This is a genomic window from Mycolicibacterium psychrotolerans (assembly GCF_010729305.1).
GTDB classification, from domain to species: Bacteria; Actinomycetota; Actinomycetes; order Mycobacteriales; family Mycobacteriaceae; genus Mycobacterium; species Mycobacterium psychrotolerans.
Map to the genome: position 1 here is coordinate 2714009 of NZ_AP022574.1, position 57671 is coordinate 2771679.

Sequence of the window (57671 nt, forward strand, 5' to 3'; positions counted from 1 at the left end):
CTATTGCGGTCCGGACGGTGACTTCTAGCACATCGGTGGCCGATCGAGTGCGATTACACAAAGATTTTTCAAGATCGTCAATTACTCGGCCTGGCGACGGCCGGTAGAGACGGTCGCGAGATCGCCGACCGAGTCATCTACGCTGACGGCTGACCCACGAGCAAAGGAGACGCGCGATGGCGTGGTTTCTCGCCCTGCAGGGCCCGTCCCAACCGAGTCACCAGGCTTCGGTGTACGAGCTGCAGGATCTGACCGACGTCGATCAGCTCGCGCAGGAGCTCGTCAGCGCTGTGACGCTGGACCGTGTGGTCCCGATTCCGGCGATGTTGCCGCAGAACAACCGCAAGCGGCAGAAGGTCACGCTTTACGTGCGGCCCGCCGCCTGGGCGATGTGGACCTTCTACGAACTCAGCGAGGATGACCGCCGCGCGCTGATGAAGGACAACCCGCTCGTGCAGGCCATCCAGCAGCATCAGCAGCAGCACGTCGGACAGCCGGGTGCGCAGGTCAATCCTCTGCTCGGGCAGCCGGGGCCGGGCGCGCCACGGCGCTGAGCCCGCATCTCATCACTTTTCGGCCGGTCCGCCGTCGCGACGCTGTAGGTTCTCAGGTCACGTCTGAACCATCGCTGGACCGAAGAGGTGTTCCGTGCGGCTACCGTTCCTTGCCCTGCCGGCCGGCTGGTTGCTGCTCGCCGCGCTGTGGTCTCCGGTGGCCACCGCCGAACCCGACGTCGCGCCGGCGACACCGGGGGAACCTGTCGTGGCGGCCGCAGCCGACCCCGTCGCCGCGCCCGTCGCCGCGCCCGTCGACGCGCCTCCCGAGGGCGCTGTCGTGTCGCCGCCCCCGGCGACCACCACCAGCCCGGACGGCTGGACTCTCACCGTGGGCGCCAAGGACGAGACCCAGAAGATCATCGCGCCGTTGACGACGGCGATCTCGTCCCGGGAGTACGAGGTCGGCGGCGTCTTCACCGCATCGATGTCCGGGCCAGACGAGGACGCGCCGCCGCGCGGCTCCCTCGAAGTCGGCTACCAGATCGGCTGCGGCATCGACATGAGCACGTCCAACGGTGTCTCGCTCACGGGAACCGCCGGCATCAACCCGTCAATAGGCATTCTGGGCACCGACGTCATCTCGCCGTTCCCGGAAGGCGTCCTGCCAGGTATCGGGGGCAACCTCGGCGGCGGTATCACGATCGGACTGAAGCCGGGCATCATCAACATGGTCAAGGTGACGGAGAAGCAGTTCATCGGCGCCGAACCGTGGGTCATGGTGAGCGGCTTCCGCATCAAGATCGACGGCTGCGTCGGCGAGTCGTTCATCCGCTCGTACGCGGTGCTGACCCGCTCGACCGACGTCTCGGACGCGGTGCTGGCCTACTACGGCGAGACGAAGAAGGTCTGAACGGACCCGCCCCTGGTCCGTCGTACCCGCGCCTCGCTACATTCGAGCACGACAGCGAGGAGGGAGTCTCATGAACGCGACCGTCGAGCAGTTCGAGTTCCAGGCCGAGGCACGGCAATTGCTGGATCTGATGATCCACTCGGTCTACTCGAACAAGGATTCTTTTCTGCGAGAGCTGATCTCCAACGCCTCCGACGCCCTGGACAAGCTGCGGCTGGAGGCCTTCCGCAACAAGGACCTCGACGTCGACACCTCCGATCTGCACATCTTCATCGACGTCGACAAGCAGGCGCGCACACTCACGGTGCGCGACAACGGCATCGGCATGAGCCGGGACGAGGTCGTGGATCTGATCGGCACGCTGGCCAAGTCGGGTACCGCGCGCGTGCGCCAGCAGTTGCGCGAGGCCGACACCGCGGGGGCCGCCGATGCGTTGATCGGGCAGTTCGGTATCGGCTTCTACTCGGTGTTCATGGTGGCCGACCGCGTCGAGCTGCTCACCCGCAAGGCCGGTGAGAGCGCGGCCACCCGGTGGGAGTCGAGCGGGGACGGCACCTACACCATCGCCTCCGTCGACGACGCCCCGCAGGGAACGTCGGTGACGTTGCACCTCAAGCCGGAAGACGCCGAGAACGAGCTGCACGACTACACCGCGGAGTGGACGATCCGCAGCCTGGTCAAGAAGTACTCGGACTTCATCGCCTGGCCCATCCGGATGGACGTCGAGCGACGCAGTGCCGCCGGCGACGAGGGAGGCGAGGACACCGTCACGGTCGAGGCCGAGACGCTCAACTCGATGAAGGCGCTGTGGGCGAGATCAAAAGACGAGGTCTCCGCCGACGAGTACGCGGAGTTCTACAAGCACATCGGCCACGCCTGGGACGACCCGCTCGAGGTCATCGCGATGAAGGCCGAGGGCACCTTCGAATACCAGGCGCTGCTGTTCATCCCGTCGCACGCCCCGTTCGATCTGTTCAACCAGGACGCGCACGTCGGCATCCAGCTCTACGTCCGGCGCGTGTTCATCATGGGCGACTGCGACCAGCTGCTGCCGCAGTACCTGCGCTTCGTCAAGGGCGTCGTCGACGCTTCGGACATGTCGCTCAACGTGTCCCGCGAGATCCTGCAGCAGGACCGTCAGGTCACGGCGATCCGCCGCCGACTCACCAAGAAGGTCCTCTCGACGATCGCGGACCTGCAGTCCGAGCGTCCCGAGGACTACCGCACCTTCTGGACGCAGTTCGGCAGGGTCGTCAAGGAAGGCCTGCTGTCGGACTTCGACAACCGGGAGGCGCTGCTGCGCGTCTGCTCGTTCGCCTCCACGCGCAGCGACGAGGAGTCGACCACGCTCGCCGGCTACGTCGAGCGCATGATGGACGGTCAGGACCAGATCTTCTACGCCACCGGCGACACCCGCGAGCAGATCCTCAGGTCGCCGCATCTGGAGGCGTTCAAGGCCAAGGGGTACGAGGTGCTCCTGCTGACCGACCCCGTCGACGAAGTGTGGGTGCAGAACGTCACCGAGTTCGACGGCAAGGCGCTGCAATCGGTGGCCCGCGGGGAGGTCGATCTCGAGTCCGACGAGGAGAAGTCGGCGCACGAGGCCGAGCGCGAGGAGCAGGAAAAGCAGTTCGCCGACCTGATCAGCTGGTTGAAGGAGACGCTGGGCGAGCACGTCAAGGACGTGCGCCTGTCCGCCCGCCTGACCGAGTCGCCGGCCTGCCTGATCACCGACGCCTTCGACATCACGCCGGCGCTCGCGCGCCTCTACCGGGCGTCCGGGCAGGACGTTCCCGCCACCAAGCGGATCCTCGAGTTGAACCCCAACCATCCGCTCGTCACCGGGCTGCGGCAGGCCCACAGCGAGCGTGGGCAGGACCCGGACGTGGCCGAGACGGCCGAGTTGCTTTACGGGACAGCGCTTCTGGCCGAAGGCGGCGCCCTCGACGATCCCGCGCGGTTCGCCGACCTGCTCGCCGCACGGCTGGCCCGGACGCTGTAGCGGGCGACCGTCAGGCGGTCATGAGGTAGTTCGTCCCGCCGACGCAGACAAGGCCCGGCGGAGTGCGGGTGGTGACGGCGGCGACGACCGCGGTGCTCAATTCGAGCATCGATGTCGCGGAATGGGTGCCGCTCCCGGTCCTTTCGCTGGACACCACACTGAGGTGGATGCCGCGGCGGCCGAGCTGGGAGCGCATGGCGTAGAGGGCGGTTTCGCCGGCGCGCATGCTCGCCACGGCTGCGGTGCAGCCCTTCGGTACCGCCTTGTGCGGGAAGAAGTGCGCCTGGTGACTGGTGACATATACGATGCGGGCGCCGGGTGACATCAGGGGTATCGCCAGCGAGACCAGTGCGCGGTGCCTTTCGTGAAAGGCGCGCAGCATGCCGGGATCATCGCCCGGCAGCGACACACACTCCGAGGCATCCAGCACCAGCGCGTCGAGGCGACCGTGGTCGGCCGCCACGGTTTCGATCGCGGGGCTCGCGAGAGTGTGGGCGCCGGCGATGACGACGCGTCCTTCGGTCCCGCCCATCCGCCGTGCGATCGCCGGACCGAGGCCCGTCGATCCTCCGCTGAACAGTACGACGCGTTCGGATGCAGCAGACATGGCGCACTCCTGACTGGCCGTAGCCATCGACGATGTGCCTCAGCCTAGCGCGAAATTAAGAAAAATAAGATCAATTTAAGGTTGCATTAAGGAGTTATGTGTCACTTCATGCACCGGTCGGCGACTATCTCGGCGGCGGCATGGGCGGTGCATCCTCGGGTGCCAGCTCGGCGCCGATCGCCCGGAACAGCGCCTCGGCCTCGTTGGCGTAGTCACCGTCGGCGCTGAACGCCGCAGGAGCGAAGGTGGTGGCGACGGCGATCGCGATCTTGCGGGCGGGCAGGTAGGCGGCGACCGCGGCATAGCCGGCGAACATCGGATTCTGCAGCAGCCAGTCACCGGAGATGACGACGCCGAGGCCGTAGGTGTAGCCCTCGGTCATCGGAGCACACGTGCTGCAGCCCGGCTGACTCCGCGTGCGCCCGCGCAGGCCGGTGGACACCATCATCCGGTAGTAATCCGGGTCGAGCAGTCGGCCCGATCCGATTGCGGCCGCCGTGGCCTCGAGGTCGTAGATGTTCGTCGTCTGGATCGCGCCGCGTGTGATGGTCCACGACGGATTCCAGAACGTGGAGTCCTCGTAGAACGGTTGGTCCGGCGGTATGTCGAGTGCCGCGCGCCGCTCGGAGGTGAACGCGTGCAGCACCGGCTGCGGTATCCCCGCACTCTGTGATGCGACGGTGTTGGTCAAGCCCAACGGCCGCAGCACCCGGTCCGACAGCAGCTCCGACATCGGGCGGCCGGTCGCCTTCTCCAGCGCCAGGCCCAGCAGCACGTAGTTCGTGTGCGCGTAATTCCAGTTGCTGCCGGGCTCGTAGAGCAGCGGGCGGGTGACCGCGAAGGCGAGCAGATCATCGGTGGTCCAGTTGCGGAACGGGTCGGCGTACAGCGCATCGTTCATCGCGGTGTTCCCCAACACATAATCGACGTACCCGGAGGTCATCTGCGCGAGTTGACGCAGCGTCACGCGATCGGCGTGCGGTACGTCGGGCAACCACCGGGACAACCTGTCGTCGAGCCCCACGGTGCCGTCCTCGGCGAGCAGGAGCAGCAGCGTCGAGACATACGAGATCGCCACCGCTCCATTGCGGAAGTGCATGTCCGGCGTCGCCGGTACGCCGGTCATGGAGTCGCCCACCGCGTCGGTCAGCACCTCGCGGCCGTCGATCGTGACGCGGACGATCGCGGCGTTGAGGTTGGACTTGGCCACGGCGCCGGCCACGATGCGCATGATCGCAGCCGCCTGGCCCGAATCATTCGGAGAGGCAGGGGGATTGACGGCGGGCTGAGGAGCCGGCGCGCAGGCCGTCAGCAGTAAGAAGACTGCGGCGGCCAGGCGGCCTGCGGCGGGCATGCCCGCATCATGCTCCACCGGTGGGCGGCGCGGCGCCGTAATTGCGTCGTGCGTGACGGTCAGCTGACAGGATGGCCGTCGCCCGGAGACGCGAAAGCCCCGCCGGGGCGGGGCTCTTGCGGTGGTGCGCCGTCAGGGTTTCGAACCCCGGACCCGCTGATTAAGAGTCAGCTGCTCTACCAACTGAGCTAACGGCGCGCGTGTGCGACAATAACAGGCCCCCGCCGCAGGACGGAAATCGCCTCGTCGCGGGGTTCTCGGGCCGCAACGTCGCCGTCACGTGAGCAGTCGAAACGCACCGTAGAATCGGCTGCAACATTCCTGGGAAGATCCTGTAGACGAGGTGGAGCGAAGTATGGGGCAGGTCAACACGGCGATGCGTGCGCGACGCAGGCTGGCCATGCTGGCCGCGGTCGCGCTGGTTCCCGCGCTCGCGCTGGGCTTGACCGCGTGCGGCGGCCGCACCGAGCCGGCTACGCCGCAGGTGATCAGCGACAAGGGCACACCGTTCGGTGACCTGCTGGTGCCGAAGCTGACGTCGTCGGTCAAGGACGGCGCCGTGGGCGTGAGCGTCGACTCCCCGGTGACGGTGAGCGCCGAATACGGCGTGCTCGGCGCGGTGTCGATGGTCAACGAGGACGGCGAACCCGTGCAGGGTCGGCTGTCGAAGGACGGCCTGACGTGGGAGACCGCCGAACCGCTCGGCTACAACAAGCGCTACACCCTGACCGCGGAGTCGCTCGGTCTCGGCGGTGTCGCCAGTCGCCAGATGTCGTTCGAGACGCACTCGCCGGAGAATCTGACGATGCCCTACGTGCTGCCCGCCGAGGGGGAGGTCGTCGGTGTCGGGCAGCCGGTGGCGGTGCGCTTCGACGAGAACATCACCAACCGCGTCGCCGCGCAGCGCGCGATCACGGTGAAGACGACTCCGTCGGTCGAGGGCGCCTTCTACTGGTTGAGCAATCGCGAAGTGCGTTGGCGCCCAGCCGAATACTGGCAGCCCGGCACCAAGGTCGAGGTCGAGGTCAACACCTACGGTGTGGACCTCGGTGACGGACTGTTCGGCCAGGAGAACGTCTCGACGAACTTCACGATCGGCGATCAGGTGATCACCACGGTCGACGACGACACCAAGACGCTGACGGTCAGGCGCAACGGTGAGGTCATCAAGTCGATGCCGGTGTCGATGGGCAAGAACAGCACGCCCACCAACAACGGCACCTACATCGTCGGTGACCGTCGCGCGCACATGGTGATGGATTCCTCCACCTACGGTGTGCCCGCGGAGTCGCCGAACGGCTATCGCACCGAGGTCGACTGGGCCACCCAGATCTCCTACAGCGGCATCTACGTCCATGCGGCGCCGTGGTCGGTCGGCAGCCAGGGCTACAGCAATGTCAGCCACGGGTGCATCAACGTCAGCACCAGCAACGGGCAGTGGTTCTACAACAACGCCAAGCGCGGCGACATCGTGGAGATCGTCAACACCGTGGGCTCGACCCTGCCCGGCACCGACGGCCTCGGTGACTGGAACATCCCGTGGGAGCAGTGGAAGGCCGGCAACGCCAACATCTAGGCCGTGACGCCGTGTGCCCCGCCGGAGGCCGGCGGGGCAGGGTTCGGCCCGGTGGTCAGCTGTGTTCGCTCGGGGTATCCGTTGAGGCAGTCGCGAGGTAGCGGCCGATGAACGCCGCCGAGGCGATTGCCGCGGCGACGCCGACAACGCTCCACAGCGCGATCTGGAAGACGAGCGACCCGAACAGGAAGTCGTAGGTCAGGCTCAGGTACAGCGACCATAAGACCCGGTATGCCGACCAGAAGGCCAGCAGCCCGGTGCTGATGCCGATCATCAGGCTGCGCTGGCGGTCGACGCGGTTGATGTGCGGTTCTAGCGCGGCGGGGACGAGTTTCATGCGAGGTCCTTTCGACTGGTGTCCGCGGATGCTGCGGCGCGGAGCACAGTCAAGGCGGACCGCGGGGCTACCGATCCCAACAACGCCCGGAACGCGAAAGGTGGGAGGGCGTAAACGCCCTCCCACCTCATCGGGTGGCTGACGGGACTCGAACTCCCGTAGGTGGTCCGGACCTGGGTACATTGAAGTGCAGGAAACGGCCTGTAATCTGCACTGCCACCTCGATCGACCGACAAGGAATGCATCGCGATACACCGCCATGCAACGTCGGCGTTGCATCGTTCGTTGCATGGCATGAGGTGGTTGGTCACTGAGGGTTGGGGACCAGGGCGAGGCACTCTTTGTTTAGCGAATGATTGGTCACTGCCGAAGTCCGGCGGAAAAAGTGATTGCGGAGTCGGTTTGCATCGCCCCTCGTATGTCAGCACAAATCTTGTGGTCGCCTTCATCGGCGAGTTCACGCGACCGTCCGGCGTTCACAGCGTCTCAGAGCGGGTCCTTCCTTCCGATTTGCTGACATATCGGAAGGCCAAGCGATCTTGTTGCGGTTGTTAGTAACATCCGCGTCGTGGGGAGAAGGCGTGGCTTCTTTGCAGAGCTTCAGTATCAGCAGCGGTTAGCTGAGCAGCAGCAGCGCCGCCAGTACGCGGCGGCGGTCCAGGCGCGCAACCGCGCAGTTCGAGAGGCGGAGCGCGCCCAGCGCGAGTATGTGCGATCAGTCGCTGCGGCACAGCGAGCAGAGGCGCGGGACCAAGCGGCCGCTGCCGCAGCCGCGAAAAAAGCTCATATCGAAGCGCAAAAGGCGATTGCTGAATCACGCACAGCTCAAGCGATCGATGCGTTCGAACAGATCGATTCCCTTCTGGATGCCACCTTGGACGTCGACGACTACGTCGACATCGATTCGCTCAGGCAATCGGTTCAGCATCCACCATTTCCGCGAAAGGATCTGAAGAAGCCTCCACCGCAGCCTGTCCTGGCACAGCCTCCGGCGGAGCCTCTGTTTGTTGCCCCTTCAGCGCCGACAGGACTGTCACGGTTGTTCGGGAAACGGAAGCACGAAGAAGAGAGCGCACGCGCGCATGCGGTGTGGGCCGAGCAGCACAGGCAATGGACCGATTACGTTGAACGCGTCCTGCCCGGAAAGAACGCACAGCTGTTAGAGGAGCATGCTGCTGCGGAGCAGAAGCGGGCGGAGCAACTCACCGCAGCACTGGCCGAGTACAGAGCTGAATGCGCCGAGCGTGAACGCACTGTGGCCGAAGCCAATGAACGACTCGACGGCCTCAAGAAGGCGCTTGCCATCGGTGATCCCGAAGCGATCAATGAATACGTCGGCATTGTGCTCGGCCACTCGGTTTACCCCGAAGTGTTCGAAGTTGACTACGAGTACGAATTCGATCCAGAACTCGGTGAACTCACGGTCACGGTGATCGTTCCACCTCCGTCAGCGATCCCGAACGTCAAGACTTACAGGTACGTGGCTGCGTCTGATGAGATCCGCGAAACACCCTGCAGTCAGAAGGAACAGAGGGATCGGTATAACGGCGCAATTGCTGCGGTGGCCATACGCACCTTCCATGAAGTGTTTGAAAGCGATCGCGATGGCCGAATCCAAACGATCTCGCTGACTGTTCGGACCGAGACAGTGAACCCCGCAACAGGTTTGAACGAGGCTTTCCCATTGATTGCCGCGGCTGCTGACCGCCAAGAGTTCTCGAAGTTCGATCTGCGCAATGTCGATCCGGCGCAGACTCTAGCCCATATGCGCTCTCAAGTATCGAAGAACGCGTTCGGGCTTAAGCCGATCAGTACCGCTCGGGGAATCCGCTGATGACTTCGCCTAGCAGCTCGAGTGGTCAGCTCGCTCAGTTGATGCAGGAGAATCAGGAGCTGCGCGATCGATTAGAAGAAGCCCTCGCCGAAAATGACGTTTTGAAGCATGACGTTGAGGCGCTTCACGATATCGGCATCTACAGCTATAGGCATCCGCTGGAAAACGCTGTGGCTTATCAGGACGCGCTCGAGCACATCCGCGCGGAAGTCAAGGCGTTCATTACTGAAGGACGCGCGATCGAGGCGTCTACTCGCTTCGCATTCGACAACTCGTTGGCCAAAGGCCGCAAGATGACCGCCGACCTGGCGAAGCTTATGCTACGCGCGTACAACGCGGAAGCCGAGAACTGCGTTCGCTATGTCAAAGCAGGCAATCTCAAGGTGGCCGAGAAGAGACTCACAGGAGCGGCATCATCAATCGCACGCTACGCGTCGATGATGGAAATGCGCATCAACCCGGAATATCGCGCGTTACGTGTGCGCGAGCTAGAGCTGACCGCTGATTATCAGATGAAGGTGCAAGAAGAACGCGAAGCGGCGCGCGAGGAGCGCGCACGACTTCGGGAAGAAGAGAAGGTCCAACGAGAGCTGAAGGCGGAACGGGAACGACTTGAGAAGGAACGTGCCCACTACGCAACGGTACTCGCAGCGTTGTCGGCTGCTGGTAGCGACGAAGAGCGCCGCGAACTTTCCGGCAAGATCGCCGCGATCGATGAAAGCATCGCCCAGAACGACTACCGTATCGCCAACATTCGAGCAGGGTATGTATATGTCATCAGCAACGTCGGGTCGTTCGGACCCGGCATTGTGAAGATCGGACTGACGAGGCGGCTCGAGCCGATTGAACGAGTTCGCGAACTAGGCGACGCCTCAGTACCATTCGGCTTCGACGTACACGCACTGTTCTTCGCAGACGACGCGGTAAGTGTTGAAGCAGAGCTTCATCGTCGCTTCGCCCCCGCCCGTGTCAACCGAATCAATCTGAGGCGTGAGTACTTCTATGCCACGCCGGCCGAGGTCAAGACCGCATTGATCGATATCACGGGCAATCTACTCGAGTTCACCGAAATTGCTGAAGCTGAGCAGTACCACGCCAGCGAATCGATGCGAGCCGCAGAGAGCGCTGCCTATCAGCAATCGGCCGCGGCGAACCTCATAGGACAACGAAATCGCGACGCGACCGGTCACGCTTTTACGCTCGACACATCGGCTCTCGACTCGGCGGACCCCGAGGATTAGTCCGATTCACAGGGGTCCGGCCCGTCCCACGCAATCCCACCGTCGGCGTTAGAGCGACTGTCTGTACCGGCGCGGTCTTAGCTCTCCTTTGACAGGAATTGGTTGACCCACTTGTAGACCTCTTCCATAACCGGACAAGGTTGCGGGGTCGTGGAGAATACACGGATCTCGCGGTAGCACTGGTCCTCAATACCGAGCGGGGGTAGCTCGTCTTCCCGAAGCCTGACGACTACGTACCCGGCGGCCAGCAAGTCAAGGCTCTTACGCTCATCCACGAGTTGTTTTGCGGTGGGTGAGTGCCAATATGACCCGTCGTATTCGATCGCCGCCGCGCGGCCATTCACCTCGACGATGATGTCAGCGGACCAGACGGCACGCGTACTGAAAGCGTTGTCACGCAACAATACCCCTGAGCGGGCTTCGCCGAAGACCTGAGTAGCCGCCGAGAGATAGGCCAACTCGACGCGCGACTTACCTGATCGCCGACACTCCGGGCACTCCGCACCGGAACTCCTACTGGCGAGCGATGCCCGCCAAACGTGTGCGGGATTAACTGAGCAAATCCATTCCGGAACGAACGACGTTGAGGCGGTGGGTCTGACCTTCCAGGCGCTGACTGGGTTGCTGGTACTCCATTCAGCGGCGAGACCGGGATCGTGCCACGCCAAAGAATCAAGGATTGTGCGGCACTTTGGGCAGCGCCAACGCTGATACTTGTTCCTATCCCTCACGGATTCCTGCCATTCGAAGCCGCAACAGTCGGCACGCCACCACACATCGCGTTTCGAGTCGAAAAGGACATTGTGTGGCGTGAGCTTTCCGTTCAGTGTGGGGTGCCACTGGGACGCGACCTCGGGATCGACGTCTGCAAGATAATGCGGCTTCGCCCTGGTCTCTGCCGCCTTGCAGGACGGGCAGCCCCCGTCTAGGAAACTCAACGGGCTAATGCGGGGATAATGGCCCTTGGCGCAGCGAAATCGGTAAAGACCTGACCCGCCGACCATTACCTGGCGAGGGTCCGTGTCGTCCGCCCAACTTGCGACCAATTCCGGCACGTCAGCGACCGGCGTCTTGCACCAACGGTCGTACTCCGCGGCCCATTCTTCCCTACGCCGCACCTCGCACTCGGGGCATCCAGGCCAACTGGTCATCTCGGTTACTTTCTTCCTAAAGCGATGCCCGCACTCCGGGCAGACCCAGTGACACATCCGCGTCGCACGCAAAGAGACGGTTTCGAAGTCTGACTGCCTATTGCGCGGGTGATCCCACCACCGGAGCGCCTCGGAGCCGGAGTCTTTTGAACTACCCCAGGTTTTGTTCCGATCTTTATAGGAGGATCAGGAACATGCCCCGTCAGTATTCGCCGGAGTTTCGCGATCGTGCGTTACGGATGTTGGACACCACGATGGAGGCCTCGGAAGTATCGGAGTTCGAGGCGATTAAGTCTGTGTCGAGCAAACTCGGCATCTCTGAAGAGTCGCTGCGTCGATGGCGGCGCAAGGCTCAAGTCGATGCCGGGGAACGACCCGGGACGTCCAGCTCCGAGCACGCCGAGATCCGCCGCCTCAAGCGAGAAGTTGCCGACTTACGCAGAGCCAACGAGATTCTGAAGTCTGCGTCTGCGTTTTTCGCAGCGGAGCTCGACCGCCCCGCGACGAAATGATCGCCTACATCGATGCACATCGCGATCAGTTCGGGGTCGAGCTCATCTGTCGTATCTTGCGGGCAGCAATCCCGGATTCCTCACCTCCCGGGGCTACCGAGCCGCCAGGACCCGCCCGCCCTCAGATCGCGAAATCCGCGACGAACAGCTGATCGCGGACCTGCGTGTGGTGCACCGGCAGAACTACTCGGTGTACGGGGTCAAGAAGATGCATCAGGCCATGAAACGTCGCGGCTGGCACCTAGGCCGCGAACAGACCCGACGCTTGATGCGCATGGCCGGCCTGCGCGGTGTGCAGCGCGGAAAGCCGGTGTTCACCACCGTCACCGACCCCGCTGCCGCCCGGCCCGCTGACCTGGTCAACCGTCAATTCAAGGCCCCGGCACCCAACCGGTTGTGGGTCGCCGACATCACCTTCGTACGCACCTGGCAGGGATTCTGTTACACCGCCTTCGTGACCGATGCCTGCACCAAGAAGATCGCCGGCTGGGCCGTCTCGGCCACGATGCGTACACACGACCTGCCGCTTCAAGCATTCAATCATGCCGTGTGGCAGTCGAATACCGATCTATCCGAGTTGATTCATCATTCCGACCGCGGATCGCAGTACTTATCGCTGACCTATACCGACCGACTGGCCGAACTCGGCATCGCACCCTCGGTCGGGTCCCGCGGCGATAGTTATGACAACGCCCTCGCCGAAGCCGTCAATGCCGCCTACAAGACCGAACTGATCAGCCGCGCTAAACCATGGCGGTGCGTGGACGACGTCGAGCTCTCGACTGCCGCATGGGTGGCCTGGTACAACCAGGAACGCCTGCACGAAGCCCTCGGCTACGTTCCACCAGCCGAGTACGAGGCCGCCCTCACCGGCGCCTCATACCCCGCGAGCCAGCCAACCCCGGCCCTCGCAACCGAGTAGGAACAAAACCCGGGGTAGTTCATTTCAACAGGATCCGCTTCGCGCCCCGACCTCCAAAACTCGACGGGTTTTGGTTTCGGGAGCAACTGCAACCCCATCCGATATCTCCCATCCGCTCTACGCTGATGCGCCCGCACGACCGGCAACGAACAATTAGGGTGCGGTGACTAGCGTCCCCCGTAATGTCGGCGGTCATGCCGATCAGTTCGTAGCCGCTCCCCTCCACAGCCGAGGCGATTTGTTCCCGAGATAACCCGCGGGGGAGTTCGAACTGTTGGCTTGCCTGGTCGAGGAGTTTCTTCTCGTGTACGTAGCTGGCAAGCATGCTTCGGCCCTCTTCAGCCCACGACTTCCAGAAACAAGCCCGGCAGGTCTTTATGCCCTTGGCGTTGTTGCCGACGATGTAGTCGAGTCGGTAGTGGGCGTGGACGCCACAGGTCAGGCAAGTCGTCAGCCACCAGGGATTTGGGCCTTGAAACGGCTCCGCCGGAGCTAGGCCGCCCTCGCGGAGTATCCGAACGAGACAATTGGTGCACCATGCGGGTTTGCTTCGTGTCACGAACGCAGCCGGATTCTCGCAACCTGGAGTCGAACATGACTGGGTCTTCGGCATCGCCGCTGATTGTTCCGTAGTCCAGCGCACCACAGGCGAGCCGGTGGTCATAACGGTGCACCGTCTTGAGGCCATCGGGGTCGGTCTGGCGTGGTCAGCCTGGCTGCGTGAGAGGGGGGCGCAGCAGGCTGTGGGCCGCTACCAGCGGACGGACTTCAGCGCGTTAGACAACCGCCCAACTTGCAGATCGGCGCTAAGGACGCGGACCACCTCGATCATTGTCGGAAGGGGTGACCCTCGGCCCTTGATCAGAGGGCGCAAGCCACTATGAGGCCACAATCCTGCCGTTTCAGGCTGATGCCGTCGGCGCTTTCGCTGTCGGTCGGGAGTCAACGGAACGCTTGTGATTATCGGGAAGGGACAGGCATGAAACTGGAATCAATCCCTCGCATCGGCGCGCAGCAACCAGTGGGCTACGTAACGGAGGGAACTGTGGAGGCCCATAACCTCGTCGCGACGGACGAGGAATTCGTGGCCGCCGCCGAAGCGTTAGAGAACGCCACGGAGATCGGAGCGCTGTGTCAGCAGACCTTCAACCTTGGAGTGCTCATACGCCGCCAAGCAACGCCAAACGTCGCTCTACTTTCATTCAGCGAGCGCGTGCAGCGGTTTGACGAGGACGTGCAGCGTGTGACCCACGAAGCAGTCCAGGCACTCACCGCCGAAGCAGACCGCATCGCCAACCCAGACCAAGGAGTGTTGAATGAAGCGGTCAACCGACAGCTCGGATTCCTCTCAGAGGCGATCGACCGCGCCTTCGACGAGAACGACAAAAAGAGTGCGCTGCACCGAGTGGAGCAAGCGGTTCGTAAGGCGGCAACCGAGGCTAACGAACAAGCAAGCCGATCTCTGCGAGATCTCCTATCGGTGAGCACGGGACGCGGACCCCTTGCCGAACTTCGCGAGACGATGGTCCGTGAAGTCTCAGCCCCATTCGCCGGCCTGAGCGACTCCCTGAAGGAAGTCGAGAAGCTACTTGCTGCCGAAATTGCCAGGCGTGACGAACACCAGAGGGGCACTCAGCAGGGAATCGAATTCGAAGAGGCTGTCGCCGAAGAACTCGGCAAACTCTGCCAAATCACAGACGACATCCTCATCCATACCGGCAATGAGCCAGCTGCGGGCGGAAATAAAGTCGGCGATTACGTCATCGAGATCCACACCAACCGTGGCGCACAGGTCAAGATGGTTTTCGAGTGCAAGAAGCGTTCAACACCTCTGTCGGTCGCCAAAATGCGTGATGAACTCAGCACGGCGGCGAAGAACCGCGACACCGCCGTTGCTGTGATGGTCTTGTCGGGCGACGGTAGCGCGACACATCACATGCCCTTGCTGAAGCTGGCTGAACATCGTTACGTCGTCGTGTACGACGACTTGACCCGTGACGCGATGGCCTTGCGTCTTGCATTTCAGCAGGCGCGGTCGGATGCTTTGGCCACACTTGTCACGACCGGGGATGGTGAGGGCATCGACCTCGACGCACTTGTAGCGAAACTTGCTGAGGCCCGGTCGCTTCTTAGCCATCTAAAGCAAATCCAGTCCGGAGTTAGGGCAGGAGCGAAGGCCCTCTCGGCTATTCAGGACAACGCGGTAACTATGCAAACGAAACTGCTTGGATGCATGGATGATTGCGACCAGCTAGTCAAGTTGACGTAGGTCCGTAACCTCAATTCCAGTCATTGGCCATGGCCGAAGTCTGCCGCAAGCGCGAGATCCTACGGACAGTCGCGGACATCACCGTGAAGCCGCCGGGTACCGCAAGCGCGGCGAGCCGATGGACTCGTACGCGATAGAGGTCCGTTTGGATGTTGGGCCGCCAGGATCGTCGCCAGTCGGCGGCGTGAATTAGTGAGTAGGAGTAGGAGTGGAGAGAACGATGGCAACCATGATCGCGCTGTGGAATCCCGACGAATGGCCCGACGGGGTGGCCGAACACCACTTTGGATTGCTAGCTGAGCGTGGATTCGGCTTGTCCATCGTCGGTCCCTGGTCGACGGGATCGCGCAAGTACGACATCGGGTACGGCGACACGGTATACATGCTCATGGTTGGCGACCGTGGTCGCGGGGTGATTCGCAGCGGGATCGCGTTGGAAGGCATCAGTCAAGACGGCGACTGGCGTGGCGGCGACAGGGAAGCGAACTACATCAAGCGGGTTGAGTGGCGACACTTCGTACCTGTCGAGGATGCGTTGCCCACAGAAACCCTGAAGGATCAGATACCCGAAGTAAACTGGGACCGCATGCAGGCGAGCGGAGTTGTCATCGACGAGCCTGCCGCCCAAACGCTCGACGACCTCTGGCTGGCGCACATTGGACAGGCATAACCACCTAGACCCGGAATGCACGGTCGTCAGATCAAACCCAGCTCGCTGAGACGTTCGGTACTCGCGGCCCGCGCCGCGTCGTCGCGTTGGCGCGACTCTAGAGCGGCGTGCTTGTCGAGCGCCACAGCGGCGTTAAGGATGCAGTTCTTGCCGTCCGCCGCATCGGCGTCGATGACCCTTATTGACCCGAACGAAGCTGTGGTTCATGTTCTCAGTGTCTGTCGAGACTGAACCTGATTGATGACGGGTTCTACGCAGGTCAAAGGGGGAGGGTCGGGGAGTGGCCTGACAGTGACATTTGGTGCTGCGTGTTGTGTCCCACCTACGTTGGCCGGCATCGAACTGTACGGGTGGGCCTGTGGGCTGACGGGGGTTCGTCCGAAGGAGTTCAATTCCAAGAGTGAGCTGACAGCCTTGGTTGTTGACGTGCCCCGGCCCAAGGTGATGCTGCCGAATCTGCTGAAGCCGGGCGAGGGCGAGAGCGATGAGTCAAAGTTGCAATAAGGGTGCAACCTGATACTGAAGCGTAAAAGGTGGGAGGGCGTAAACGCCCTCCCACCTCATCGGGTGGCTGACGGGACTCGAACCCGCGACAGCCAGGATCACAACCTGGTGCTCTACCAACTGAACTACAGCCACCATTGCCGCTCACGCGGCGTCGTCGATACTAGCCGGTGGACCCCTTGTCGACCGAATCAGTTTCCGAATCGGCAGTGGCCGTCGGGCCCAGCCCGGCCGCGATCGCCGCGATGTCGCTGGTCGACGGCCCGGGCGGGGCCACGAACGCCGTCTGCCGGTAGTAGCGCAGCTCGCGGATCGACTCGTGGATGTCGGCCAGCGCGCGGTGGGCGAGGCCCTTCTCCGGCTGGCCGAAGTAGATGCGGGGATACCACCGGCGGCACAGTTCCTTGATGGAGCTGACGTCGATCATCCGGTAGTGCAGATAGTCGTCGAGCTTGGGCATGTCGCGGGCCAGGAAGCCGCGGTCGGTGGCGATCGAGTTGCCGGCCAGGGGAGCGGTCTTGGCCTGTCGGACGTGGTCGCGGATGTAGTCCAGCGCCATCGTCTCGGCGGTGGCCAGGTCGATCGTCGACGCCCGCACCTCCTCGATCAGGCCGGACTTGGTGTGCATCTGCGTGACGACGTCGACCATCGACGTCAGCGCGTCTTCCTCGGCGTGGATCACCACGTCGATTCCGTCGCCGAGGACGTTGAGCTCGGAGTCGGTCACCAGGACCGCGATCTCGATGAGCCGATCGGACTTGAGGTCCAGGCCGGTCATCTCGCAGTCGATCCACACAAGTTCGTCACGCACAGCGCTCAACAGTAATTCCCCAGCTGGATTCTGGTCGCGTACACCCGCCGGAAGGCGGTCCAGCCGCATAGGGTGCGACCCATGACCATGGAGTCGACGAGTAGTCCGGCTCAGCAGATCGCGGCCGGCTACACCGCCGACGGTGTGGCGCTCGAACTCGGCACGGTCGTCGTCGACGGCGTCTGCGACCCCGGTGCCCGCATCCGCATCCCGCTCGCGACGGTGAACCGGCACGGGCTGGTGGCGGGTGCGACCGGCACCGGCAAGACCAAGTCGCTGCAGGTGCTTGCCGAGCAGCTCTCCGCGGCCGGTGTTCCGGTGCTGATGGCCGACGTCAAAGGTGATCTGTCCGGTCTGTCGCGGCCCGGCGTCGCCGACGACAAGGTCACCCAGCGCGTCGCCGACACCGGTGATACGTGGACGCCCACGTCGTTCCCGGTCGAGTTCCTGTCGCTGGGCACGTCGGGTAAGGGAGTCCCGGTCCGCGCCACCGTCACCAGCTTCGGACCGATCCTCCTCGCAAAAGTTTTGGGGCTCAACCAGACCCAGGAGTCGACCCTCGGACTGATCTTCCACTGGGCGGACCAGCAGGGTCTGCCGCTGCTCGACATCAAGGATCTTCGGTCGGTCATCCAGTACCTGACCAGTGACGACGGCAAACCTGAACTCAAGGCCCTCGGTGCGGTATCGACGACGACGGCCGGGGTGATCCTGCGCGCGCTGGTCAACCTCGAAGCCGAGGGCGCCGACACGTTCTTCGGTGAACCCGAACTCGAGCCCGCAGACCTCCTGCGCGTCGACGCGTCGGGGCGCGGCGTCATCTCGCTGCTGGAGCTGGGCGCCCAGGCGGCCAGGCCGGTGATGTTCTCCACTTTCCTGATGTGGGTGCTCGCCGACCTGTTCACCACGCTGCCCGAGGTCGGCGACGTCGACAAACCCAAGCTGGTGTTCTTCTTCGACGAAGCCCACTTGCTGTTCACCGATGCCTCCAAGGCGTTCCTGGCCCAGGTCGAGCAGACCGTCAAGCTGATCCGGTCCAAGGGCGTCGGCGTGTTCTTCTGCACCCAACAGCCGACCGACATCCCCAAGGACGTGCTCAGTCAGCTCGGGGCCCGCATCCAGCACGCCCTGCGCGCCTTCACCCCGGACGACCAGAAGGCTCTGACCAGAACGGTGCGCACCTATCCGAGGACCGACGTCTACGACCTCGAGTCCGCGCTCACGTCGCTGGGCATCGGAGAGGCCATAGTCACCGTGCTCTCGGAAAAGGGCGTGCCGACTCCGGTGGCGTGGACGCGGATGCGCGCGCCGCGATCTCTGATGGACACCATCGGGGCCGATGCCATCGCCGCGGCCGCCGCGTCGAGCCCGCTGCAGGTCGAGTACGGCCAGACCATTGATCGTGAGTCGGCTTACGAACGCCTGGCGGCCAGGCTGGCGCCCCCGCCGCCGGTTGCCGAACAGCCTCCGGCACAGGAGATTTCGCTGCCGCCACCATTGGACCTGCCGCCGATGCCCGCGCCGGCGCAGCCGCGGGAGCCCGGCTTTCTGGACACGGTGATGGACAGCCCCGCCTTCAAGAGCGCCATGCGGTCGGCGGGCACGGTGATCGGGCGCGAGATCACCCGCAGCATCTTCGGCACCGGCCGCCGCAGGCGTCGCCGCTGACCTTCGCCGAAACTGTATTCCGCGTGTGGTTTTCGCGGATTCTCGCGCGGGGAATACAGTTTCGGCGGGGGAGAGGCTTATTCGCCGCCGAGCTTCTTGTAGACCGCGCCGACGATCGGTGCGACGATCGCCCGCGGAGCGTAGCCACTGGCCGCCGACATCGCCTTGGACGTGACGCCCGGGACGACACGCATCTTGTTGCGCTCCAAGCCGTCCAGCGACACCTTGGCGGTGTACTCGGTGTCGATCCACAGGAAGTCGGGAATCAACCGCTCGACCAGCGACTGCTCCTCGGGGTTCGGCAGTTCGGTACGCACCGGACCGGGTGCCAGCACCGTGACGTGCACACCCGCCGACTTCACCTCGCCTCGCAACGATTCGCTGAAGGTGTTCGCGAACGCCTTGGTGGCCGCGTAGGTGGCGTTGTTCGGAATGGGGGAGTTGCCCGCCGCCGACCCGGAGATCAGGATGCCGCCGGCGCGCCGGGCCACCATGCCGGGCAGCACCGCAAGCACCAGGTCGTGCACACCGAGGACGTTGAGCTGGACCTGCTTCTTCTCGTCTGCCGGGTCGAGCGTCACCACGGGCCCGAACGTCGCGGTCCCGGCGTTCGCGCACAGGATCGAGATCTCGCGGCCGGCGAGTTCGTCGCACAACCGTGTCCGGGCGTCGGGGTCGGCGAGGTCGACGGCGCGGACCTCCACCGTGACGCCGTAGGTGGCGCGCAGCCGCTCGGCGAGCGCGTTGAGCACGTCTTCGCGTCGCGCGGTGATGATCAGGTGGTGGCCGCGGGCGGCGAGTTCGACGGCGAGCGCCTCACCGATGTTCTGGGACGCGCCGGTGACGACGGCGCGGGCGTCCGCGCTGGGACCGGGTACGGGCATGGGCCGGACTATATCGTGGGCGTCCATGAGCGAGTCGCCTCCGGTCCGGCCCTCCGTCGCCGGCCCCCGGAGGTCTCGGGTGGCGGCCTGGGCGCTGTGGGACTTCGGCGCCACCGCGGTCAACGCGACCGCCGTCACGTTCGTCTTCTCGGTGTACCTGACCGGCGCTGTCGGCGACGACCTGCCCGGTGACGCCAGCCCGACCAGCTATCTGGGCCGGGCACTCGCCCTGGCCGGGCTGGTCGTCGCGCTGTTCGCGCCCGTCACCGGGGTGTGGGTGGACGCCCCGGGGCGGCGGCGCCGAGCGCTGGCCGTACTCACCGGTGCCATGGTGCTGCTGACCGCGTCGATGAGCCTGATCCGCGACGACCACCGCTATCTGCTCCCGGGCCTGATCCTGCTCGCGGGCACGGCGGCGTGCAGCGAGCTCGCGACGGTGCCCTACAACGCGATGCTGCGCGATCTGTCGACTCCGCAGACCTCGGGCCGGGTCTCCGGAATGGGTTTGGGCGCAGGCTATGTCGGCAGCGTGCTGGCCCTGATCGTGGTGTACGTCGGCTTCGTCTCCGGCACCGCGGACACCCGCGGCCTGCTGAACCTGCCCGCCGCCGACGGGCAGAACGTGCGCGCGGCCATGCTCCTGGTGGCCGGGTGGTTCGCGCTCTTCGCGCTCCCGCTCCTGGTCTCGGGTCCCGCGGGCGCCCCGGCCGGCGAGGCGCGGATCGGGATCATCGGCGCCTATCGACGCATCTGGCGGGAGGTCCGTGAGGAATGGCGCCGGGACCGCAACGTCATCTACTACCTCGGGGCCAGCGCGGTGTTCCGCGACGGGCTCACCGGGATCTTCACGTTCGGTGCGGTGCTGGGTGTGCAGGTCTACGGCATCTCCGCGGCCGACGTGCTGCTGTTCGGCATCGCCGCATGCGTGGTCGCGGCGGCCGGGTCCGTGGTCGGTGGCCACGCCGACGACCGGATCGGCGCCAAGAAGGTCATCGTCGGCTCGCTGGTGGCGATGATCGCGGTCGGCGTGACGCTGATGGCGTCGTCGGGGGCGACGGCGTTCTGGATTCTCGGGCTGCTGCTGTGCCTGTTCATCGGATCGACGATGTCCTCGGCGCGCACGCTGATGATGCGGATGACCGCGCACGGCAAGGAGGGGGTCACCTTCGGTCTGTACGCGACCGCCGGTCGCGCGGCGACCTTCCTTGCGCCGTGGCTGTTCTCGGTGTTCATCGACGTCTTCGAAAGCGACAGGGCCGGGCTGGCCGGGCTGCTCGTCGTGCTGGTGCTCGGGCTGGCCGCGGTGGCTCGGGTGCGGGTTCCCGACACCCGGACGCCCACCTAGCCGGCGGCGGCGCAGATCGTCAGTCCGGCGCCGCTGCGCTCCTGCACCCGCACCCCGTTGACGGTGATCGAACACGTCACCTCGCGGCCGACGTTGATGATGCTGACGCTGGCCGATCCCTGGCCCGGCTGGGGCAGCGACACCTCGCGACTCCAAGGCAGCATCACGTTGAACTCGGTCTGCAGAAGCCCGCCGGTGTCGACATAGGTGATGTTGATGACGCGGCCGGTGCCTGCGACGTCGTAGACGACGGTGTCGGTGGCGCCGGGGGTGCTGGTGCGCCCGGGCGGCGTGGTGGTCGGCGAGGTGGGCAGAGTGGGCAACGGCAGCACCGGGGTCCGCGGGGTCCGCGAGGTGGTGGTCGGTGCGGGCCGCGACGACGTCGCGGTCGGCTCGGGCAGTGTCGGGGCCGGCGCCATCACGGTCTGCTGCCGGGAGCTGTTGACGATCACCAGCGCGATCACGAGGCCGATGATCGCCAGGACCGCCACTCCGGCGACGACCCAGAGCCACCGCGGGGGCTTCGGGTCCTCCGGCGGCGGGGGCGGTTCAGCGCCGTAGGGGTTGGTGTACTGCGGCGGGTACTGGCCGGTGGCGTAGGGGTCGTACCCGTAGGACTGATACGACGGCAGGTGCTCGGTCGGCCGGGGCCCAGGCGGAGGCTGATAGGGCGGTCCGTAGGGTGCCTGGCTCGCGTACGCCGGGTCGGAATAGCCCGGATAGCCGGCGTAGCCGCCACCGAAGGCCTGCGTCGGTTCGTCGCGACGTCCGCCAGGTGAATCCGTCATACCCACCTCATGGCTGCAGGGTACCTGTGCGGCCGCTCAGGGGGTCCGCGGCAGCCGGGAGCGCATCAAGCGGGCGGAGCGTGTGAGAATCGAGCACCGTGGCACAGCAGGTTCGTCGGGTCTACGGGGCGTCGATGTCGCCCGACGCCACCGCGTTCGCCCATCTGGTCGACGACGGCGGGTATCCGCGCGCGGTGCAGCGGTTCCTCCGCGGCTGGCGGGCCACCTCCTCGCGTGACGTCGAGCTGCCCGTCGAGGGACCGGTGACGCGGGTGCTGCATTCCGCCGACGGTCACTGGTTGGCGTGCCAGGTGGCGCCCGAGGGCGGTTCCCGTAGCCAGATCTGGGTCGTGACAACCGATCCCGACGACCGGCTGGCGCGCCGCATCGACCATTGGCCCTCGGGGGTCGAGGGCACAGCGGAGCTCATCAGCTGGGACGGCACCCTCGTCGCGGCGATCCTGACCGGGGAGGACAACGTCGGGAGTTCGTGCCTGATCGATCCCGCCGACGGCACGACGACCGTGCTGGACCGCCGGTCCGCCGGCAGGTTGGTGGACGCGTGGTGTGGTGCGTCGCTGGTGCGTGTCGGGCCTCGTGGGTACCGCGATCTGATCATGCTGCGCGGGCTCACCGAGACCGGGCTGCTGCCCTTCGACCCCGGCTCGACGACCGACACCGGGGTCATCCTCGATGACCACGGTCCTCGCCGGTTGCGGTACGGCCCGGAGGGTGAGCAGACCAAGCTCTACCTCCCGGCGCGCGACTACGACGTCAACAGCACCGAGGGCTATGTGCGGGCGCTGATCCGCAGCGAGAACGGAGCCGAGCACGCCCGGCTGCTCGAGGTGACCGTCACCGCCGACGGTGTGTCGTATCACGTGCTCGCCGAGCGGGAGGGGTGCGAGCTCGACGAGTTCACCGTCAGTGACGACCTGTCCACGGTGGCGATCTTGTGGAACCTGCACGGCGCCAGCGAATTACAGATCCTCGAATATGCCGACAACACGCTGCTCGAGCCGATTCCGTTGCCCGGCATGGTAGCCAGCGAGCTGTCGATCAGCGCGGGCGGGTCGATGGTGGCGCTGACGGTGGAGGGTCCGTCCAATCCGCCGACCGTGGAACTGGTCGACCCTCGCAGCCGCGAATGGGAACCGGTCGATCGCGAGCCGAGCAGCGGACCTCTTTCGGCGGAGCCCACGTTGGAGACCGTCGTCGCTCGCGATGGTCTGTCCTTCACCGGCTGGCTGTTCCAGCCGCCGGAGGGTGTGCCGACCGTCGGCGCGATGCTGTTCCTGCACGGCGGGCCCGAGGGCCAGGGCAGGCCGGGGTACAACGAGTTCTTCCCCGGCCTGCTGGAGGCCGGCATCTGTGTGTTCCTGCCCAACGTGCGCGGCTCGGGCGGCTTCGGGCGGTCGTTCATGCACGCCGACGACCGCGAGCGGCGCTTCGCCGCGATCGACGACGTCGCCGACGCGGTCCGCTTCCTCGTCGACAACGGCCACGCCCCCCGGGACTGCGTCGCCTGCTGCGGCTGGTCCTACGGCGGCTACCTGACCCAGGCCGCACTGGCCTTTCACCCGGACGAATTCGCCGCCGGCATCAGTATCTGCGGAATGAGCGACCTCAACACGTGGTACCGCACCACAGAACAGTGGATCGCCGCGGCGGCCTACCCGAAATACGGTCACCCGGTCAGCGATCGCGATCTGCTCGAGGAGCTGTCGCCGCTGCCGCGCGCCGCGGCGATCACCGCTCCGCTGCTGCTGGTGCACGGCCTCAACGACACCAACGTGCCGCCGACCGAGTCGCAGCAAATGTACGACGCACTCGTCGAGCGGGGCAGCCGAGCCGAGTTGTTGCTCTTCGACGACGACGGACATGAGATCGACAAGCGCGAAAACCGTGCTGTACTGCTGAAAGCCATGACCTCGTGGCTTTGCGCGGCGTTCGCCGACTGACAAGATCAGATTTCAGGTTTATCGAAATTGTCTGCCGGGTAAACCCTGCTGCGCGCCACCGTAGGCGCGATTACGGAGGAGGCACGGCATGCGGGGAATTCTCGGCGTCATTGTGCTCGTCTGGTTGTTGATCGGCGTGTTCGCCGCGTATCAGCGTGACTACTTCAAGGGCGGCGACGCCAACTGCGCCACCGCCGGAAGCATCGCGCTGACGGTCGTGGCGGGTCCGCTGAATTACGCGGGAGTCAATCCGAAAGTCGCGGATTGCGAAGTCCCGCAGGTCCCACAACCCAGTCAGTAATCCACTGACTGGCTGATTCAAGGAATGGAGTGGCCATGATCGTCCTCGGTGCGATCCTGCTGATCCTGGGTCTGATAATCAAAATGTCGATCCTCACCTACATCGGTGTCGTGCTGCTCGTCATCGGCGCGGTGTTCTGGATTCTCGGACGGGTCGGCCGTCCGGTCGGCGGCAGGAAAGCCTGGTACTAGCTCGTCAACGCACTTCGGATTCGGCCGAGGTCAGCGCAGCGACCGTCATCGCTCTCAGGACGGTCCGCAAGCCGGCCTCGGCCGTTTTCGTGCTGCCGGGCTTCACGCTGTGTGACGTCGAATTCAGCAGGCCGAAGGTGGCATGCGCCATCACCCTGGCCGCCGTCTCGGAAAGATCGCCGCGGCAGCGTCGCAGCACGTCGACCCAGATCTCCACGTACTGTCGTTGAGCGCGCCGCACCTGCCGTTTCGCCGCCGGCGGCAGATTGCCCAGGTCTCGATCCTGGATGCGGATCAGATCCGATTCACCGAGCGCGAAATCGAGGTGGAAGTCGATCAGCGCCTCGAGCGCGGCGCCGGCATCGTCGGTGGACTCGACCACCTCGCTCGCACCGTGCAGCAGGCGGGTGCTTATCCCCACAAGTAGCTCGGTGAGCAGCGCCTCCTTGTTGGGGAAATGCCGGTAGATGGCCGGGCCGCTCACTCCTGCCGCCGCGCCGATGTCCTCCAGGCGGACTGCCAGATATCCGTGCTGGGCGATCAGATGCTCGGCGGCCGCGATCAGCTGACTGCGGCGATCGGACTTGGCCCGGCTGCGGCGGGACCCGGCGTCCGTGGCGGTCATGGCGCCCCCTCCGAGTCGATGGTGGACAACGCGAGTTAATCGTGACTAACATACCACCAGTTAGTCTTCATTAACTGGACTGAGGCGGATCCCACCATGGCAGCGCGCACCTCACATCGCGACGACCACGTCGCGCTGGTCGAACAGTTGCGCGCCAAGCTCGCCACCGCCGCACTCGGCGGCCCGCCACGTGCACGCGAACGCCATGTCGGCAGAGGCAAATTGCTGCCGCGCGAGCGCGTCGACGGTCTCCTCGATCCCGGGAGCCCGTTCCTGGAGATCGCGGCGCTCGCCGCCGACGGCATGTACGACGACGAGTGTCCCGGCGCGGGCATGATCGCCGGAATCGGCCGGGTGTCCGGCCGTGAATGCATGATCGTGGCCAACGACGCCACCGTGAAGGGCGGCACCTACTACCCGGTGACCGTCAAGAAGCATCTGCGCGCCCAGGAGATCGCGTCGGAGAACCGGCTGCCATGCGTCTACCTCGTCGACTCCGGGGGCGCGTTCCTGCCCCGTCAGGACGAGGTGTTCCCCGACCGCGAGCACTTCGGCCGCATCTTCTACAACCAGGCGACCATGAGCGCCAAGGGAATTCCGCAGATCGCCGCGGTCCTGGGCTCGTGCACCGCGGGCGGTGCCTACGTCCCGGCGATGAGCGACGAGGCCGTCATCGTCCGCAACCAGGGCACCATCTTCCTCGGCGGCCCGCCGCTGGTGAAGGCGGCCACCGGCGAGGTCGTGACCGCCGAGGAGCTCGGAGGAGGGGATCTGCACTCCAAGGTCTCCGGCGTCACCGATCACCTCGCCCACGATGACCGGGACGCGCTGCGCATCGTGCGGCGCATCGTCGGCACGCTGGCGCCCAAGGCCGACACTCCCTGGGAGGTGGCCCCGACGGTGGAACCGGTCGCCGACCAGGCTGAACTCTACGACGTCGTGCCGGTCGACCCCCGGGTGCCCTACGACGTGCACGAGGTGATCAGCCGCATCGTCGACGGCGGCGAGTTCGCCGAGTTCAAGGCGTCTTACGGCACCACACTGGTCACCGGCTTCGCGCGTATCCACGGCCATCCCGTCGGCATCGTCGCCAACAACGGTGTGCTGTTCGGCGAATCGGCGGTCAAGGGCGCGCATTTCATCGAGTTGTGCGACAAGCGCCTCATCCCACTGTTGTTCCTGCAGAACATCTCCGGCTTCATGGTGGGCCGCGACTACGAGGCAGGCGGCATCGCCAAGCACGGCGCCAAGATGGTGACCGCGGTGGCCTGCGCACGGGTCCCCAAACTCACCGTGGTGATCGGCGGTTCCTACGGGGCAGGCAACTACTCGATGTGCGGGCGCGCGTATTCGCCCCGCTTCCTGTGGATGTGGCCGAATGCCAGGATCTCGGTGATGGGCGGGGAGCAGGCCGCCTCGGTCCTGGCCACGGTTCGCGGCGACATGACCGCCGAGGAGGAAGAAGCGTTCAAAGCGCCGATCCGTGCCCAGTACGACAGCCAGGGCAACCCCTACTATTCCACCGCGCGGCTGTGGGACGACGGTGTCATCGATCCCGTCGACACCAGGACCGTTGTGGGACTGGCCCTTTCGGTGGTGGGTCAAGCGCCGCTCGACCCGGTCTCCTACGGCGTCTTCAGGATGTGACGATGAGCTTCGATACCGTTCTGGTCGCCAACCGCGGAGAGATCGCGGTCCGCGTCATTCGCACGCTGCGCGCCATGGGGATTCGTTCGGTCGCGGTCTACAGCGACGCTGACGCGGGTGCCCGCCATGTCGTCGAGGCCGACGTCGCCGTGCGACTCGGGCCTGCCCCGGCCCGGGACAGCTACCTGTCGACCGACGCGCTGCTGGCCGCGATCGACCGCACCGGTGCGCAGGCGGTGCATCCCGGCTACGGATTCCTCTCGGAGAACGCACGATTCGCCGAGGCGCTGCGCGCGGCGGGGGTCACCTTCATCGGTCCGCCGGTGGCGGCCATTCGCACCATGGGCGACAAGATCTCGGCCAAGGCGGCGGTGTCGGCCTTCGGGGTGCCCGTCGTCCCCGGCATCTCGCGGCCCGGGCTGACTGACGACGACCTCATCGCCGGAGCGCCCGAGGTGGGCTTCCCGGTGCTGGTGAAGCCGTCCGCCGGCGGTGGCGGCAAGGGCATGCGGGTGGTGCACGACGCGAGCGAGTTGCCCGCCGCGCTCGCCAGTGCTCGACGTGAGGCGGCGTCGGCATTCGGGGACGACACGCTGTTCCTCGAGCGCTTCGTCCTCAACCCGCGCCACATCGAGGTTCAGGTGCTCGCCGACTCCCACGGCGCCGTCGTGCATCTCGGCGAGCGCGAGTGCAGCCTGCAGCGCCGCCACCAGAAGGTCATCGAGGAAGCACCCTCGCCGCTCCTCGACACCGCGACCCGGGCCCGCATCGGCGCGGCGGCCTGCGACACCGCGCGCAGCGTGGACTACACCGGCGCCGGCACGGTCGAGTTCATCGTCTCGGCCGACCGGCCCGACGAGTTCTTCTTCATGGAGATGAACACCCGCCTGCAGGTCGAGCATCCGGTCACCGAGATGGTCACCGGTTGCGATCTGGTCGAGCTGCAGGTCCGGATCGCCGCGGCGGAGAAGCTGCCCCTCGGCCAGGAGGACATCCGGATGGACGGGCACGCCGTGGAGGCGCGGATCTACGCCGAGGATCCGGCCCGCGGCTTCCTGCCCACCGGAGGCACCGTGTTGGCGCTGCGCGAACCCGGCGGCCCCGGGGTGCGGGTGGACTCCGGACTGGTCCGCGGAACGGTCGTCGGCAGCGACTACGACCCGATGCTCGCGAAGGTCATCGCCCACGCCGAGGACCGGTCGACCGCGCTACGTGCGCTCGACACCGCACTGGCCGGCACCGTCGTCCTCGGGTTGACCACCAACGTCGAGTTCCTGCGATTCCTGCTGGCCGACGCCGACGTGGCAGCCGGCCGGCTCGACACCGGCCTGCTGGACCGCCGCACCCCGGATTTCACCCCGGCGCCGGCGTGCGAGGACGACTTGATCGCTGTGGCGGCCTATCGGTGGCTGACCGGCTGGCCCGCGCATCCGGTCAGCCCGTGGGAGGTGCCGTCGGGCTGGCGCATCGCCGGGCGCGCGCCGATACCGATCCGTCTGCGGGCGGGGGAGCGTATCGATCACGTGTGGCTGACCGGCACGCCGCAGGCGGCGACAGCGACGGTCGAGCACGGCGAATCCCGCGCGCTCACAGCCTCGTTGGCCGGTGATCGGCTCGACGTGGCGATCGACGGCCTGCGCACGAGCTACCTCGTCGCCGAGACCGACGGGCAGATATGGCTGGCCGCCGCGGGCCGCGTCACGGTCGTCGACGAGGTGCGCGAGGCGCCGGTGCGTCCCGACGACGAACACAGCGGTGACGCCGAGCTGACCAGCCCGATGCCGGGCGCGGTCGTCGCCGTCGGTGTCACCGACGGCGCGACGGTGGCGGCCGGCACCGTCGTCGTCACCGTCGAAGCGATGAAGATGGAGCACGCGCTCGCGGCACCCGTCGACGGGGTGGTCGAAATCCTCGTCGGCGCGGGCGAACAGGTGAAGGTGGGCCAGGTGCTGGCCCGGATCACGACGGCAACCAAGGAGCCACAGCAATGACCGACTTCCTCTCCACCGGCACGCTGCCCGACCACTACGAGCAGCTGGCCAAGACGGTCCGCGATTTCGCGCAGGGCGTGGTCGCCCCCGTGGCGGCCAAACACGACGAGGAGCACTCGTTCCCGTACGAGGTGGTCGCGGGCATGGCCGACATGGGCCTGTTCGGGCTGCCGTTCCCGGAGGAGTACGGCGGCATGGGCGGCGACTACTTCGCGCTCTGCCTGGCCCTCGAGGAACTCGGCAAGGTCGATCAGAGCGTCGCGATCACGCTGGAGGCGGGCGTATCGCTGGGTGCGATGCCGGTCTACCGGTTCGGCACCGATGAGCAGAAGCAGGAGTGGCTGCCGCTGCTGGCCTCCGGCAAGGCGCTCGGTGCGTTCGGTCTGACCGAGGCCGGCGGCGGCAGCGACGCCGGCGCCACGAAGACGACCGCGAGATCGGATGGCTCAACTTGGATCATCAATGGCAGCAAGCAGTTCATCACCAACTCCGGCACCGACATCACCAAGCTGGTGACCGTCACGGCGGTCACCGGGGAACAAGACGGCAAGAAGGAGATCTCGTCGATCCTGGTGCCCGTCCCCACACCGGGTTTCACGGCCGAGCCCGCCTACAACAAGGTCGGCTGGAACGCCTCGGACACCCATCCGCTGAGTTTCGACGACGTGCGGGTGCCGCAGGAGAATCTGCTCGGTGAGCGTGGCCGCGGCTACGCGAATTTCCTGCGGATCCTCGACGAGGGTCGCATCGCGATCGCGGCGCTCTCGGTGGGGGCCGCGCAGGGCTGCGTGGACGAGAGCGTGAAGTACTCCAAGGAGCGCCACGCGTTCGGGCGATCGATCGGCACCAACCAGGCCATCGCGTTCAAGATCGCCCGGATGGAGACACGCGCGCACACGGCGCGGGCGGCGTACTACGACGCGGCCGCACTGATGTTGTCGGGCAAGCCGTTCAAGAAGGCGGCCGCGGTGGCCAAGCTGGTGGCCAGTGAGGCGGCGATGGACAACGCCCGCGACGCCACCCAGATCTTCGGTGGCTACGGCTTCATGAACGAATACCCGGTGGCGCGGCACTACCGCGACAGCAAGATTCTCGAAATCGGCGAGGGCACGACCGAAGTGCAGCTGATGCTGATCGGCCGGGAGCTGGGCCTGTGAGCGACCGCAGGATCGTGGTGCAGCGCGGGCTGTGGTTCGAGGAGTTCGAGACGGGGGTCCTCTACCAGCACCGTCCGGGTCGCACGATCACCGAGGCCGACAACGTCCTGTTCACCACGCTGACCATGAACACCCAGGCGCTGCACCTGGACGCTGCGTTCTCCGACGCGCTGCCGCCGTTCCATCAGCGGCTGGTGAACTCGATGTTCACGCTGTCGACGCTGGTGGGTCTGTCCGTGGCGCAACTGACGCAGGGCACGATCGTCGGCAACCTGGGCTTCGGCGAGGTCGCCTTCCCCAAGCCGCTGTTCCACGGTGACACCCTGTACGCCGAAACCGAGGTCACCGACAAGCGGGAGTCGAAGAGCCGCCCCGGCGAGGGCATCGTGACGTTCAGCCATGTCGGCCGCAACCAGCACGGCGACGTCGTCGCGACGGCATCGCGAAAGACGATGGTGCGCAAGCGACCCGACGGGCAGATCTAGATGCTGGGAGCCAACGGACCCGGGTGGCTGTTCTGCCCGGCGGACCGGCCGGAGCGGTTCGAAAAGGCCGCGGCCGCAGCCGATGTCGTGATCCTCGATCTCGAGGACGGGGTGGCGGCGAAGGACCGCGAGGCCGCCCGACAAGCGCTTATCGGCACGCCGCTGGACCCGGCGCGCACGGTCGTACGGGTCAACCCGGCCGGCACGCCGGATCACGGGAAAGACCTCGAGGCGCTCGCGTCGACCGGCTACACCACCGTGATGCTGGCCAAGACCGAGACCGCCGAACAGGTGGCCTCGCTGGCGCCCCGCGACGTGATCGTGCTCGTCGAGACCCCACTCGGCGCGCTGGCCGTCACCGAGACCGCCAGGGTCGACAACGCCTACGCCGTAATGTGGGGCGCCGAGGACCTGTTCGCGGTGACCGGCGGAACCGCGAACAGGTGGCCGGACGGCACCTATCGCGACGTCGCGCAGCACGTCCGGTCGCAGAGCTTGCTGGCCGCGAAGGCCTACGGCCGGCTCGCGCTGGACTCGGTGTACCTCGACATCGAGAACCTCGACGGGCTGCGCGCCGAGAGCGACGACGCGGTCGCGGTCGGTTTCGACGCCAAGGTCGCCATCCACCCGACGCAGGTGGCGGTGATCCGCGCGGCCTACACGCCGACCGAGGAACAGGTCGACTGGGCGCGCCGCGTCCTCGACACGGCGCGCACACAACGGGGCGTCTTCCAGTTCGGCGGCATAATGGTGGATGCCCCAGTACTGCGGCGGGCGGAGCGCATCGTCGCGTTGGCGCCACACCCCGGCAGCTGACGGACAGACCTCCCACCAGAGGTCAGCACCGACCGCCTCCGTGCTGAGCACCTCAGTCGACTGACGGCGCGATCCGCCGCCAGTGACCCTAGGAGGCGGTATGGCCGGTGTTCGTGAGCCGATTGCGCTCGTCGCGCCCGACGGCGCGCCGACGGCGGAAACCCGATACCGAAGACATCTGCCCCCGGAGACCTTGGCCTGGCTCTACGAGTCGATGGCCGTCACCCGCGAACTCGACACCGAATTCGTCAACCTGCAGCGCCAGGGCGAGTTGGCGCTCTACGCCTCGTGCCGCGGGCAGGAGGCGGCCCAGGTGGGTGCGACGGCATGTCTGCGCAAGACCGACTGGCTGTTCCCGCAGTACCGTGAACTCGGGGCGTTTCTGGTCCGGGGCATCTCCGCGCCGCAGGTCGGCGCGTTGTGGCGGGGGACATGGCATGGAGGCCTGGGCTTCACCGACAAGTGCTGCGCGCCGATCTCCATCCCGATCGGCACCCAGGGCCTGCACGCCGTCGGTGCGGCGATGGCGGCGCAGCGGCTCGGCGAGGACAGCGTGACCGTCGCCTTCCTCGGCGACGGCGCCACCAGCGAGGGCGACGTGCACGAAGCGCTCAACCTGGCGGCGGTGTACCGGGCGCCCTGCGTGTTCTTCGTACAGAACAATCAGTGGGCGATCTCGGTGCCGGTGCATCGCCAGATGGCCGCGCCGTCGATCGCCCAGCGCGCCGACGGCTACGGCATGCCGGGCGTGCGTGTCGACGGCAACGACGTGCTCGCATGCTTCGCCGTGGCGGCCGAGGCGGCCGCCCGTGCCCGTGCCGGTGAGGGACCGACCCTGATCGAGGCGGTCACCTACCGGATGGGTCCGCACACCACGTCCGACGATCCGACCCGCTACCGCGAGGCCGACGAGGTCGAACTCTGGCGGTCCCGCGATCCGCTCGCGCGGTACCGGACGTACCTCGAGCGGGAAGGGGTGTGGACACAGCGGCTGGAGGATCGCGTCGCCCACCGGGCGCACCGGCTGCGCAGCGAGCTGCGCGACGCCGTGCTCACCGAGCCCGACGTCGACGTGGCGGAGGTGTTCGACAACGTCTATCACCGCATCACCCCGGACCTGGCCCGCCAACGCGACCAGGTGACCGCCGAACTGGCGAAGGAGTCGTGAGATGACCCAACTCATCGAGAGGCCGTTCGGGTTCGACGACGACGTTCCCGATCCGCCGCCGGTCACGGGGTCCACCGAGCCGCCTGTGTTGTCTGAGCTCTCCATGGCCCAGGCGATCAACCGGGCACTGTCCGATTCGATGGCCGCCGACGAGCGGGTGCTGGTGTTCGGCGAGGACGTCGCCACGCTGGGTGGTGTCTTCCGCGTCACCGAGGGACTGGCCGAACGCCACGGCGAGCAAAGGTGTTTCGACACTCCGCTGGCCGAGTCCGCGATCATCGGGATCGCGATCGGGATGGCGATCCGCGGCTTCGTGCCCGTGCCCGAGATCCAGTTCGACGGATTCGCCGCGCCCGCGTTCGACCAGATCGTCAGCCACCTGGCCAAGTACCGGATGCGCACCCGCGGCGACGTGGCCATGCCGGTGACGATCCGGATTCCGTCGTTCGGTGGAATCGGTGCGGTGGAGCACCATTCGGAGTCGACGGAGACGTACTGGCTGCACACCGCGGGGCTCAAGGTGGTGGTTCCCTCGACACCGTCGGACGCCTACTGGCTGCTGCGGTACGCGATCGCCGAACGCGACCCGGTGATCTTCTTGGAACCCAAACGCCGTTACTGGGCCAAGGAGGTCGTCGACACCCGCAATCCGGCCGAACCGATCGGGCGCGCCGCCGTTCGCCGCACCGGCGAGGACGTCACCGTCATCACGTATGGCTCCCTGGTCACCACGGCGCTCAACGCGGCCGAATCCTGTTCGGCCAGACTCGAAGTCGTCGACCTGCGCACGCTGAACCCGCTCGACTTCGACACCGTCGCGGCGTCGGTGCGTAAGACGGGCCGGGCGGTCGTGATGCACGAGGGTTCGCGCACACTGGGTTTCGGTGCCGAGCTGGCGGCCCGCATCCAGGAGGAGTGCTTCTACGATCTGGAGGCGCCGGTGCTGCGGGCCACCGGGTTCGACACGCCGTATCCGCCGGCCAGGCTCGAAAGGTTGTGGCTGCCCGGCGTCGACCGGCTCCTCGACTGCGTCGACGACGCGATGAGCCGGCCATGAGCGCGCTGCGGGACTTCCTGGTGCCCGACCTCGGTGAGGGGCTCGAGGATGCGACGATCACCGGCTGGGCGGTGGCCGTCGGCGACGAGGTGGCGCTGAACCAGACGCTGTGCACCGTGGAGACGAACAAGGCGGAGGTGGAGATTCCCAGTCCGTACGCCGGGCGGATCGCCGAACTCGGTGGCGCCGAAGGACAGACGCTACCGGTCGGGTCGGTGCTGGTGCGCATCGAGACGGCCGCCGCGGAGCAGGTGCCGCAGCGTAAGCCCGTGCTGGTCGGCTACGGCACCGACGATGCGCTGGACGGCAGTCGCCGCCGGGCCCGCGCCAAACCGCCGGTGCGCAAACTGGCCGCCGACCTCGACGTCGAGCTCGGCCGCGTGAACGGGTCAGGACCCGACGGCATCGTGACCCGCGCCGACGTGCTGGCCGCCGCCGATCCGGCGCCGGACGCACCCGTGACCGGCGTGCGCTTGGCGATGGCACGGCGAATGGCACTGTCGCGCAGAGAAATTCCCGACGCGAACGCATCGGTCGACGTCGACGGCACCGAACTGCTGCGGCTCCGGGAACACTGCACCTCCGTCGGCGCGGCGTCGGTGACGCCGTTCGTGCTGCTGCTCAGGATGGTGGTCGCCGCGTTGCGCAGGCATCCGGAGCTGAACGCGACGTGGCTCGACACCGTCGACGGTCCGCGGGTGCACAGTCATTCGGCGATCCACCTGGGCGTCGGGGTGGCAGCGCCGCGCGGGCTGCTGGTCCCGGTGGTGATGGACGCGCAGGACCGGACCACCCGCGGGCTCGGCGACGAGGTCGCGCGACTGGTCGCCGCCGCCCGCGAGGGCACGCTGACACCGGCGCAGATGCAGGGCTCGACGTTCACCGTCTCCAACTTCGGGGCGCTGGGACTCGACGACGGGGTGCCGGTGATCAATCATCCGGAGGCCGCGATTCTCGGGGTGGGTGCGCTCAAGCCCCGCGCCGTGGTGGTCGACGGCGAAGTGGTGGCGCGGCCGACGATGCGAGTGACGTGCGCGTTCGATCACCGGGTGGCCGACGGGGCGCAGGTCGGCGCCTTCCTCACCGAGCTCCGCGCGCTGGTCGAGGCGCCTCAGACGGCGCTACTCGACCTCTGACATTCCCCGGGTCGCTTCGCTCCTGCCCGCCGTAAAGCTCACCTCCGCTTGGCGGCGGCCAGCCGTTCGGCGAACTCGGGCGATTCGATCGATCGCGCCTGCGGGCCGATCTCGACGTCGACGGCCATGTGGTGCTGATGCATGTCGCTGATGCCGGGGTTGAAGGTGGCGCGCATCGACGCCTTGGTCGCCACGACGACGTCCCGCGGCGCCGACGCCGGGCCGGCCGCCAGCTCGCGTGCGGCGGCCACCGGGTCGTCGGCGATGTCGAGGGCCAGGCCGTGCCGGACAGCTGCCTCGGCGTCGAAGCGCATCCCGAACAGCAGCGCGGCCCGGGCGGCCTGCGGCCCGATCGCACGCTGCAGCATGAACGTCGCACCACCGCCGGGGTGGATGCCCAGCTTCTGAAAGCGGGGATCGAACAGCGCCGACGGGCCGGCGATGCGCACATCGGCCGCGAGGGCGAGATTCAGGCCGGCGCCCACCGCGGGCCCGTTCACCGCGGCGATGGTCGGAAGACTGCACTCCGCGACGGCGAGGAAGCCGTCGTAGATGACCCGCAGCCCGTCCTCGGTCGCCTTGCCGAGCGCGGTGAGGTCGGCGCCGGCGCAGAACGCCTTGCCTGCGCCGGTCACGATCACCGCGTGCACGCCCTCGTCCGCCTCGGCGGCTTCGACGGCGGCGCGCAGGGCCGCCGAGCTGTCGGCGGTGACCGCGTTGCGGCGGTCGGGGTCGTTGACGGTGATGAGCATGACGCGGTCGACGACCTGCGTCAGTACGAGATCGGACATCCGCTCAGCGTAGCTACAGGGGGCGCAGCAGTGCCGCGGCCCTCACCTCGTCGCCGACTGTCAGCGCGATCTGCACGGCGTCACCGCGGTGGGTCCAGCCGAGGACGACGTCCTCGCCGTACTTGATCGGCTTGCGGTATTCGATCACCGCCCGGTAGGGCGGCGTGCACGCCTCGGGGACGACGGCCATCACCTCGTGGATCGCGTGCCAGTAGGCGGTGTTGGTGACGTGTTCGAACAGGTCGATGTCGGTGCGGCGCAACGCGAATGGTGCCGTGTTCTCGGTGGTGTCCGGGTTCTGCAGCCACGGTCGCCATTTGAGGCGGTGCTCGGTGGTGGTGGTGCCGAACCGGGCCAGCAGGCTGTCGGTGGCCCGCTGCGGGGTCAGGGTCTTGGCGTTCATCGCGATCCAGAAGCCCTCGGTCTCGATGCGGCCGCCGTCGCTGCCGACGAGGTCCACCCGCATGGTGCACCAGCGCAGGGACAGCGCAGAGCACCACCTGCTGAAGGTCACCTCGTTGGGGAACCCGATCGGTTCGATGACGTCGACGACAGTGCGTTGCACCAGCCAGTGGGGGTGCTCCTCGGCCTCGCCGGCGTCGACGAGGTTCTCCGCGCCGACCTCCTGGATGTAGCGGGCGACGCCGTCCAGGCGCAGGTTGAGGTCGCCACCGACATCGCCCGTCGCCACCGGCCACGAGGTCCGGTACACGTATCCGGTCTCAGGAAGCGGGCTCAGGCGATGGTCGACGTCATGGGTGCTCATCGCGGGACAGCCTACGGTCCACGGCCCAGCAGGCCCCGCTACGCCGGACGCAGCACGGCGACGAGGAAGTCCGAGTCCTCTCGGAATGGTCGCAGATCCCAGGTCGACAGGAGCAGATCAGGCGCGAAGCCGGCCTCGGTCGCGTGGTCGAGGAACTCGCCGAAGTCGTAGTCGCGACCCGAGCCGAAGCCGATGACCGTGCGGCCGTCGGCGGCGAGATGCGAGCGCAACCTGCTCAGAACCGCAACGCGGGTGCTCGGCGCGAGAAACGTCATGACGTTGCCCGCCGAGACGATGACGTCGAAGGGTTCGGTGATACCGGAGCCGGACAGATCGAGTTCGGCGAGGTCGCCGACGATCCACCGTGGGCCGGGATGATCCTGTTCGGCGGCCGCGATGAGCACCGGGTCGACGTCGACACCGACGACGTCGTGGCCGACGCCCGCCAAGTATCCGCCGACCCGGCCGGGCCCGCACCCCGCATCGAGGATGCGGGCGCCGCGGGGGGCGATGGCATCGATGAGGCGGGCCTCACCGTCCAGGTCGTCACCCGAGCGTGCCATGGTCCGGAAGCGTTCGATGTACCAGCGCGAGTGCTCCGGGTCCGCCTCGACCTGCTTCATCCACAAGCTCTGCTCGACCATGCCGACATTGTCTCTTGCCGGTGAGCGGGCCGGCGTCAACGCCTGGCAGGCGGATGTGTGCGCGAGCGCATATCGCTCAAGCCCACCGAAAATGATTGTCTGGGAACGGCCTCACGGTCCTTGGTCGTCTTCGGGGAGGAGGTGGCGTTCGGGGTGGTGGTAGCCGTTGACGCGGTGTTGGCCGGTGTCGAGGTCGGGTGGGGCACCCATTCGATCTGGCCTCGGCGGTTTTTGCGGGTGTCCCAGTCGGTGCGCTCGATCATCCGGTTCTCCGGGCCGCAGGCCAGGGTGAGGTCGTTGACGTCGGTGCGCCCGCCGTTCTTCCAGTCGGTGACGTGATGCACCTGGGTCCAGTAGCCGGGCACGGTGCAGCCCGGCCGTGTGCAGCCCCGATCGCGGGCATGCAGCACGATCCGCTGCGCCGGGGAGGCGATTCGCTTGGTGTGGCCCAAATACAAGGCTTGGCTGGTGTGCTGGTCGAACACCGCCAGATAGTGGAACGCGTGCGAGGCCATCCGGATCAGATCGCCCATCGGCAGCAGGGATCCGCCGCCGGTGACCGCCACCCCGGCACCCTTCTCCAACTCCTGCAAGGTCGTCGACACGATGACGGTGACCGGTAACCCGTTGTGCTGGCCCAGCTCACCCGAGATCAGCGCTATCCGGCCGACGGCCAGCCAGGCGTCGTGGCGGCGCTGCGCCGGGGAGCGGGTGTCGGCGCGCCGTTGAGTGTCGTCGGGGTGGCTGTCCACACATGGTGTCTCGTCGTCGGGGTTGCACATACCCGGCGCGGCGAGTTTGGCTTCGACCGCCTCGTAGACCGCCCGAAATTCCGGGGTCACCCAGCCCGAGAGCTTGCTCATCCCATCGGCTTGCTGCTCGCCTAACGTGACGCCTCGTTTGCGGGCGCGTTCGGCGTCGGTGGGTGCGGGGCCGTCCTGATCGATCATGGTGGCCAGCCGGTTCGCGGCCTTCTTCAAGTCCTCGGGGGCCAACCCGGCGCCCAGGGTGGCGAGTTGGCGGTCGGCGGAGGCGCGGGTGTCCACATCGACCCACGAAGGGAGCTTGTCGTGGAACGTGGCGATCACTTTGACGTGTTCGGCGTCCAGCGCACCACGGGCTTGGGCAGCGGTGGCCTCCACAGCGGCGCCAGCGGCTCCCGGTCATCGACTGCCGTGGACCCAGCGCCGCGGCGTGAGCCAATCGTCGTTTGGCTTCGGTCTCCGAGACCCGCAGCGCGGTGGTCAGCACCTTCTTCCACGACGCCTCGCCGAGCCGGCGCGGCTCGGTCTCCGTCACCAGCTTCGCGAGCACGCGATGTTCCAGGGCGGGCACGGCGCGCAGCACGGTCGTCAGCTCCGTCAGCAGCTCGACGAGCTCGCGGTGGGACAGGGTGTCGCAGGTGTCGTGCAGCATCGCGATCTGCGACCGGATCGCCTCCACCGCACTCGCGACTTCACCCATACATCGAACACTAGTTCGAACCACTGACAACTCCGCCGCCAAATGTGACAGCAGAAACAGAAGTGGCAAAAGAGATTTGGCGCCTCAATCCGCCGGCTTCTGCCACCGCATCAAGTAGCGGTAGTACAGCGCACGGCGGATCGTCACGCCCGGCAACACCTCCGCGGCGGTGCGCCGAATCTCGTCGAGCCCCTCGCGCGGCTGCGCCACCACCACGCCGACGTCACGTCTTTCCCGATGCAGCCACGATCCCACGCGCACCGCGGGAAGGCACACTCCCGACCAGAGCCATTCGCGCACAGTCATATTCGCGCTCAAGCCCACCACCGCGAGCTCGCCGTGCGGCCGCAACATCTCGTCGAGCGCGGAGCAGCGACGGCCGCAGCTCGAGGTGGTGCAGGCTGGCGACGAAAGTGATCAGATCGAAGCGGGCTGAAGGGTAATCGGCGAAGCCGGCCTCGACGACGGAGGAATTCTCCATCGCCGCCAGCCTGGTGCGCGCCCGGTGCACCGCCGCGGCATCGGGGTCGATGCCGACGACCGAGCGAGAGACGGGCGCAAGGCGCTGCGCGAGAAGGCCGTCACCACATCCGACGTCGAGCACGTCACCGCGGTGCCTCGCGGCGAGAGAGACCAACCAGGGGTGGTAGGCGGTGTTGTGGTTCCAATAGTCGGCCATACCGCTCCTCCGGTGAACAGCCTTACCGTACCGCCTTCTGATCCGCCGACTCCGCATGCGCGCCCGCGCGATTGACCTAAGCTCGGTACGTCGTACCGACTGCGGGGGAGGTGTTCCTGTCGTGAAGGAATCACCGCTGCTCGCAGTCCTCCGCGAGCGGGCCAGTTTGCACCCCAATGACGTGGCCTTCACCTTCCACGATGACGACGATGCACAAGAGCCGGTGACGTGGGCGCAGTTGCACCGGCGGTCGCTGAACCTCGCCCTGGAACTGCAGGATCACACGTCGGCCGGTGACCGCGCCATCATCCTCGCGCCGCAGAGCCTCGAGTACGTCGTCGCGTTCCTCGCTGCGCTGCAGGCGGGCGTCATCGCTGTGCCCCTGTCGGTTCCGCTCGCCGGTATCCACGACGAACGCGTCACCGCGGTTGTGCGGGATGCTTCCCCGGCGGCGCTACTGACCACGTCCGCGGTGGCGCAGAGCGTGGCCCCCTACGCAACATCGGACGGTGATGCACCCACACCCACCGTCATCGAGGTCGACGCGGTCGATCTCGAGGCGCGCAGGCCCGGCAGTGTGCGCCGGGGCGACCGGCCTGACATCGCCTACCTGCAGTACACGTCCGGGTCGACACGCACCCCGGCCGGTGTCGAGATCACCCATGCCAACCTGTCCGCCAACTGGAAGCAGATCGTCGCCGGCATCCTGCCCGATTACCGGATGCCGAAGACGGTGGTGTCGTGGCTGCCGTTCTACCACGACATGGGTTTGATGCTGGGGCTGTGCGCGGGAATCCTCGGCGGCTGGCCGACAGCGGTGATGAGCCCCTTGTCGTTTCTGGCGCGGCCCGCCCGGTGGATGCAGCTTTTGGCACGGAGCCCGCAACCGTTCTCCGCGGCGCCGAACTTCGCGTTCGCGCTGGCCGCTGCGCGCACGTCGGACGAGGACATGGCGGGCCTCGATCTCGGCGATGTGCTCTACATCATGAGCGGGGCCGAACGGGTCACCGAAGCCACCCTCGCGCGATTCACGCACCGGTTCGCGCGCTTCAACCTGTCTGATTCGGCCGTGAGGCCCGCGTATGGGCTCGCCGAGGCCACGCTGTACGTCGCCGCGCACGGGCCCAGCCCGACACCACCATTCGTCGAGTTCGATTCCGGGGAGCTCGCGGTCGGCCGTGCCGTGCGGTCCGCGAACGGCACCCCGCTGATCAGTTACGGCGTTCCGGGGTCGCCGAGCGTACGCATCGTGGACCCCGCGACCGCTGCCGAACTGCCCGCGGACACGGTGGGCGAGATCTGGGTGCGCGGTGACAACGTGAGCCCCGGCTACTGGCGTAGACCGGCCGAGACGGCACGAACCTTCGGCGCGACCGTCGTCACCCCGTCGCCGGGTACCCCGCCCGACGGATGGCTGCGGACCGGCGACCTCGGATTCCTCTCGGAGGGTGAGCTTTTCATCGTCGGCAGGATCAAGGATCTTCTCATCGTGCGCGGGCGTAACCACTATCCCGATGACATCGAGGCGACCACCCAGGAGATCTCCGGCGGTCGGGCGGCCGCCATCGCCGTCGTCGACCAGAGCAGCGAGAAGCTGGTCGTCATCGTGGAAGTCAAGAAGCGCGGCCAGTCCGACGACGAGATGTCCGAGAAGCTCCGCACCGTGCGCCGAGAGGTCACCTCGGCGATCTCCAACACCCACGGCGTCGGCGTCGAAGACGTGGTGCTGGTGGAGCCGGGCTCGATCCCCATCACCACGAGCGGCAAGGTCCGGCGCGCGAGTTGCGTCGAGCTGTATCAGTCGGACGGCTTTGCGCGCCTGACGACTTAGCGTCCAAAACGCGTCTCAACTGGTCGCCGTACCGCCGGCAGCGACACAGAGTCGAGCATCTCGTGGTGTGTGCAGTCGACGAAATGGGCCGTGGCTTCGCCGGCAACGTGCGTCTCCACCTTCTCACCTTGATGCACGGCGCGATTCGAGTTCTCATGCCACAACCGCGAGCCACATGTCCGGCCGGCCAACCAGTCGCGACACGCTCAACGATCAAGCGATGAGCGAACACAATGGTACGGGCGTTGGCGTGAGGCACAGGGACCTTCTCCGGGCTGAATGCCATACACATCCAACCCGTCAGGAGGTCCCCTTACTTTCAAGCAGGCGCGCCGTCAACAATCTCCCAGGTTACGACATCTGGGTACCGGCGCGTTCCGCCGGAACTCCCACAATCAACGGCTTCCGCGCCGTTGCGATCACGTAATCGCCTATGCCCAAGGATCGTTCCCAAAACTCTACGCCGCGGCACTGGGCTCGATCGTCGTCGGTGATGTCCACGACCACTTCATCAATCTTCTGTTTCCGTTCGACGCGCTGCTGGGCGTACTTGGCCATCCCGGGAAACACATCTGAGCGGATGGACTCGACGCTGACGTCGTCGAATCCGGCGGCAATCAGATGCTGGGGATATGCCTCACGGTCATAGAAATTGGCTTCGGGGAAGTGCGCGTATCTCCTGCCGAAGGCCGCCCTTCTCCGGCCGGCCGTCCGCCCGGGACAGGGCAGCATGTCAGCGAGCGCGATGGTTCCAGCCGGTTTGAGTACGCGGAATGCCTCGCGCAGGAAGTCTTCCCGGGTATCGAAGTTGAATGCGGATTCCAATGCGAGGACCTTGTCGAACGATTCGTCGGGAAACTCCAACGCCGTCGCGGAACCGAGCCGAATGTCGATTCGATCCGCTAATCCGCGCTCGGCGACGCGTTCACGGCTCTTCTCGACGTGGACCGGGGTGATGTCGATGCACGTGATGCGTGCCAGCTTGAAACGGTCGACGAGGACGAAGTCCTGCTCCGCGAAACCGACTCCGACGTCGAGGACTTCGTCGGTTGGTTGCAGCCCGGCCCGTGTTCCGAGAAGCTCGACCATCGCGGCGCACGCTTGCGGGTAGGTGCGCGCTTCCTTCCAGTAACCGATGTTCAGCCACCGCGGCTTGGAGTCGTCGGCATACCCTTCATCCATGAAGTCGATGACGTCGTCGCCGAGTGTCGTGTAGTAAGCCGCGGCGTTCTTCTGACGTACCAGGCTGAAAGAGCGGACGAACGCCAACCAATTCCAGTAGATAGCCAGGGCAACTTTGCGCATGTCGTTTCTCCCTTTCCAAGCGGTTAGAGCAGTCCCAGCAACTGCAGGTCGGTGACGTACTTGTTGATGACCGGCGCCGTGATGTGTGGGATGTCATTGTCGGGGCCGATTTTCGCTTCTTGCACCGCAACCCGGAATCGGTCCACCGGCGCGAAGGATCCGCTGCTCGGCTCTGCGGGCTGCACATACTGGGCAGTGCGCAGCGGCAGCACCCACTGCAATGAGTGCTGTCGCTGCCGATCCGGCAGGGAGCGCAGGCCGGTCTCGAACCGCTGCAACCACTCAACAAAATCATCGATGCGTTCGATCGGGTGACCGGCCTCAATCAGCCAGTCGACGTACTCGTCGAAGCCGATGCCGTCGTCGTGCGGGTTCATCACGTGATAGGTCTGGAACCCGCTGGCCGCCGGGGCCGCGAGTGTGGCGAGCGCTTCAGCGACGAATTCGACGGGCAGCGCGTCGACGTGAGCGCGTTGCCGGTTGCCCTCGGCGTCGAGTCGGTAGAACGAGTTCGGCGCCACCCCGGCGGCGACGAGGCTCAGCAGCGCCCGAGTGAACATGTCCGACATATTGAGCTGACCCGCATATGACGTGTCAGCCAGGATCATGTCGCATCGAAAAACCGTGACCGGCAGGCCACATTCGTCGTGTGCCTCGCGCAACAGCACCTCGCCGGCCCACTTGCTGTTGGCGTAACCGTTGCCGAAGCTGTCCTCGACCCTGCGAGTGGAGCTGATGATTCGAATGTCGGCATCCTCGGTGAACGCCGAAGGCTCGATCTCGTTCCCCACGCCGCTCGTCGACACGTAGCTGTAACCCTTGATCCTTGCGGTGAGCGCGATCCGGATCAGCTCAGCGGTGCCCACGACGTTGGGATGAAACAGCTCGCGGTAGGGCAGCAGGCCATTGACCATGGCCGCGGGGTCGACGATCAGATCGACGGTTTCGGCCAGCCGCTGCCAAGTCTGCTGTGAAAGACCGAGGTTGGCTTCGCCCTTGTCGCCCGCGACAACCTCCAGGTGACGGACGGCCAGGTCCTGAAAGTGCTGCAACAACTTCGGATCGCCGCTATCGAAGGTCTTCTCGAGACGGCGCCGCGCATCCTCGTCGGACTTGGCTCGCACCAGGCAGATCAGCGTGCCGTCGACCAGTTGCATCCGCCGCAGCCATTCCAGGGCCAGGTAACGCCCGAGGAAGCCGGTCGCCCCAGTCAGTAGGACCGCCCGCGGCTCAGCGCTGGGCCGGGGTAGTGCCGGTGCCGCGTTCAGTGTCTTGGCGTCGATGAACTTGTCCAGCGTCAGGTCGGAGGCGTGCACCTCGGTGCTGTCGCGACCGTGGACGGACGCAAAGTCGGGGCCTGTTGAGTTGGCAGTTCTGCCCAACTGCCGGCTCAAGCTTCGCACCGACGGCGCGTCGAATACCGTGCGTACCGAAAGGTCGAAGCCAAGCGCCGCCTTGATCGCTGCGACCAGCCGCATAGCGGAGAGCGAGTCGCCACCGAGGTCGAAGAACGAGTCGTCGACGCCGACCCGGTCTAGACCCAGCATCTGGGCGTATATGTCGGCGATGATCTTCTCGGCCTGGGTCTGCGGTGCCTGGAAGGGTGTCGCGGTGAACACCGGTGTCGGCAACGCTTTACGGTCGAGCTTGCCCGACGAGGTCAATGGAAAGTCCTCCAGCACCACGATGTGCGCGGGCACCATGTATTCGGGCAACCGCCCAGTCAACTGCTGACGCACCGCGCTGATCGTGGTGTTGGCGTGTGGGTTGTTGGCATGGGCGGTGCGCTGGCCGACTCCGATTGCGGGTAGGAAGACATCGCTGAGCCGCGTACTGTGCTCTGGGTCAGAGTCGGTGGGGGTGTCGAAGACGGCGTCGAGGGTGCCGGTTTCGGCGCCCCATGTCACGGCGACGCGGTAACCGGTACTTTCGCCGAGACGGTGCAATTCTTCCGGGGCTGCGGCGCCGGTGGTGCTTTCGGCGAGTGCGTCGGCCAGGGGTAGCCCGGCGGCGAGAGCCCGTTCGATGTGGACGTCGGTGACCACTCCGGCGTGTGGGATCCCTGTGATGCGGACGGAGGCGGGGCGTTGGGACGTCAACCGGGTCTGCAGTCCAGCCAGACCCGCGCACTGGGTCCAGGTCCAGCTGGGTGCGGCCGCCAGTGATCGTACCGGTGTCGGGATCTTGTGGATGATGACGTCGTAGCGATACCGGTTCAATTCGTTGTCGGCCAGTCCGTGTTTGACCTGGATGTCGACTCCGGCGACGGACGCCGCGTGGTCTGCGGCCCAAGTCGTGAAGAACTCCGGGGCCAGCAGCAGTTCGTGTTCGCTGATCATGGCGCGCTGTACTCGTTGGCGGATTTCGTCGGGGTCGGTGGAGCCGGCGCGAGCGAGCGCAACTGCGGTTTGGAATGCGCCCTGCAAAGTGTGGTTACGGATGTCGCCGAGGAACAGTGACCCGCCGGGCGCCAACAGCTTCACGGCGTCGTCGATGAGGTCGGCCAGGTACTCCCGATTCGGGAAGTACTGGATAACCGAGTTGAGAATGATTGTGTCGAAGTAGTTTTGGGGCAGGGTCTCGGTGACGTGTGCGGGTTGGGCCAGTAACCGAACCCGATCACGCCAGGGCAGCTGCGACTGCTCCAGCGCACGACCGAGGTTGTCGATGGCCGCCGCCGACGCATCCGTGGCAACGTACTCTTCGCACTGCGGGGCGATCTGCGACAGAACCAACCCCGAGCCTGCGCCGATCTCCAGAACTCGGCGTGGCCGCAGGCCCATGATCCTGTCCACGGTGGCCGCACGCCACTCCTGCATCTCCGCCAACGGAATCGGATCGTCGGTGTAGCTGCTGTTCCAACCCCGGAAATCCATGCCGAACCCCGACGCGCCGACCTCGGCGTCGTACAGTTCGTCGTATACGTGCTGCCACTGTTCAACGATTTCGATGTCGTCATCGGAGCTGGTGTGCTCGAGGGTGATGTAGCCGACGAGGTGGGCGCCGGTGTTGCCGTGATGCACGGTGACGGCCGCCTGGCCGACCTGCGGGCAGGCCAGTAGGCTGTTCTCGATCTCGCCGAGCTCGATGCGATACCCGCGGATCTTGACCTGTTCGTCAGCACGCCCCAGGTATTGCAGCTGCCCGTCGGCGCCCCAACGCACCAGGTCCCCAGTGCGATAGATTCTGGTCCCGGGCGCGCCGAACGGAGACGCCACAAACCGCGACGCGGTCAAACCCGCCCGATGCCAATAGCCGCAGGCAACCCCGGACCCGGCCACATACAGCTCACCGATCACCCCTGCCGGCACCGCCCGCAACCGCGGGTCCAACACGAAAAAGGCGAGATGCGCCAGCGGCAGTCCGATGGGGCTGGCGTTGGTGTCAACGTCGCTGTCGACGATCTCCCGGAATGAGGCATGCACCGTCGTCTCGGTGATTCCGTACATGTTGATAAGTCGCGGTAGCCGCGGATGGTTCTGCCGCCACAGCCGAAGACGCTGCGGGTCAAACGCTTCGCCGCCGAAAACCACCGTCTGAAGCTTGAGCTGCTCGCCCAGCTGGGGCTGGAGCGCGTCGGCGGTTTGCAGCGCATAGAACGCCGACGGGGTCCGGCTCAGGACTCCGACTTCTTCAGCGACCAGCAAGGCGTGGAAGTCTTCCGGTGAGCGCGCCACCGACTCGGAGACCACCACCAGTCGCCCGCCGCGCAGTAGAGCACCCCAGATCTCCCAGACCGAGAAGTCGAAGGCCAGCGAATGACACTGGGTCCAGGCGCCCACGCCCGGCACGTCCGTGTCCAGTGCCCGCAGCAGCGCAGTGACGTTGTGGTGGGTCACCGCAACCCCTTTGGGGGCACCGGTGGTGCCTGACGTGTAGATGATGTAGGCGATGTCGGCCGGGTCCGGCGCGGGTAGCGCAGTGGTGGGCTGGGTGTCGACGCGCGGGTCGGCGATGTCGATGACCGCCAGATCGCGCCCGCCCAGCCGGCCACGCAGGTCTGCGGTGGTGATCACCGCGACCGGCGCGGCGTCGGCGAGCATGAACCCGATCCGGGCATCGGGCACCGCTGGGTCGATCGCCAGATAGGCGGCCCCGGTTTTGAGCACCGCCAGCATCGCGACGATCGCTTCAGCCGAACGCGAGAACAGCAACGCCACACACTGTCCCGGACCCGCGCCCTCACCAGACAGCAGCTGCCCCAACCGGTTCGACGCCTCATCGAGCTCCCGATAGGTCATGGAGCGGCCGGCGCAGGTCACCGCCACCGCCTCGGGTGTGCGTCCAACCTGGGCTGCCCACAGCAGCGGAATCGACTCATCGGCGGGTGCGGACTGGGTCAACGCCGCGCGGTTGCCCCACTCGTCGAGGTCGGCGTGTTCGTCGGCATCGAGCACATCGATCGACGACAACCGCGCCGCAGGATCGGAGATCATCCCCGCCAGGACGCGTTCGAATCGAACGATCAGCGCCTCGATGCTGCCTGTATCGAAGACATCGGTTCGGAATTCCACCGCTCCGCCGATCCCGGCGGGCTCACCGTCCGCGGTGAAGTGTTCTGCCAGGTTGAAGAGCAGGTCCATGCGGGCGGTGTGGGTGTCCATCGGCACATGGGCGCCGTGCAGATCACCCAACGCCGGCCCGCCGGCCGGGTCACCGGTATGTGCAGGCAGGTTCTGCCAGCCCAACATCACCTGAATCAGCGGGTGATGGGTCAGACTGCGGGCCGGGTTGAGACGCTCCACCAGCACCTCGAACGGCACATCTTGATGCTCGAAGGCGGCCAGACTGCGCTGGCGTACCTGGGCCAGCAACTCGGCGAAGCTGGGATTGCCGGTCACATCCACCCGGAGCACCAACGTGTTGACGAAGAACCCGACCAGCTCGTCGAGCGCGGGATCGCCGCGTCCGGCGATCGGGAAGCCCACCGCCACATCGGAACTCGCACTCAGCCCGGACAGCAGCACTGCTAGGGCGGCCTGAACCACCATGAAGCTGGTGGCGCTGTGCTCGTGGGCGACAGCACGCACCCGCTGATGCAACTCCGCGGGCCAGTCCATCGCCACACTGGCACCGCGGTAGTCAGCGACCACCGGATAGGGCCGATCGGTGGGCAGCTGCAGATAATCCGGCATCCCGGCAAGCGCATCCCGCCAGTAAGCCACCTGCGCGGCGATCGGGCTGTGACTGTCGTGGAGATCACCGAACCTCGCGCGCTGCCACAACGTGTAATCGACGTACTGCACCGACAATGGCGCCCACTCCGGAGCCAGACCCTGCTGCCGCGCTTGATACGCCGCCCCGATGTCCCTGATCATCGGGGCCACCGACCACCCGTCAAAAGCGATGTGGTGCACGACAATTGCGATGACATACTGCTCGGGACCTACGCAATAGATCTGCGCCCGAACGGGGATCTCGGTCGACAGGTCGAATCGGTACACCGCCAGCGCCATCAACTCGCGGGCCACGTCTCGCTCAGGCAAGGACACCACCGCTTCGTCCCCGCGCCTCCACATCCCCGGTCGGGGCGGCAGAACCTGCTGGAACGGCACACCGTCGGTGTCGGGGAATACGGTGCGCAGCGATTCGTGGCGAGCGATGACGTCGTCGAGGGCTGTTCCCAGCGCCTCGGAATCCAGTGGACCGTCAATGCGAAGCGCGGTCGGCATGTTGTAAGTCGCAGCCCCGGCCTGGAACCGGTCGAGGAACCACAACCGGTTCTGGGCGAAGGACAGCGGAAGCACCGCGGGCCGCGGTCCGGCCACCAACGGGTCGCGTCGTTTCCCCGCTGCGCCGATGTGGGGGGCCAGCTGGGCAATCGTGGGCGCGTCGAACAGGGTGCGCACCGCGAGGTCGGCGTCCAGGCCGGTGTTGATCGCGGCGACCAGGCGCATCGCCGACAGCGAATCACCGCCCAGAGCGAAGATCGAGTCGTCGACGCCGACCCGGTCAACGCCGAGGACCTGGGCGTAGATGCCGGCCAGGATCTCCTCGACGGCGTTGGTGGGGGCGCGGTAGTGCCCGACATCGGTGTATTCGGGTGCCGGCAGGGCGCGGGCGTCGACTTTGCCGTTGACCGTCAAGGGCAGCGTGTCGAGGACCACTATCGCGGTCGGCACCGCGTACGCCGGCAGCCGCGCAGCTAGCCTCATCCGCAATTCAACGGGATCGACGGTCCCGATTTGGGTTTCGGTGACATAGCCGACGAGGCGTTTGTCGCCGGGACGATCTTCGCGGGTGATGACCACCGCTTGATCGATGCCGTCGAGCGCGGTCAGAGCAGTCTGGATTTCGCCGAGTTCGATCCGATACCCGCGGATCTTGACCTGCTCGTCGGCGCGCCCGAGATAGTGCAGCTGCCCACCGGCGTCCCAGCGCACCAGGTCGCCGGTGCGATACATGCGGGTTCCGGGCGCCCCGAACGGGCACGCGATGAACCGTGCGGCGGTCAAAGCCGCCCGGCCGAGGTAGCCGACGCCCACGCCGTGGCCGGCCACATACAACTCGCCGACCACCCCGGTTGGCACCGGGCGGAGCCAGCCGTCGAGGACGAACAGCGCCGCGGTCGACACCGGCGCACCAATCGGCGGCGGTCCCGAGCCGTCCGTCAGCGGTGCGGTCATCGACGCATAGATCGTGGTCTCGGTGGGCCCGTAGGCGTTGATCATCACTCGCCCGGGCGCCCAGCGGTCGACCACGTCGGCGGGGCAGGCCTCACCGCCGAGCACCAGCGCCGCCGACTCCAAGCCCGCCGGGGACAGTGCGGTCACCGCCGTGGGGGTTTGGGTGAGTACGTTGACCCGCTCGGCAACCAACAGGTCGTGGAAGTCGTCCGGGGAGCTGACCACCTCATCCGGCACGACCACCAGCCGGCCGCCGCCGAGCAGTGCGGCCCAGATCTCCCACACCGAGAAGTCGAACGCATAGGAATGGCATTGCGTCCACACCTGCTCCGATGGCAGGACTGGGGGCGACGACTGCGCCACGTGGGCCAGGTTCTGGTGGGTGATGGCAACACCTTTGGGCACACCGGTGGTACCCGAGGTGTAGATCAGGTAAGCGATATCGTCCGGGGCTGGGGCCGGCAATGCCGTGCCCGGATAGTTCTGGATTCGCGGGTCGTCGAATTCGATGACGGTCAGTTCGCAGCCGTCCAGCCGCGATCGCAGGTCCGCGGTAGTGACGGCCGCGGTCGGGACGGCGTCGGCGAGCATGAACTCGATCCGGGCGTCGGGCACCGCCGTGTCGATCGCCAGGTAGGCGCCCCCGGTCTTGAGCACCGCCAGCATCGCCCCGAGCACCCCGGCAGAGCGCTCTGACAGCAGCGCCACACACCGTCCCGGGCCCACACCGTGATCAATAAGCAGATGTGCCAATCGATTCGATGATTCATCGAGCTCGCGGTACGTCAGGGACCGGCCCCCGCTGGTCACCGCTACCGCCTCAGGTGTGCGCGCGACCTGGGCTGCCCACAGCACCGGAATCGACACAGCGGTGAGGGCGGGCCGGGTCAACATCGCCCGATTACCGAACTGGTCCAGCCGGGCATGCTCACCGCCGTCGAGCACATCGATCGACACCAGTCGCCGGCCTGGGCCGGCCGTCATCGCCGCCAGCACCCGCTCGAATTGCTCGATCACTGTCCGGATGCGGTCCGCGTCGAAGATGTCGGTGTCGAATTCGACGCGCAGGCCCAGCTGCGGTCCCGGCGAGGCTTGCAGGGTCAGCGGGTAGTGGTTGGATTCGCGGATGGCGATGTCGGTGATGGCCAACTCGTCGGTGCCGGCCAATGCGTCGGTGTCGATCGGGTAGTTCTCGTAGACGAACAGGGTGTCGAACAGCTGGTCGTGACCGGTGGCGCGGTGAATCTCGCTGAGACCCAGATGCTGATGCTCCAGCGTGTGGTGGTGTGCACTGTGCAGTTGGCTGATCAGCTCGGCGACGGTGGTGGCCGCCGTGACAGACGCGCGCACCGGCACCGTGTTGATCAACAGGCCGACAATGGATTCCGCACCGGCGACGTCGGTGGGCCGTCCGGAGACCGCGGTGCCGAAGACGACGTCATGGTTGCCGGTCAGCCACGTCAGCAGCTGCGCCCAGGCACCCTGCAATACGGTGTTGACCGTGGTGTGACACGAGCGAGCGAGCTCGCCCAGCGCCTGCGTGGTCTCCGCAGAAACCCGGTGCGTTTCGACGCTTCGCCCGCCCAGCCCCAACCGGGTCGGTGGCCCGACCAGGGTAGGGGTGTCGAAGCCGGCCAGCACCTCCTTCCACGCCGCCTGGGCGGCCTCGCGGTCGCGCTCGGCCAGCCAGCCGACCAAGCGGCGATAGGACCCGGCCGCAGGAAGTCGGTGACCGTGATAGCCGGCGAATACTTCCCCCAGCAGGATCGGCAGCGACCAGCCGTCGAGTACGAGGTGGTGATTGGTCAGCACAACCCGGTGCCCATCTGTCCCGATGTGCACCAGAGCCACCCGAAAGGCCGGCGGATGGTCAAGGTCGCAGACCGCGGCACGCTCGGCAGCACACAGCTTCTCAATCTGCTCACCGGCATCCCCACCGCTTCCGCTGAGGTCGATGTACCGCCACGAGGCCTCGGGGTCGGCCGGGATGATCTGCACTGGCTCGTCGAACTGTTGGCAGAATCGGACGGCCAGGTTGGGGTGCCGGCTGAGCACGGTGTGCATCGCATCGCGCAACCGGTCCGGGTCCAACGGCCCGGTGACGGTGATGTCGAGTTGCATCGCATACACATCGTCATGGCTGCCCTGTGTGGCGTGGAAGAGCAGTCCCTGCTGCAGCGGGGTCAGTGGCAGGATGTCGGCGATCCGGAATTGCTGGTCGAGCTGGTCGATCTGGTGTTGGGTCAGCTGGGCCGGGGCGATATCGGAGGGGGTCAACCCGCCCCCGCCGTGTTCGACGTGAGCACAGATGCCGGCCAACGCCTCGAACCACAGCCGCCCCAGCCGGCTGATCTGGGTGGCATCGAGTGCCGAGGTGGCCCACAGCCAGTTGGCGTGCAACCGGGGGCCCGCGGCGGCGTCGATGACGCCGGCGTTGAGTTCCACGGTGTGCGCCAACGACATCGGTACCGCCGTGGCTGCGGCGACGGCCACCAGTCCGTCCTGGTCGACCCGCCACAGGTCATCGGCGAGTTCGCCGGTGCTGCCGCCGAGGCGGCCCAGGTAGTTGAATCCGATCACCGGGTCGGCACCGTCGAGATCGATGTCGGGGTTGAGGTAGCGCAGCAGACCGAAGGTCAAACCGTCAGGCAATGCGCGCAGTTGTTCCTTGGCGCTTTTGATGATGGGGCCCAGTGCCGCATCGCCGCTCATCACCTGTGCCCAACGCAACCCGTTGACCCCCAGCGCCACCGGATACTTGGTGGTGAACCAGCCCACGGTGCGCGAGAGGTCCACATCGGCGGCCAGGCTCTCGTCGCGGCCATGACTTTCGACATCGACGCTGATGGGCGTACCGGTGCCCGAGAACTCTGCGAACGCCAACCCGTAGGCGATCAACAAGATGTCCTGCACCCCGGCGTGGAATGCCGCGGGCACCGCACCGAGCAAGCGGCGGGTCGTCTCGACATCCAGTTCTGCTGACCACCGTCCCGCACTCGCATAGGTGTCTGTGTCGGCTCGAGGTGCCGGCAGAACGGCGGGTACCCGCAACACCTGCCGCCAGGCCTCGGCCTGCTCCGCAACCACAGGGCTGTGTGCATGCTCGCCCAGCAACTCCGCCCACCGCCGGAAGGAGGTAACGGGCTGCGGCAGTGACACGGGTTGCCCGCTGTGGTGCTGCACCCAGCCGATGTTGATGTCTTCCAACAGGATCCGCCACGACACCCCATCAACGGCCAGATGATGAATTATCAACACCAACCGGCTGGTGTCACCGACCCACAGGGCAGTCAGCATCACCCCGGCGGCGGGGTTCAACCGCGACCGCGCCGCCACCACCGCCGCGTCGGATAACACATCCACGGCCTGCAAGCAGTCATCGGCATTCACCGCTCGAGCTGCGGGCGCCGACAATGACCAGCCTCCGCCGCCGTCGTCGACCGCGCGGAGCCGCAACATCGCGTGCCGATCCAGCAGCGCCTGCAATACAAGCAACACATCGGCCTCGGTCACCCCAGGGGGCGCCTGCACCACCATCGTTTGATTGAACTGGTGGACAGCGCCCTCGACGGTGTGCAGCCAGCTCATGATCGGAGTGACAGGTATCGGTCCGAGTCCCTCATCGACCGCGCGCGCCTCGCCGCCGGTGACTGCAGCGACCAGGGCCAGTCGGGCCACGGTCTGCTCGACGAAGATGTCGCGTGGGCGACAGGCCAAACCGGCCGCCCGGGCCTGCGCGACGACCTGCATCGAGGAGATACTGTCCCCGCCCAGGTCGAAGAACGACTCGTCGACACCGACCCGCTCGAGCCCCAGCACCTGGGCGTAGATGCCGGCAAGGATGTCCTCCACCGCATCGGACGGGGCGCGGTAACTAGCACCATCGATGTACTCCGGCGCCGGTAGCGCACGGATGTCGAGCTTGCCGTTGACCGTCACGGGCAACGCGTCGATCACCACGACCGCGGCCGGCACCATATACGGCGGCAACCGATCAGCCAGTGCCGCGCGGACAGCGGCCGGATCTGCGTTCCCGGTGATGTAGCCGACGAGGCGCTTGTCGCCGGGGCGATCCTCGCGAGCAATCGCTACCGCCTGATCGACGCCGTCCACATCGGCGAGCGCACTCTGGATCTCACCGAGCTCGATCCGATAGCCGCGGATCTTGACCTGATCATCGGCACGCCCCAAGTACTGCAACTGCCCATCCGGGCGCCAACACACCAGATCCCCGGTGCGATACATCCGCGCCCCGGGCGCCCCGAACGGACACGCCACAAACCGCGACGCAGTCAACCCGGTGCGGCCTACATACCCGTACGCCAGCCCGGCACCGGCAATGTACAACTCGCCGACCACCCGCTCTGGCACCGGCCGTAACTGGTCGTCGAGTACGAACAACGCAGCCCTGACCACCGGTCTGCCGATCGGCACGCCCATGCCCGGCTGCAACGGTTCGCTGATGGCCACACACATCGTCGTCTCGGTCGGGCCATACGCGTTGATCATCACCCGCCCGGGGGCCCACTGGTCCACCACTTCCGCGGGGCAGGTCTCACCGACCACCACCAGGGCCGCCGACTCCAGGCCTTCGGGCTGCAACCCCCGCACCGCCGACGGGGTCTGGGTCAGGACACTGACTTGCTCGCTCACGAGCAGGTCGTGGAATTCGTCGGGGGAGCCGACCACCGACTCGGGCGCCACCACGACGCACCCACCCCGCAACAGGGCACCGAAGATCTCCCACACGGAGACGTCGAAAGCCAAGGTATGGCACTGCAGCCACGCACCGCTGGTGGGCAGCCCTGCGTCCAGCGATCCGAGCAGTTGAGTGACGTTGAGGTGTGTTACCGCAACACCTTTGGGGATACCGGTAGTGCCCGAGGTGTAGATGATGTAGGCGATGTCGTCGGGTGCGGGGGACGGTAGCGGGGTGCTCGACTGAGCGTCGATGCAGGGGTCCGCGACGTCGACGACCGTCAGGCTCGCCCCACCCAGCCCGTCAACCCGATCCGCGGTGGTGACCACAGCGACCGGAGCGGCGTCGGTGATGATGAACTCTATCCGCGCCGCGGGAACGACCGGGTCAATCGGGAGGTAGGCGGCCCCGGTCTTGAGCACCGCCAGGATCGCCACCACCGCCTCGGTGCAACGCGAAAGCAGCAGCGCCACACACTGTCCGGGTCCAGCGCCATGCTGGGTCAACAGATGCGCCAACCGATTCGACGCCTCATCGAGCTGCCGGTAGCTGCACGACCGCTCCCCGAAACGGATCGCGACCGCGTCGGGGCACGCGACGACATGTTCGGCGAACAGCGCCGGAATCGAGACGGCGGGAGGCGCGGGCTGGGTGAGCGCCGCCCGGTTGCCGATGCCGTCGAGCTGGATGTGTTCTTCGATGTCGAGCAGATCGATCGACGACACCCGCTGCGCCTGGTCTGCCGTCATGGCAACCAATACCCGTTGCAGCCGCTCGACCAGTCTGGCGACGCTGTCGGTCTCGAATACATCGGTGCGGAACTCCACACGCCCCTCGATTCCGGCGGGCCCAGCGGAGTCAGTCAGGCGTTCTGCGAGCGAGAACACCAGATCCATCCGGGCGGTGCGGGTATCGATCGGCATCTGAGTAACCTGAAGATCACCCAACGCCAACCCCCCGGCGGGGCTACCGGCGTCGTCGCCCACAGCGATGTTCCAGGCCAATGCCACCTGCACCAAGGGATGATGAGTCAACGACCGAGTCGGCTTGAGCCTTTCGACAAGAACCTCGAAGGGCACGTCCTGGTGTTCGTAGGCGGCCAGGCTGCGCCGTCGAACCTGAGCGAGCAACTCGGCGACTGTGGGATCTCCGGCCAGATCGACCCGCAGCACCAGCATGTTGACGAAGAACCCGACCAGCTCGTCGAGCGCGGGATCGTTTCGCCCGGCGATCGGAAAACCCACCGCCACATCAGAACTCGCGCTGGTTCTGGACAGCAGCACCGCCAGCGCGGCCTGAACGACCATGAAGCTGGTCGCGTTGTACTCGCGAGCCGTCTTACGAACTTGCTGCTGCAGTTCGGCCGGCCAGTCGACCGGCACGGTGGCACCGCGCTGATCGGTCGCCGGCGGATACGGCCGATCGGTGGGCAGCTGCAGCCGCTCGGGCATCCCCGCCAGAGCGTCTTGCCAGTAGGCCAGCTGAGCGGCGATCGGGCTATCACTGTCGTCGAGATCGCCGAACCGCACACTCTGCCACAACGTGTAATCCACGTACTGCACCGGTAGTTCAGGCCAGTCAGTTGCCTGCCCCGCACATCGGGCGGCATACGCCGCGTTCAGGTCAGCCACCAGGGGGGTGATCGACCAGCCGTCGGCGGCAATATGGTGCACCACACCGACCAGCACGTGCTCGTCATCACCAAGGCGGAAAAGCGTTGCTCTCAGCGGGAGCTCGGTCGACAAATCGAAGGTGTGCCGTGTCGCTTCCTCGACGACCTCCTTAAGTCGATCCGCCGACCACCCCGTCGCATCAACGACCTCCCAACGGGAACGAGCGTGTTCGAGCGGCACTACCTGCTGGAACGGAACTCCGCCCTCGTCGGGGAACAGAGTGCGCAATGATTCGTGGCGGGCGACGACATCGTCAAGCGCCGCGCACAGCGCGTCGGCATCGAGGTGCCCGCTCAGACGCAGCGCGGTCGCCATGTTGTAAACCGGTGAGGGCCCGTATAATTGGTCGAGAAACCACAATCGGCTTTGGGCGAACGACAGCGGGATCACCTCGGGCCGCTCACCGGCGACCAGCGGCTGTCGCGCACCACCCTCCCCGCCGATGTGAAGCGCCAGCTGAGCCACCGTCGGCGCGTCGAACAGTGCGCGCACCGAAAGGTCGGCGTCCATCCCGGTGTTGATGGCGGCGACCACTCGCATCGCCAAGATGCTGTCGCCGCCCAGGTCGAAGAACGAGTCGTCGACGCCGACGCGGCCGAGGCCCAGGACTTGGGCGTAGATGCCGGCCAAGATCTCCTCGACCGCGTTGGTGGCACCGCGGTAACGATCGGTGTCGCTGAATTCCGGTGCGGGCAACCCGCGGGTGTCGAGCTTGCCGTTGACCGTCAACGGCAGCGCATCGATCACCACGACCGCTGCGGGCACCATATAGGCCGGCAACCGCTGCTCCAGCTGTGTCCGCGTCTCGGCGAGATCGACGGCCCCGGAATTGGTCTCGGTGACATATCCGACCAAACGCTTGTCACCGGGGCGATCCTCGCGCGCAATCACCACCGCCTGGTCGACCCCGTCGACGGCCGCCAGCGCGGTACGGATCTCCCCGAGCTCGATCCGATACCCACGGATCTTGACCTGCTCGTCGGCGCGCCCCAGATACAGCAGCTGCCCGTCGGCACCCCAGCGCACCAGATCCCCGGTGCGATACATCCGCGCCCCCGGCGCCCCGAACGGACACGCCACAAACCGCGATCCGGTCAAGTCCCCCCGGCGCCAATACCCCACTCCGACACCGCGGCCGGCGACGTAGAGTTCGCCGACGACACCGGGTGAGACCGGCCGCAGCCACGTGTCGAGCACGAACAATGCCGTCCCCGGCACCGCCGCCCCGATCGGCACGACACCCGCGCCCGCTTTCAACGGCGCGCTGATGGTGGCGTACACCGCCGTTTCGGTCGGGCCGTAGCCATTGATCATCACCCGCCCGGGCGCCCACCGATCCATCACCTCGTGCGGGCACGCCTCACCGGCCACCATCAGCGCCACCGACTCCAACCCCTGCGGCGACAACGCGGTCACCGCCGACGGAGTCTGACTCAACACACTGACGTGTTCGGAGACCAGTAAGGCATGAAAGTCCTGCGGGGAGCCCGCCACCGATTCGGGCACCACCACCAGCCGCCCACCGTGCAGCAACGCCCCCCAGATCTCCCACACCGAAAAGTCGAACGCATAGGAATGACACTGCGTCCACACCTGTCCCGGAGCCGGCTTCACGCCGACATCGAGCCCGTCGAAAAGCCGCGTTACGTTGTGATGGCTGACCGCAACACCTTTGGGCACACCGGTCGTGCCCGAGGTGTAGATGATGTGGGCAAGGTCATCCGCCGACGGCGCCGGCAGAGGCGTACACGGGTAGTCCTTCACCGCGCTATCGTCGATGTCGATGGCAGTCAGATCACCGCCGTCCCACCGCGAACGCAGGCCGGCAGTGCTCACCCCGGCGATCGGCGCCGCATCGGTGACCATGAAGCCGACTCGCGCATCGGGCACCGCCGGATCGATCGGCAGATACGCCGCTCCGGTCTTGAGCACCGCCACAATCGCCACGATCGCCTCGGCGCACCGCGGAAACATCAGCGCTACACACTGCCCCGGACCCGCCCCATGATCAGACAGCACATGCGCCAACCGGTTCGACGCCTCATCAAGCTCCCGATACGTCAGCGAGCGGCCCTCGAACCTCACCGCCACCGCCTCGGGCGTACGCACCACTTGTTCGGCGAACAGCACCGGAATCGACACCGGCGATACGGGCTGGGACAACACCGCCCGATTACCGAACTGATCCAGCTGAGCGTACTCACCCTCATCGAGCAAATCGATCGACAACAGCCGCCGCGTCGAATCAGCCGTCATGACTGCCCCCTGTATCACCGGCCATGGCCGCCAACACCCGCTGGAACCGCTCGGTGAGCTTTCCGATGGTGGCCGGATCGAACACCTCGGTGTCGAACTCCACGCGAAGGCCCAGTTCGCGGCCCAGTTGAGCCACCATCGCAAGCGGATAGTGGTTGAATTCACGGCCGGTGATGTCGGAGATGGCCAGCCCATCGGCACCGGCGAAGGCCGTCGTGTCGAGCGGGTAGTTCTCGAAGACGAACAAGGTGTCGAACAGCTGGTCGTGGCCGGTGGACCGGTGAATCTCGCTGAGTGCCAGGTGCTGATGTTCGAGTGTGTCGGTGTGGGCGCGCTGCAGATGGTCGAGCAGGTCCGCGATGGTCGTGGCCGGAGTGGCGGTGGCCCGCACCGGCACCGTGTTGATCAACAGGCCCACCATGGATTCCGCATCGGCCATCTCGGTGGGCCGTCCCGAGACCGCGGTGCCGAATACGACATCATGATGCCCGGTCATCCACATCAACATCTGCGCCCACGC

General features: G+C 66.3%; 37 protein-coding genes, 2 tRNA genes, 4 pseudogenes and 1 other annotated feature (1 of these 44 cut by a window edge). Of the genes and pseudogenes, 23 read left to right on the forward strand and 20 right to left on the reverse strand.

What is annotated here, in order from left to right; genetic code table 11:
- Positions 1-176: 176 nt before the first annotated feature.
- The 3 genes from G6N45_RS13430 (at position 177) to htpG (ending at position 3409) form a co-directional block, all read left to right on the forward strand.
- A complete protein-coding gene (locus tag G6N45_RS13430) occupies positions 177-554 on the forward strand; it encodes a hypothetical protein (RefSeq protein WP_057146116.1) in 378 nt (125 codons plus the stop codon).
- A 130-nt stretch (positions 555-684) separates the two neighbouring features.
- Positions 685-1407, forward strand: coding sequence for an MspA family porin (locus tag G6N45_RS13435; protein WP_275997193.1), 723 nt, complete (start codon positions 685-687; stop codon positions 1405-1407).
- 70 nt (positions 1408-1477) lie between these two features.
- The gene (gene htpG / locus G6N45_RS13440; RefSeq protein ID WP_163722772.1) at positions 1478-3409 is read left to right on the forward strand and encodes a molecular chaperone HtpG; all 1932 of its coding nucleotides are present in this window, start codon (positions 1478-1480) and stop codon (positions 3407-3409) included.
- A 10-nt stretch (positions 3410-3419) separates the two neighbouring features.
- Here htpG and G6N45_RS13445 read toward each other — a convergent pair whose 3' ends face one another.
- The 3 genes from G6N45_RS13445 to G6N45_RS13455 all read right to left on the reverse strand — a co-directional run bounded on the left by G6N45_RS13445 (position 3420) and on the right by G6N45_RS13455 (position 5568).
- Positions 3420-4016: a Rossmann-fold NAD(P)-binding domain-containing protein gene (locus G6N45_RS13445; RefSeq protein ID WP_163722773.1), complete on the reverse strand. Its 597-nt coding sequence runs from the start codon at positions 4014-4016 to the stop codon at positions 3420-3422.
- 124 nt (positions 4017-4140) lie between these two features.
- A complete protein-coding gene (locus G6N45_RS13450; RefSeq protein ID WP_163722774.1) occupies positions 4141-5370 on the reverse strand; it encodes a serine hydrolase domain-containing protein in 1230 nt (409 codons plus the stop codon).
- Positions 5371-5492: 122 nt separating this feature from the next.
- Positions 5493-5568: transfer RNA gene (locus G6N45_RS13455), tRNA-Lys, on the reverse strand.
- 157 nt (positions 5569-5725) lie between these two features.
- On the opposite strand from G6N45_RS13455, the gene G6N45_RS13460 reads away from it, so the two are divergent.
- Entirely contained in the window at positions 5726-6946 is a 1221-nt protein-coding gene (locus tag G6N45_RS13460) for a L,D-transpeptidase (protein ID WP_163722775.1), read from the forward strand.
- A gap of 55 nt (positions 6947-7001) precedes the next feature.
- Here G6N45_RS13460 and G6N45_RS13465 read toward each other — a convergent pair whose 3' ends face one another.
- Positions 7002-7283 (reverse strand): hypothetical protein, encoded by a 282-nt coding sequence (locus G6N45_RS13465; RefSeq protein WP_163722776.1) that lies wholly within the window; start codon positions 7281-7283, stop codon positions 7002-7004.
- Positions 7284-7851: 568 nt separating this feature from the next.
- Between G6N45_RS13465 and G6N45_RS13470 the strand changes: the two genes are divergently transcribed.
- Together G6N45_RS13470 and G6N45_RS13475 are read left to right on the forward strand one after the other, a co-directional pair.
- Entirely contained in the window at positions 7852-9117 is a 1266-nt protein-coding gene (locus tag G6N45_RS13470) for a DUF1090 domain-containing protein (protein WP_163722777.1), read from the forward strand.
- A gap of 41 nt (positions 9118-9158) precedes the next feature.
- Positions 9159-10358 carry an SNIPE associated domain-containing protein gene (locus G6N45_RS13475; RefSeq protein ID WP_197746875.1) on the forward strand — a complete coding sequence of 400 codons (1200 nt, stop codon included), beginning with the start codon at positions 9159-9161 and terminating at the stop codon, positions 10356-10358.
- Positions 10359-10435: 77 nt separating this feature from the next.
- Here the strand turns inward: G6N45_RS13475 and G6N45_RS28020 are convergent, their stop codons facing one another.
- Together G6N45_RS28020 and G6N45_RS28025 are read right to left on the reverse strand one after the other, a co-directional pair.
- Positions 10436-10816 carry a putative endonuclease domain-containing protein gene (locus G6N45_RS28020; protein WP_246229240.1) on the reverse strand — a complete coding sequence of 127 codons (381 nt, stop codon included), beginning with the start codon at positions 10814-10816 and terminating at the stop codon, positions 10436-10438.
- A 33-nt stretch (positions 10817-10849) separates the two neighbouring features.
- Positions 10850-11623, reverse strand: a pseudogene (locus G6N45_RS28025) (zinc-ribbon domain-containing protein); the annotation flags it as partial.
- A gap of 80 nt (positions 11624-11703) precedes the next feature.
- On the opposite strand from G6N45_RS28025, the pseudogene G6N45_RS13485 reads away from it, so the two are divergent.
- From G6N45_RS13485 to G6N45_RS13495, 3 genes and pseudogenes are all read left to right on the forward strand, one after another.
- Positions 11704-12943: pseudogene (locus G6N45_RS13485) on the forward strand (IS3 family transposase).
- Positions 11979-12095, forward strand: a sequence feature (AL1L pseudoknot). It overlaps the preceding pseudogene by 117 nt.
- Positions 12944-13922: 979 nt before the next feature.
- Entirely contained in the window at positions 13923-15212 is a 1290-nt protein-coding gene (locus G6N45_RS13490; protein ID WP_163722779.1) for a hypothetical protein, read from the forward strand.
- 220 nt (positions 15213-15432) lie between these two features.
- Entirely contained in the window at positions 15433-15882 is a 450-nt protein-coding gene (locus tag G6N45_RS13495) for a hypothetical protein (RefSeq protein ID WP_163722780.1), read from the forward strand.
- Between the two features lie 566 nt (positions 15883-16448).
- On the opposite strand, the gene G6N45_RS13500 is transcribed toward G6N45_RS13495, so the two are convergent.
- Both G6N45_RS13500 and orn read right to left on the reverse strand, forming a co-directional pair.
- A tRNA-His gene (locus G6N45_RS13500) sits at positions 16449-16521 on the reverse strand.
- 28 nt (positions 16522-16549) lie between these two features.
- Positions 16550-17197 carry an oligoribonuclease gene (orn, locus tag G6N45_RS13505; RefSeq protein WP_163722781.1) on the reverse strand — a complete coding sequence of 216 codons (648 nt, stop codon included), beginning with the start codon at positions 17195-17197 and terminating at the stop codon, positions 16550-16552.
- Between the two features lie 81 nt (positions 17198-17278).
- On the opposite strand from orn, the gene G6N45_RS13510 reads away from it, so the two are divergent.
- The gene (locus tag G6N45_RS13510; protein ID WP_163722782.1) at positions 17279-18865 is read left to right on the forward strand and encodes a helicase HerA-like domain-containing protein; all 1587 of its coding nucleotides are present in this window, start codon (positions 17279-17281) and stop codon (positions 18863-18865) included.
- Between the two features lie 77 nt (positions 18866-18942).
- Here G6N45_RS13510 and cmrA read toward each other — a convergent pair whose 3' ends face one another.
- Positions 18943-19749 (reverse strand): mycolate reductase, encoded by an 807-nt coding sequence (gene cmrA, locus G6N45_RS13515; RefSeq protein WP_163722783.1) that lies wholly within the window; start codon positions 19747-19749, stop codon positions 18943-18945.
- A gap of 25 nt (positions 19750-19774) precedes the next feature.
- Between cmrA and G6N45_RS13520 the strand changes: the two genes are divergently transcribed.
- Positions 19775-21094 (forward strand): MFS transporter, encoded by a 1320-nt coding sequence (locus tag G6N45_RS13520; protein WP_163722784.1) that lies wholly within the window; start codon positions 19775-19777, stop codon positions 21092-21094.
- Here G6N45_RS13520 and G6N45_RS13525 read toward each other — a convergent pair.
- Positions 21091-21882, reverse strand: coding sequence for an MmpS family transport accessory protein (locus G6N45_RS13525; RefSeq protein ID WP_163722785.1), 792 nt, complete (start codon positions 21880-21882; stop codon positions 21091-21093). The genes G6N45_RS13520 and G6N45_RS13525 overlap by 4 nt on opposite strands.
- 134 nt (positions 21883-22016) lie before the next feature.
- Here G6N45_RS13525 and G6N45_RS13530 point away from each other — a divergent pair, with 134 nt between their 5' ends.
- From G6N45_RS13530 to G6N45_RS27710, 3 genes are all read left to right on the forward strand, one after another.
- Positions 22017-23843 (forward strand): S9 family peptidase, encoded by a 1827-nt coding sequence (locus G6N45_RS13530; RefSeq protein ID WP_163728396.1) that lies wholly within the window; start codon positions 22017-22019, stop codon positions 23841-23843.
- Between the two features lie 88 nt (positions 23844-23931).
- Positions 23932-24144: a hypothetical protein gene (locus G6N45_RS13535; protein ID WP_163722786.1), complete on the forward strand. Its 213-nt coding sequence runs from the start codon at positions 23932-23934 to the stop codon at positions 24142-24144.
- A gap of 35 nt (positions 24145-24179) precedes the next feature.
- Positions 24180-24335 (forward strand): DUF6131 family protein, encoded by a 156-nt coding sequence (locus G6N45_RS27710; protein WP_170312447.1) that lies wholly within the window; start codon positions 24180-24182, stop codon positions 24333-24335.
- A 4-nt stretch (positions 24336-24339) separates the two neighbouring features.
- Here the strand turns inward: G6N45_RS27710 and G6N45_RS13540 are convergent, their stop codons facing one another.
- Complete coding sequence (locus G6N45_RS13540; protein WP_163722787.1) at positions 24340-24960, reverse strand: SACE_7040 family transcriptional regulator; 621 nt, start codon at positions 24958-24960, stop codon at positions 24340-24342.
- 96 nt (positions 24961-25056) lie between these two features.
- On the opposite strand from G6N45_RS13540, the gene G6N45_RS13545 reads away from it, so the two are divergent.
- From G6N45_RS13545 to G6N45_RS13580, 8 genes are all read left to right on the forward strand, one after another.
- On the forward strand, positions 25057-26607 hold the full coding sequence (locus G6N45_RS13545; RefSeq protein WP_163722788.1) for a carboxyl transferase domain-containing protein: 1551 nt from the start codon (positions 25057-25059) through the stop codon (positions 26605-26607).
- A 2-nt stretch (positions 26608-26609) separates the two neighbouring features.
- On the forward strand, positions 26610-28598 hold the full coding sequence (locus G6N45_RS13550; protein WP_163722789.1) for an acetyl/propionyl/methylcrotonyl-CoA carboxylase subunit alpha: 1989 nt from the start codon (positions 26610-26612) through the stop codon (positions 28596-28598).
- Positions 28595-29755: an acyl-CoA dehydrogenase family protein gene (locus G6N45_RS13555; RefSeq protein ID WP_163722790.1), complete on the forward strand. Its 1161-nt coding sequence runs from the start codon at positions 28595-28597 to the stop codon at positions 29753-29755. The genes G6N45_RS13550 and G6N45_RS13555 overlap by 4 nt, the downstream gene beginning before the upstream one ends.
- Complete coding sequence (locus G6N45_RS13560) at positions 29752-30240, forward strand: MaoC family dehydratase (RefSeq protein ID WP_163722791.1); 489 nt, start codon at positions 29752-29754, stop codon at positions 30238-30240. The genes G6N45_RS13555 and G6N45_RS13560 overlap by 4 nt, the downstream gene beginning before the upstream one ends.
- The gene (locus G6N45_RS13565; protein WP_163722792.1) at positions 30241-31056 is read left to right on the forward strand and encodes an HpcH/HpaI aldolase/citrate lyase family protein; all 816 of its coding nucleotides are present in this window, start codon (positions 30241-30243) and stop codon (positions 31054-31056) included.
- Between the two features lie 100 nt (positions 31057-31156).
- Positions 31157-32224: a pyruvate dehydrogenase (acetyl-transferring) E1 component subunit alpha gene (pdhA, locus tag G6N45_RS13570; RefSeq protein ID WP_163722793.1), complete on the forward strand. Its 1068-nt coding sequence runs from the start codon at positions 31157-31159 to the stop codon at positions 32222-32224.
- A 1-nt stretch (position 32225) separates the two neighbouring features.
- Entirely contained in the window at positions 32226-33281 is a 1056-nt protein-coding gene (locus G6N45_RS13575; protein ID WP_163722794.1) for an alpha-ketoacid dehydrogenase subunit beta, read from the forward strand.
- A complete protein-coding gene (locus tag G6N45_RS13580; RefSeq protein ID WP_163722795.1) occupies positions 33278-34417 on the forward strand; it encodes a dihydrolipoamide acetyltransferase family protein in 1140 nt (379 codons plus the stop codon). Before G6N45_RS13575 ends, G6N45_RS13580 begins: the two co-directional genes overlap by 4 nt.
- Before the next feature lie 38 nt (positions 34418-34455).
- Here the strand turns inward: G6N45_RS13580 and G6N45_RS13585 are convergent, their stop codons facing one another.
- From G6N45_RS13585 to G6N45_RS13605, 6 genes and pseudogenes are all read right to left on the reverse strand, one after another.
- Positions 34456-35208 carry an enoyl-CoA hydratase gene (locus tag G6N45_RS13585; protein WP_163722796.1) on the reverse strand — a complete coding sequence of 251 codons (753 nt, stop codon included), beginning with the start codon at positions 35206-35208 and terminating at the stop codon, positions 34456-34458.
- A 13-nt stretch (positions 35209-35221) separates the two neighbouring features.
- Complete coding sequence (locus tag G6N45_RS13590; RefSeq protein ID WP_163722797.1) at positions 35222-35974, reverse strand: acyl-[acyl-carrier-protein] thioesterase; 753 nt, start codon at positions 35972-35974, stop codon at positions 35222-35224.
- Positions 35975-36012: 38 nt separating this feature from the next.
- On the reverse strand, positions 36013-36618 hold the full coding sequence (locus G6N45_RS13595; RefSeq protein WP_163722798.1) for a class I SAM-dependent methyltransferase: 606 nt from the start codon (positions 36616-36618) through the stop codon (positions 36013-36015).
- Positions 36619-36653: 35 nt separating this feature from the next.
- Positions 36654-37760, reverse strand: coding sequence for an HNH endonuclease signature motif containing protein (locus G6N45_RS13600; protein WP_322790467.1), 1107 nt, complete (start codon positions 37758-37760; stop codon positions 36654-36656).
- A 16-nt stretch (positions 37761-37776) separates the two neighbouring features.
- A pseudogene (locus G6N45_RS28300) lies at positions 37777-38082 on the reverse strand (DUF222 domain-containing protein); the annotation flags it as partial.
- Between the two features lie 84 nt (positions 38083-38166).
- Positions 38167-38761 (reverse strand): annotated as a pseudogene (locus G6N45_RS13605) (class I SAM-dependent methyltransferase).
- Positions 38762-38882: 121 nt separating this feature from the next.
- On the opposite strand from G6N45_RS13605, the gene G6N45_RS13610 reads away from it, so the two are divergent.
- Positions 38883-40592 carry an AMP-binding protein gene (locus G6N45_RS13610; RefSeq protein ID WP_246229092.1) on the forward strand — a complete coding sequence of 570 codons (1710 nt, stop codon included), beginning with the start codon at positions 38883-38885 and terminating at the stop codon, positions 40590-40592.
- 351 nt (positions 40593-40943) lie between these two features.
- Here G6N45_RS13610 and G6N45_RS13615 read toward each other — a convergent pair whose 3' ends face one another.
- The 3 genes in view from G6N45_RS13615 to G6N45_RS13625 are tightly spaced (at most 23 nt apart) and all read right to left on the reverse strand, a layout consistent with a single transcriptional unit that may run on beyond the window.
- Positions 40944-41897, reverse strand: coding sequence for an SAM-dependent methyltransferase (locus G6N45_RS13615; RefSeq protein ID WP_163722800.1), 954 nt, complete (start codon positions 41895-41897; stop codon positions 40944-40946).
- A 23-nt stretch (positions 41898-41920) separates the two neighbouring features.
- Positions 41921-57151: a non-ribosomal peptide synthetase gene (locus G6N45_RS13620; protein ID WP_163722801.1), complete on the reverse strand. Its 15231-nt coding sequence runs from the start codon at positions 57149-57151 to the stop codon at positions 41921-41923.
- Positions 57141-57671: the end of a non-ribosomal peptide synthetase gene (locus G6N45_RS13625; RefSeq protein ID WP_163722802.1), read on the reverse strand. 16056 nt of this gene lie beyond the right edge of the window; only the last 531 of its 16587 coding nucleotides appear in the window; its start codon lies off the right edge, out of view — the gene reads right to left on this strand; the stop codon is at positions 57141-57143. Before G6N45_RS13625 ends, G6N45_RS13620 begins: the two co-directional genes overlap by 11 nt.

Excerpts from the sequence above, each read along its gene's own strand:
- G6N45_RS13430 (WP_057146116.1), top strand. The coding sequence starts at position 177 with ATGGCGTGGTTTCTCGCCCTGCAGGGCCCGTCCCAACCGAGTCACCAG.
- htpG (WP_163722772.1), top strand. The coding sequence starts at position 1,478 with ATGAACGCGACCGTCGAGCAGTTCGAGTTCCAGGCCGAGGCACGGCAA.
- G6N45_RS13445 (WP_163722773.1), bottom strand. The coding sequence starts at position 4,016 with ATGTCTGCTGCATCCGAACGCGTCGTACTGTTCAGCGGAGGATCGACG.
- G6N45_RS13450 (WP_163722774.1), bottom strand. The coding sequence starts at position 5,370 with ATGCCCGCCGCAGGCCGCCTGGCCGCCGCAGTCTTCTTACTGCTGACG.
- G6N45_RS13460 (WP_163722775.1), top strand. The coding sequence starts at position 5,726 with ATGGGGCAGGTCAACACGGCGATGCGTGCGCGACGCAGGCTGGCCATG.
- G6N45_RS13465 (WP_163722776.1), bottom strand. The coding sequence starts at position 7,283 with ATGAAACTCGTCCCCGCCGCGCTAGAACCGCACATCAACCGCGTCGAC.
- G6N45_RS13475 (WP_197746875.1), top strand. The coding sequence starts at position 9,159 with ATGCAGGAGAATCAGGAGCTGCGCGATCGATTAGAAGAAGCCCTCGCC.
- G6N45_RS13490 (WP_163722779.1), top strand. The coding sequence starts at position 13,923 with ATGAAACTGGAATCAATCCCTCGCATCGGCGCGCAGCAACCAGTGGGC.
- G6N45_RS13495 (WP_163722780.1), top strand. The coding sequence starts at position 15,433 with ATGGCAACCATGATCGCGCTGTGGAATCCCGACGAATGGCCCGACGGG.
- G6N45_RS13510 (WP_163722782.1), top strand. The coding sequence starts at position 17,279 with ATGACCATGGAGTCGACGAGTAGTCCGGCTCAGCAGATCGCGGCCGGC.
- cmrA (WP_163722783.1), bottom strand. The coding sequence starts at position 19,749 with ATGCCCGTACCCGGTCCCAGCGCGGACGCCCGCGCCGTCGTCACCGGC.
- G6N45_RS13520 (WP_163722784.1), top strand. The coding sequence starts at position 19,775 with ATGAGCGAGTCGCCTCCGGTCCGGCCCTCCGTCGCCGGCCCCCGGAGG.
- G6N45_RS13525 (WP_163722785.1), bottom strand. The coding sequence starts at position 21,882 with ATGACGGATTCACCTGGCGGACGTCGCGACGAACCGACGCAGGCCTTC.
- G6N45_RS13530 (WP_163728396.1), top strand. The coding sequence starts at position 22,017 with ATGTCGCCCGACGCCACCGCGTTCGCCCATCTGGTCGACGACGGCGGG.
- G6N45_RS13535 (WP_163722786.1), top strand. The coding sequence starts at position 23,932 with ATGCGGGGAATTCTCGGCGTCATTGTGCTCGTCTGGTTGTTGATCGGC.
- G6N45_RS27710 (WP_170312447.1), top strand. The coding sequence starts at position 24,180 with ATGATCGTCCTCGGTGCGATCCTGCTGATCCTGGGTCTGATAATCAAA.
- G6N45_RS13540 (WP_163722787.1), bottom strand. The coding sequence starts at position 24,960 with ATGACCGCCACGGACGCCGGGTCCCGCCGCAGCCGGGCCAAGTCCGAT.
- G6N45_RS13545 (WP_163722788.1), top strand. The coding sequence starts at position 25,057 with ATGGCAGCGCGCACCTCACATCGCGACGACCACGTCGCGCTGGTCGAA.
- G6N45_RS13550 (WP_163722789.1), top strand. The coding sequence starts at position 26,610 with ATGAGCTTCGATACCGTTCTGGTCGCCAACCGCGGAGAGATCGCGGTC.
- G6N45_RS13555 (WP_163722790.1), top strand. The coding sequence starts at position 28,595 with ATGACCGACTTCCTCTCCACCGGCACGCTGCCCGACCACTACGAGCAG.
- G6N45_RS13565 (WP_163722792.1), top strand. The coding sequence starts at position 30,241 with ATGCTGGGAGCCAACGGACCCGGGTGGCTGTTCTGCCCGGCGGACCGG.
- pdhA (WP_163722793.1), top strand. The coding sequence starts at position 31,157 with ATGGCCGGTGTTCGTGAGCCGATTGCGCTCGTCGCGCCCGACGGCGCG.
- G6N45_RS13575 (WP_163722794.1), top strand. The coding sequence starts at position 32,226 with ATGACCCAACTCATCGAGAGGCCGTTCGGGTTCGACGACGACGTTCCC.
- G6N45_RS13580 (WP_163722795.1), top strand. The coding sequence starts at position 33,278 with ATGAGCGCGCTGCGGGACTTCCTGGTGCCCGACCTCGGTGAGGGGCTC.
- G6N45_RS13585 (WP_163722796.1), bottom strand. The coding sequence starts at position 35,208 with ATGTCCGATCTCGTACTGACGCAGGTCGTCGACCGCGTCATGCTCATC.
- G6N45_RS13590 (WP_163722797.1), bottom strand. The coding sequence starts at position 35,974 with ATGAGCACCCATGACGTCGACCATCGCCTGAGCCCGCTTCCTGAGACC.
- G6N45_RS13595 (WP_163722798.1), bottom strand. The coding sequence starts at position 36,618 with ATGGTCGAGCAGAGCTTGTGGATGAAGCAGGTCGAGGCGGACCCGGAG.
- G6N45_RS13615 (WP_163722800.1), bottom strand. The coding sequence starts at position 41,897 with ATGCGCAAAGTTGCCCTGGCTATCTACTGGAATTGGTTGGCGTTCGTC.
- G6N45_RS13620 (WP_163722801.1), bottom strand. The coding sequence starts at position 57,151 with ATGACGGCTGATTCGACGCGGCGGCTGTTGTCGATCGATTTGCTCGAT.